The organism is Nocardioides sp. 1609 (genome assembly GCF_004522105.1).
Lineage (GTDB): Bacteria > Actinomycetota > Actinomycetes > Propionibacteriales > Nocardioidaceae > Nocardioides.
Genome location: NZ_SPUJ01000003.1, coordinates 513034 through 568915 on the forward strand (window position 1 = coordinate 513034; position 55882 = coordinate 568915).

A 55882-nucleotide genomic window follows, 5' to 3' on the forward strand; every position below is an offset into this window, starting at 1 on the left:
GGAGCTCGTTCCTCGGTCTCGGCGGCCCTTCGGACCTTCGTCGCGAGGGTGTCGTTGGTGTCGGGGGTGCCGCCGTGCTCGGCGATCCAGTCGTAGCACTCCTCGCGCTCGGCGTGGCACATCAGCCCGACGACGTCGCCGGGCAGGGCCTGGCCGACGAGGGCGGCGAGCACCGCGACCTCGGTGGGGTACGCCGGGACGCCGGTCACGCCGACCCGCTCGGCGCCGGCGCGCATCAGCGTCTCGAGCTCCTCGATCGTGCGACCGCGCAGGTACTTCTCCTTGTGGCCGATCGCCACCACGTCGCTGTCGCGCGCCGCGATCTCGCCGAGCTTCTCGATCAGCTCGTCGGTCCGGTCGCCGACGACCCCGAGACCGAGCAGGAGCCGACCGCCGGGCGCCCGGACGCCGTTCATGATCTCCATCAGCGCCTCGAGGCCGGCCTCGTTGTGGGCCAGGTCCATCACGACCGAGGTGCCGAGGGTGTCGGGCCCGCCGGGCAGGGTGAAGAAGTTCATCCGGCCCGGGTTGTGCTCGGCGTCCGGCCGGAAGGTGCGCAGCCCCTCGACCACCGTGTCGCGCGGGATCTTGATCGCCAGGGCGGCCGACGCGGCGGCGAGGGTGTTCTCGACGTTGAACCGCGACAGCCCGGCCAGCGTCATCGGCACCTCGACCAGCTCGACGAGCGGGTCGGGGTCGGCGTTCGGCCGCAGGACGCAGACCCAGCCGTCGATGACGGTGGTGGCGCGCCCGCCGTCGGAGAGCGTGTCGCGGACGCCGGGCGAGTCGACGTCGCGCGAGAAGACCCAGGGCCGGGCCCGGATGACGGTGCGCATCGCGTAGACGCGCGGGTCGTCGGCGTTCAGGACCGCCCAGCCGGAGCGGCGGGTGATCCGCGGCACGACCGCCTTGACCTCGGCGAGCTGGTCGACGGTGTCGATGCCCTGGAGGCCGAGGTGGTCGGCGGTGACGTTGGTGACGACCGAGACGTCGTTGCGCGCCAGCCCGATCCCCTTGAGCAGGATGCCGCCGCGCGCGGTCTCGGTGACGGCCAGCTGCACCTGGGGGTGCGCCAGCACCCGGCCGGCACCGCTGGGTCCCGAGTAGTCGCCGGCCTCGACCATCTCACCGTCGACGTAGATGCCGTCGGTGTTGGACCACCCGACCAGGAGCCCGTGGGTGCGTGCGATGTGGGCCACCATCCGCGACGTCGTGGTCTTGCCGTTGGTGCCTGTCACCGCGACGACCGGGATCGTCGGCGTGATCGTCGTCGGCGCCGGACCCGCCTCGGCCGCGCGCACGCGCTCGGCGGCGGCCGACACCGCGGTCTCCAGGTCGGCACTGAGGATGGCGTCCAGGACCGACCCGACCGCGCGCCCCATCTCCTCGGCCTTGGTGCGGTGCCGCCACGGGAACGCGACGACCACCTCGTGCGGGTTGCTCGTCGACCGCACCCGCACCCCGAGCCGCAACGTCCCGGACTCCTGCGCGACCGCGCGCACCAGCCGGGCCACCGCCCGCAGCGCGAACCGCTGCCGGAACCCGGTCTCAGGGGACCCCGGCCGGGCGTTCCTCAGCCCGATCCGGGCCGCGAAGCGCGTCGCGGTCTCCTCCGAGGCGATGCTCAGGCCCCCGATGTCGAGGGTGAGCTTGATGGCGGCGCGGGGGAAGTAGAGGTTGGGTCCCTCGAGGACCCGCAGCTCGAGCAGCGAGGACGTCACCCGCCGACGCTATCGAACCCGGGACCTCCCCGCCCGCGCCGGCCACCGACCCCGCCACCCACCGGCCACCACTGCCGAGCCGGGCGGCGAGCCCGGCCCCACGAGGAGACGGAGGGACACCGCAGGACGGAGGTCAGGCGCCGGTGGCGTGGAACCCGCCGTCGACGTGGACGATCTCGCCGGTCGTGGCCGGGAAGAGGTCGGAGAGCAGCGCGCAGACCGCCTTGGCGGTGGGCGCGTGGTCGGTGTTGTCCCAGCCGAGGGGGGCGCGGGTGGACCACAGCGCCTCGAGGTCCTCGAAACCGGGGATCGCCTTGGCGGCCAGCGTCTTGAGGGGACCGGCCGAGACCAGGTTGACCCGGATGCCCTCGGCGCCGAGCTCACGCGCGAGGTAGCGCGACGTCGACTCGAGGGCCGCCTTGGCGACGCCCATCCAGTCGTACGCCGGCCAGGAGACCGTCGCGTCGAAGGTGAGCCCGACGACCGAGCCACCCTCCGGCATCAACGGCTTGGCGGCCATGGTGAGCGACTTCAGCGAGTACGCCGAGACCTGGAGGGCCTGGGCGACGTCGGACCACGGTCCGCCGAGGAACTTGCCGCCGAGCAGCGTCTCGGGGTTGCCGTAGGCGATCGAGTGGACGACGCCGTCGAGGTGGGCGTCGGCGCCCGCGTGCTCGCGCACCTGGTCGGCGAGGCCGGCGAGGTGGTCGTCGTCGGTGACGTCGAGCTCGAGGACCGCCGGGGTCTCCGGCAGCCGCTTCGCGATCCGGCGGGTGATGCCGAGCGCGCGCCCGAAGTTGGAGATGAGCACCGTGGCGCCCTGCTCCTGCGCGACCTTCGCGGTGGCGAAGCCGATGGAGGAGTCCATCGTCACGCCTGCGACCAGGATCGTCTTGCCGTCGAGAATGCCCATGTCAGTGCCCCATTCCTAGTCCGCCGTCGACGGGGATGACCGCCCCGGTCACGTACGCCGCGCCGTCACCGGCCAGCCAGGTGACCGCCGCGGCCACCTCGGCCGGGTCGGCGTACCGGCCGAGCGGCACCTGCGTCTTGATCGCTGCCTTCTGCTCGTCGGTGAGGACGTCGGTCATGTCGGTGTCGACGAAGCCCGGCGCCACGACGTTCGCGGTGATCGAGCGCGAGCCCAGCTCGCGCGCCAGCGACCGCGCCATGCCGACGAGGCCGGCCTTGGACGCCGCGTAGTTGACCTGCCCGGGCGAGCCGAGCAGCCCCACGACCGAGGAGATGAAGATGATCCGGCCGCGGCGCAGCCGCAGCATGCCCTTCGCGGCGCGCTTGGCGAGCCGGAAGGAGCCGGTCAGGTTGGTGTCGATGACGCTCGACCAGTCCTCCTCCGACATCCGCAGCACCAGGGTGTCGGCGGTGATGCCGGCGTTGGCGACCAGCACCTCGACCGGGCCGAGCTCGGCCTCGATCGTCTTGAACGCCGCCTCGACGGCGGCCGGGTCGGTGACGTCGCACGTCACGTCGAGGGCACCCTCGGGCGCGCCGCCGCTCCGGGTGGTGACGGCGACCTTGTCGCCCTGGGCGACGAAGGCCTCGGCGATCGCGCGGCCGATGCCGCGGTTGCCGCCGGTGACCAGGACGACGCGGGGTGGGCGCTCGGCAGGCTCTGCCTCGGGAGTACTCATCCGTAGGACGCTATCGATTACCCGTAGGTAGACGAAAGTGTCGACCGCCGGGGACGGCGGGCGGAGGGGCGACGACTACTCGTCGTCCTCGAGGCGGAAGCCGAGCTTCAGGCCGACCTGGTAGTGCTCGACGGTGCCGTCCTTGATCTGGCCCCGGACCTGGGTGACCTCGAACCAGTCGAGGTGGCGCAGGGTCTGGCTGGCGCGCTCGATGCCGTTGGAGATGGCCTCCTCGATGCCCTCGGGGGACGTGCCGACGATCTCGGTCAGGCGGTAGGTGCGGTTCGTCATGGGGCGACTCTAGTGCTCCGATCCCGTCACCCCAGGGGTGTCCGCGGGCGTGCGCACGCCACGTAGGCTCGAGTCATGGCTCGCACCCGGGCAGGCACCGACGACACCGTCCGCATCACCACCGCGGCCGGAAGCCGGGCCGCTGAGATCCGCGCTCGACAGAAGCGCTACCTGCTCTCAATGAGCCTTCGCACGCTCTGCTTCGTCGGAGCCGTGATCGCCTCGATGTCGGGCGTCGACTGGCTGTGGCCGATCCTGGTGGCCGGGGCGATCGTGCTGCCCTACATCGCGGTCGTGATGGCGAACGCCGCCGCCAACCTCTCCGACGGCTTCCGGCTCCGCGAGGGCGACTTCACCCGCCCCGAGCTCAGCGCCTCCACCCGGCGCGACCGGGAGCTCTGAGGTGGAACCCGACACGTGCTCGGCCAAGGGCTGCCGCGCGCAGGCCACCTGGCAGCTGCTGTGGAACAACCCGAAGCTGCACACCCCGGAGCGCCGCAAGACCTGGCTGGCCTGCGACGACCACCGTGGCTCGCTCGGGCAGTTCCTGGGCGCGCGCGGCTTCCTGAAGGAGACCGTGCCGCACACCGGCTCCTCGACGGTGGTCGACTGACCGACTAGCCGCCGATGGCCGACATCGGCCGCTGCGGCTGCAGGAACGACGGGTCGTCGATCCCGTGGCCGGCGAGCTTGCCGCGCATCGCGGTGACCCAGCGGCGGGCCAGCTCGTCGTCGGGGGCCCCGGCGCGCAGGGCGCCACGCAGGTCGGACTCCTCGCGCGCGAAGAGGCAGGTGCGGACCTGGCCGTCGGCAGTGAGCCGGACCCGGTCGCAGTCGCCGCAGAACGGTCGCGTGACGGACGCGATGACGCCGACGGTGGCCGGTCCGCCGTCGACGAGGAACCGCTCGGCGGGTGCGCTCCCCCGCGGCTCGCCGTCGGGCGTCAGCTCGAACGACCGCTCGAGGGTCGCCAGGATCTCCTCGGCCGTGACCATGCCGTCGCGCGACCAGCCGTGCTGCGCGTCCAGCGGCATCTGCTCGATGAACCGCAGCTCGTAGCCGCGCTCGAGGCACCAGGCCAGCAGCTCGCCGGCCTGGTCGTCGTTCACCCCGCGCATCAGGACGGCGTTCACCTTGACCGGGCCGAGCCCGGCGTCCGCGGCGCCCTGGAGGCCGGCGACGACGTCGTGCAGCCGGTCGCGGCGGGTGATCTGGTGGAACGTCTCGGAGCGGACCGTGTCGAGGCTGACGTTGACGCGGTCCAGCCCGGCGTCGGCGAGCGCCTGCGCAGTGCGGGCCAGGCCGAGCCCGTTGGTCGTCAACGACGTCTCGACGCCGAGCGCGTGGGTGCGGGCGACGATGTCGACCAGGCCGCGTCGCACCAGCGGCTCGCCGCCGGTGAACCGGACCTCCTGCACCCCGAGCCGCTCGACGGCGACCGTGACGAGCCGGACGACCTCGTCGTCGGTGAGCTGCTGGTCGGTCGCCATCCAGTCGAGACCCTCGGCCGGCATGCAGTAGGTGCAGCGCAGGTTGCACTTGTCGGTGAGCGAGACCCGGAGGTCGGTGGCGATCCGTCCGTAGCCGTCGGCCAGCGGAGTGACCGGGAGCACGGAGGGAGCGATGACCTGCATGCCGCCAGCCTACGCACGCCTCGGTAGATTTCGTGGGTGCACTCGTACCGCTTCCTCGCCAGCCGCCGCTGGCTGCTGTTCGGGCTGACCGTGGTGCTGCTCTCCACGTTCGCGTGGTGGCTCGGCGAGTGGCAGTTCGGACGCCTCGAGGACCGCAAGGAGCGCAACGCCGCCGTCCGCGCCAACGAGGACCAGGACCCGGCACCGGTCGAGGACGTCCTGGCCCCGCCGGGTGACGGACTCCCGCAGGACGAGGAGTGGCGCGTCGTCACCGCGACGGGGACCTACGACGTCGACGACACCGTCATCGTGCGCTACCGCACCCGCGACGGGCAGGCCGGTGTCGACGTCGTCGTCCCGCTGGTGACCCCGAGCGGCACCGCCGTCGTGGTCAACCGCGGCTGGTTGGCCACCGAGAACCGCGGCACCGCCTCCCCCGACGACGTCCCCGCGCCGCCGTCCGGCGAGGTCACGATCACCGGCTGGGCGCGGGTCGACGGCACCGGCGACAGCACCGCCGTCGAGGACCAGTCCACGCGGGCCATCAACAGCGAGGAGATCGGCGCGGCACTGTCGCGCGAGGTGTACGGCGGCTTCGTGAACCTCCGCTCGGAGGATCCGCCGGCCGCCACGACGCTGGAGCAGACCGAGCTGCCCGAGCTCGACAACGGACCGCACTTCTTCTACGGCCTGCAGTGGTGGTTCTTCGGCCTCCTCGCTCTGTTCGGGTTCGGCTACCTGGCCTACGACGAGCGCAAGCGCGGCCCGCGTGGCGAGCGGCCGCACCGCGAGCCCGGCCCGCGGCGGACCAACGTCCCTGCCGGATCCCAGCGCCGCGACGCCGCCGATCAGAGCGCGCGCAGCATGCCGCCGTCGACCGGCAGCATGACGCCGGACACGAACGACGCCGCAGGCGACAGCAGGAACGCCGCCGCGCGACCGAACTCCGCCGGCTCGCCGTAGCGGCCGAGCGGGATCGACCGCAGAGCCGCCGTGCGGGCTGCGTCGGGGTCGCCCGAGGCGGCGTCCAGCTCGGCGACCCGCTCGGTGCTGACGCGTCCGGGCAGCAGGCCGTTGACCCGGACGCCGCGCGGCCCGACCTCGTCGGCGAGGGTCTTGGCGACCATGGCCAGGCCCGGCCGGAGCCCGTTCGAGACCGCCATGTCGGCCAGCGGTGCGCGGACGCTGGAGGACAGCACGAAGGCCAGCGACCCGCCCTCGCCGAGCTGGCCGGCGAGCTCGCGACCGAGCCGGACGGCGCCGAGGAACACCGACTCGAAGGCGGTGCGCCACTGGTCGTCGGTGATGCCGGTGACCGGGCCCTTCGGCGGGCCGCCGACGGAGACCAGCGCGCCGTCGAGCCGCCCCCAGGTGTCGCGGGCGGCCGCCGCCAGGCGGGCGGGCGTGCCGGGGTCGGCGTTGTCGGCCACGACCGTGGCGACCACACCGGCGCCGAGGGCGTCGCGGGCGGCGTCCAACGTCTCGGCCGAGCGGCCCGACAGCACCACGCGCGCCCCCTCGGCGACCAGGACGTCGGCCGTGGCCCGCCCGAGCCCGCGGGCACCTCCGGTGACGACGTACACGCGGTCGGTCAGTCCGAGGTCCATGAGGCCGACCCTACGGACTCAGCCGGTGCACGGGCGACCGCCGCCGTCGGTGGCCGTCGCCAGCGGCGGGCCGCCGACGGCACAGTGCGGGAGGTGGTGCACCGCCTCGTCGGGCGGCGCGGCGTCGTCGGGCTCGAGCACGTCGTTGCGGACCGCGAGCGCGGCGACCCCACCGGCGACCACGAGGACGCCGGCCGAGATCCACAGCGCCCGCGCGAACCCGTCACCGACACCGTCGGAGACACCGGCGAGCACCGGGACGGCGGCCAGCGCGATCAGTCCGCCGGTGCGGGCGACGGCGTTGTTGACCCCGGAGGCCATGCCGACGTGCTCGTCGGGCGCTGCCCCGAGGGCCGCCGCGGTGAGCGGGGCGACCATGATCGCGAGCCCGAGACCGAACACGACCACGCCCGGGAGCACGTCGACCAGGTAGCCGGCGTCGGCGCCGATCCGCGACAGCAGGAGCAGACCGCCCGCCGCGACCAGCGGGCCGAGGCTCATCTGCAGGCGGGGGCCGATCCGCGCGGCGAGCGCGCCGGACCGAGGTGAGAGCAGCAGCATCAGCGCGGTGACCGGCAGCAGCGCCGACCCGGCGGCGACCGGCCCGAAGCCGGCGACCTCCTGGAGCTGGACGACGAGCAGGAAGAACACCACGCCGAAGCCGCCGTAGACGAGGAACGTGACGGCGTTGACCGCGCTGAACTGCGCGGTCCGGAACACCCCGAGCGGCAGGATCGGGTAGCGGGCGCGCCGCTCGCGGAGCACGAAGCCCACCGCCGCCAGCGCACCGACGACACCCGCCACGACGGCGGCCCCGCCGCCGGACTCGATGAGGGCGTACGTCGCCCCCGCCAGCGCGAGCGCGCCGACCAGGCCGCCGGCCCAGTCGATCGGCGTCCCGGCGGCGGCTGGGTCGCGGGTCTCCGGGACGTGCCGCGCCGCCAGCCACACCACGACCACCGCCAGCGGGAGGTTGACGAGGAAGACCCAGCGCCACGACACGGTGTCGACCAGCCACCCGCCGAGCAGCGGGCCGATCGCGGTGGCCACCCCGCCCAGGCCGGACCACGCGCCGATGGCCCGCGCGCGGTCGGCCGGCCGGAACGACACCTGCAGGATGGCCAGGCTCCCGGGCGTCAGCAGGGCGGCGCCGATGCCCTGGACCGCCCGCGCGGCGACCAGCGTGCCGACGTCCTTGGCGAGGCCGCAGGCCAGCGAGGCGAGGGCGAACCAGACGACGCCGACGACGAACACCCGGCGCCGGCCGAACCGGTCGCCGAGCGTGCCGCCCAGCAGGATGAACGACGCCAGGGTGAGCGCGTAGGCCGTCACCGTCCACTGCAGCGCGGCGAAGTCGGCCCCGAGGTCGTCACCCAGCGCGGGCAGCGCGACGTTGACGACGGTCGCGTCGATCCCGGCGAGCGCCGAGCCGAGGATGGTCGCCAGCAGCACCCACCGGCCCGGACCCGAGGAGAGGGTCAGTGCGGGCGCGGCGGGTGCGGCGGGGTCAGGCATCGGTCGGGACCAGGTCGGCGCCACCGTCGACGTCGTGCTGCTCGTCATGCCGCTCGTCGTGCTGGGCGAACTGGGTGCGGTAGAGCTCGGCGTAGAGCCCGCCGCGGGTGAGCAGGTCGGTGTGGGTGCCGAACTCGACGATCCGGCCGTCGTCGAGCACCAGGATCTGGTCGGCGTTGCGGACCGTGGAGAGCCGGTGCGCGATGACCAGCGACGTGCGGCCCTCGAGCGCCGCGTCGAGCGCGCGCTGGACGGCGGCCTCGGACTCGGAGTCGAGGTGCGCCGTCGCCTCGTCGAGGACGACGATCGCCGGCGACTTCAGCAGCAGCCGGGCGATCGCGAGCCGCTGCCGCTCGCCCCCGGAGAGCCGGTAGCCCCGGTCGCCGACGACGGTGTCGAGGCCGTCGGGCAGCGAGCGGACCAGCCGGCCGACCTGGGCGGCGTCCAGCGCGTCCCAGACCTCCTCGTCGGTTGCCGCCGGCCGCGCGTAGCGGAGGTTGGCGCCGATGGTGTCGTGGAACATGTGGGCGTCCTGGGTGACGTAGCCGACGACGTCCTCGAGCGACTGCAGGGTGACGTCGCGGACGTCGTGCCCGCCGACCCGCACCGCGCCGCCCTGCACGTCGTACAGGCGGGCCACGAGGTGGGTGACGGTGGTCTTGCCGGCCCCGGACGGGCCGACGAGCGCGATCATCTCGCCCGGCTCGGCCACGAACCCGACGTCGGTGAGGACCTGCGCCTGCTCCCGGGACTCCTTGCGCGCGACGTTCTCGAGCGAGCCGAGCGAGACGTCCTCGGCGCGGGGGTAGCTGAACGAGACGTGCTCGAACTCGAGCCGTCCGGCGGTCGGCGGCAGCACGACCGCGTCGTGCTTCTGCTTGATCAGCGAGGGCAGGTCGAGCACCTCGAAGACCCGCTCGAAGCTGACCAGCGCCGTCATCACGTCGACCCGGACGTTGGAGAGCCCCTGCAGCGGGCCCAGCAGCCGCAGCAGCAGCGTCGCCAGGGCGAGCAGGGTGCCGACGGTGAGGGTGCCCTCGATCGCGAGGTAGCCGCCGACGCCGTACACGAGCGCGGTGGCGAGGGCGGGGACGAGCATCATCGTGGCGCCGAAGATGCGGGTGATGAGCGAGATCCGGATGCCGAGGTCACGGACGACGGAGGCCTTCTCGCCGAACAGCGTGTCCTCCTCGGAGCGGCGGCCGAACAGCTTGAGGAGCATCGCGCCGCCGACGTTGAAGCGCTCGGTCATCGCGTTGCCCAGGTCGGCGTTGCCGTCCATCTGGCGCCGGGTCAGCCCGGCGAGGCGCGCGCCGACCCACCGCGAGACCCCGAAGAGGATCGGGAACATCAGCAGGCACAGGATCGTGACCTGCCAGCTCAGCGCCAGCATCGCGATGCCCACCACGACCACGGCGATCGAGTTCGACACCGTGCTCGACAGGACCGAGGTGAACGCGCGCTGGGCGCCCACGACGTCGTTGTTGAGCCGGGAGACGAGCGCCCCGGTCTGGGTCCGGGTGAAGAACGCCAACGACTGGCGCTGCACGTGGGCGAAGACCCGGGTGCGCAGGTCGAAGATCAGGCCCTCCCCGATGCGGGAGGAGAACCAGCCGGCGAAGACCGAGAGCACCGCGCTGAAGACGGCGAAGCCGGCCATCGTCAGGGCGACGCCGAGGACGACGCCGTGGTCACGCGCGATGATGCCGTCGTCGACGACCCGCTGCACGAGCAGCGGGGTGACGACGACGGTCGCGGCGTCGATGATCGTGAGGGTCAGGAAGACGGCGATGAGCCGCCGGTGCGGGCGCGCGAAGCCGAGGACGCGGCGGATCGTCTGCCGCGAGACGCGGTTGTCGACGACGCTGCGGTCGGTGCGGAGCGAGCGCCAGGCGGCGCCGCCGCCCATGGGACTGATGGAGGACATGGTCCACCTCCGTGCTTGGTTCGGGGGTCCTACTGCTGGCCCCCCAGGAGGGCGGCGAGCTCACGGAACCGGCGACCCTGGGCCTCGCGCTCGAGGCGACGTTGGGTGTCGAGGTCGCGGTCGGTGGCGCCGACGAGCAGCGCCTTGGTCTCTCGGACCGCTCCGGGGAGCGGTGCGGTGAGGGCGGTGACGAGCTCTGCGAGCCGGGCATCGAGCGCGTCACCCGGGACCGCATCGATCGCGATGCCGATCCGCACCGCCTCCTCGGCGCCCACGTTGCGGGCCGTGGCGCAGATCTCGAGCGCCTTCGAGTAGCCAACGGCGTCGACCAGCGGTTTTGTTCCCGTCAGGTCGGGGACCAGCCCGAGCGCCGCCTCCTTCATGCAGAACGTGGCGTCGTCGGCGGCGAGGACCAGGTCGCAGGACAGGGCGAGCTGGAACCCGGCGCCGATCGCGTGCCCCCGGACGGCCGCGATCGAGACGAACCGCGGGTCACGGAGCCAGGTGAAGCCCTCCTGGTACTCCCCCACCGTGCGCGAGAACGCCTCGTCGTCGAGGGTGAGCAGGTCGGCGACGCGCTCCTGCCCGTCACCGCCGCCGGGCACCAGCAGGCTGCGGTCGAGGCCCGCAGAGAACGACGATCCGGCACCCCGGACGACGACGACCCGGACGTCGTCGGGCAGCCGCGCGCCGATCTCGGCGAGCGTGCGCCACATCGTCGGGGTCTGCGCGTTGCGGACCTCGGGCCGGTCGAGGGTGATGGTGGCGACGGCGCCGTCGACCTCGTAGCGGAGGCGGGCCGCCGCCAGTCGGTCGGGACTGATCGGGGCGCCGGTGTCGATGCTCATGCCGTGAGTGTAGGAGCCGGCGCCGACAACCCTTGATCTCAACCTGACTTGAGGTTGAACACTGGTCGGGAACCCATCGACCACGCCCCAGCACCACTGACCGACCAGGAGGACGGCATGCCCGTCGCGCTCGTCACCGGAGGATCGGCCGGACTCGGCCACGCCCTCGTCCACACCCTCAGCGACCGGGGGTGGACGGTCGTCACCGACGGCCGCGACCCCGAGCGCCTCGCCGCCGCCGTCGGCGGGCTGGCGGCCGTCGTCCCGGTGAGCGGCGACGTCGCCGACCCGGCCCACCTGGGGGCGCTGGCGCGCGAGGTCGCCTGGCTCGGCCGGCTCGACCTGCTCGTGCACAACGCCAGCAGCCTCGGACCGCTGCCGCTGCGCCCGCTGCGCGAGACCAGCACCGACGAGCTGCTCGACACCTGGCGGGTCAACGCCGCGGCCCCGGTCGCGCTGACCCGCGCGGTGCTCCCCCAGCTGCGGACGGCGTCCGGTGTGGTCGTGTCGCTGTCGAGCGACGCCGCCGTCGAGCACCACGAGACCTGGGGCGCCTACGGCGCGGGGAAGGCCGCGCTGGACCACCTCACCCTGACCCTGGCGGCCGAGGAGGGTCTCACGGGCTACGCCGTCGACCCGGGCGACATGCGCACCGCCATGCACCAGGACGCGTTCCCGGGCGAGGACATCTCCGACCGGCCGCTGCCCGCGACGGTGGTGCCGCACCTGCTGGCGCTGCTGGCTGCCCGGCCCCCGAGCGGTCGCTACCGGGCGGCGTCGTTCGCCGGGGTGCCCGCATGAGGATCCTCGAGGAGCACCCGACGACCGTCTTCACCCCGCCGCCCGGTGCCTTCGCGCCGGCGCCCGCCGAGGCACGCGGCGTCGCCCGCGACGCCACCCGGCTGCTGGTCGCGACCAGCGACGGCATCGCCCACACCCGGTTCCACGACCTCGCCGACCACCTGGAGCCCGGCGACCTCGTCGTCGTCAACAACTCCGCGACGGTCCCCGGGCAGCTCGACGCGCGGTCGACGCGGCACGGTGCGGTCGTCGTCCACGTCGCCACCCCGCTGGACGACGGCACGTGGGTGGTCGAGGTCCGCTCGGCGCCGGACGCCGCGCGCGCCGTCCTCGACGCCGAGCCGGGCGACGTCGTCACGGCCGCAGGCCTGGCGCTCGCCCTGCTCGGACCGCATCCCCGCGACGGCTCCTCGCCGACCGGTCGCGGCAACCGGCTGTGGCGGGCGCGTCCGGCCGGCGACGTCGTCCGGACCCTCGCGCGCCACGGCCGCCCGATCGCCTACGGCTACCTCGACCGCGGCTACCCGCTCTCGGCGTACCAGACGATCTTCGCCAGCCGCCCCGGCAGCGCCGAGATGCCGTCGGCCGCGCGGCCCTTCACCACCGACCTGGTCACGCGTCTGGTGTCGAAGGGCGTCGGCGTCGTCCCGGTCACCCTGCACACCGGGGTGTCGTCGCAGGAGGCCGGCGAGGCCCCGCAGGCCGAGCGGTTCGAGGTCACCGACGCCACCGCCCGCGCCGTGAACGCCGCCCGCGCCGGCGGCGGCCGGGTCGTCGCCGTCGGCACCACCGTCACCCGCGCGCTCGAGTCGGCGGTCTCGGACGCCGGCAGCCTCGAGGGCCGCGCCGGCTGGACGACCCGGGTCGTGACCCCGGCGGCCCCGCCTCGCGTCGTCACCGGCCTGGTCAGCGGCTGGCACGACCCCGCCGCGTCCCACCTGCTGCTCGTCGAGGCGGTCGCCGGCGCCGCCCTCAGCCAGGCGGCCTACGACGCCGCGGTCGACGGCGGCTACCTGTGGCACGAGTTCGGCGACGCCGCCCTGTTCCTGCCCTGACCAGGCCCCCGGACAGCACGGCGCCGGAGGTCGAGCACGCGAGCCCCGGCGAGCGCCGACGCAACCCCGGCCCTCCCAGACCGACCACAGCGGCCGGCCCTGCTCGCTCCGGCCCTGCTCGCTCCGGTCTGCTCGCGTCCGGAGGGTCAGGCCAGGGACACCAGGTCGGCGTACTCGTCGTTCCAGAGGTCCTCGTCGCCGTCGGGGAGCAGCAGCACCCGGTCGGGCTCGAGCGCACGGACGGCGCCCTCGTCGTGGGTGACCAGGATGATCGCGCCCTCGTAGGTGCGGATGGCGGCCAACACCTCCTCCCGGGAGGCGGGGTCGAGGTTGTTGGTGGGCTCGTCGAGCAGCAGCACGTTGGCGCTGGAGACGACGAGGGAGGCCAGCGCGAGGCGGGTCTTCTCCCCACCCGAGAGCACGGCGGCCGGCTTGTTGGCGTCGTCACCGGAGAAGAGGAACGAGCCCAGCACCGAGCGCGCCTCGGTGTCGGTGAGCTGCGGGGCGGCACTCTGCATGTTCTCGAGGACCGTGCGCGAGGTGTCGAGGGTCTCGTGCTCCTGGGCGTAGTAGCCCAGCTTGAGCCCGTGTCCGGGCGTCACGACGCCGGTGTCGGGGCGGTCGACGCCGGCGAGGATGCGGAGCATCGTGGTCTTGCCGGCGCCGTTCAGCCCCAGGATGACGACACGGGAGCCCTTGTCGATGGCGAGGTCGACGTCGGTGAAGACCTCCAGCGACCCGTAGGACTTCGACAGCTCGGCGCCGGTGAGCGGCGTCTTGCCGCACGGCGCGGGAGCGGGGAACTTGATCCGCGCCACCTTGTCGGCCTGCCGCTCGCCCTCGAGGCCGGCCATCATCTTCTCGGCCCGCTTGAGCATCGACTGGGCGGCGACCGCCTTCGACGCCTTGGCGCGCATCTTGTTGGCCTGGTCGGTGAGGGTCTTCGCCTTGGACTCGGCGTTCGCACGCTCGCGCTTGCGCCGCTTCTCGTCGGTCTCGCGCTGGGTCTGGTAGTGCCGCCACCCCATGTTGTAGACGTCCATGACGCAACGGTTGGCGTCGAGGTGCAGGACCCTGTTGACGGTCTCCTCGAGGAGCGCGTTGTCGTGGCTGATCACGATGAACCCGCCCTTGTGGGACTTCAGGAAGTCGCGCAGCCAGACGATCGAGTCGGCGTCGAGGTGGTTGGTCGGCTCGTCGAGGATGAGCACCTCGGCGTCCGAGAAGAGGATCCGGGCCAGCTCGACGCGCCGCCGCTGGCCGCCGGAGAGCGTCTTGAGCGGCTGGTTGAGGATGCGGTCCTCGATGCCGAGGCTGGCCGCGATCGTGGCAGCCTCCGACTCCGCGGCGTACCCGCCACCGGCGTGCATCTCGTCGTCGGCGCGCGTGTAGCGCTTCATCGCCTTCTCGCGGACGTTCGGGTCGTCGCTGGCCATCTGCACCTCGGCGTCGCGCATCTTGCGGACGACGGCGTCCAGGCCGCGCGCGGAGAGGATCCGGTCGCGGGCGAGGGTCTCGGGGTCGCCGGTACGAGGGTCCTGGGGGAGGTAGCCGACCTCGCCGGTGCGCGTGACGTTGCCGGCGGCGGGCAGCGACTCGCCGGCGAGGATCTTGGTCAGGGTGGTCTTGCCGGCGCCGTTGCGGCCGACGAGCCCGACCTTGTCGCCGGCGGCGACGCGGAAGGAGACGTCCTCCATGAGGAGCCGGGCACCGGCCCGGACCTCGAGCTGATGAGCGGTGATCATTGTGAGTCCGATTCTACGGTCGGCACGCGCCCACACCCCCATCGGTGAGCGACCGACGGGTGCGGTCGGGTCTACATTGCCGTCATGCGCTTCAACCCCAAGGCCCGTCTCGACACCGGACGCGTCTCCGACGCAGGGCGTGGCGGCGGCGGTGGCGGCGGTGGGGGCGGCGGCTCCCGGCTGCCGATCCCCGGCGGCATGGCCGGTGGCGGTGGCGTCATCGGCGTGATCGCGATCGTGATCTTCGTCGCCGTCCAGCTGCTGGGCGGCGGGGGCGGCGGCGGCGGGGGCGTTGCGGGCGGCGGGCTGAGCGCGGGCAAGTTCACCGACACCGGGCGCTACGCCGACTGCAGGACCGGCGAGGACGCCAACGACAGCGCCGACTGCGCCCGCGTCGCCGTGGAGAACTCCCTGACCGACTTCTGGGGCGACACGCTGGGCACCGACTTCCGCCCCGAGGAGAAGATCGTGACCTTCGAGGGCTCGATCGACACCGGCTGCGGCGGCGCGACGTCGTCCGTCGGGCCGTTCTACTGCCCGGGCGACGAGACGATCTACCTCGACGACGCGTTCTTCTCCGACGTCCTGGTCGGCCAGCTCAAGGGACCCGAGGGCGCCTTCGTCGAGCCGTACGTGCTCGCCCACGAGTACGGCCACCACATCTCCAACCTGATCGGAACCCTCGGGCAGGTCACGGGCGAGACCGGCCCGCAGAGCACCGGCGTCCGCCTCGAGCTCCAGGCCGACTGCTTCGCCGGCATGTGGGCCAAGCACGCCACCGAGACCGAGGACGCCACCGGCAACGTGCTACTCCTCGACCTCACCGACGACGACATCGCCACCGCCCTCGACGCCGCCAAGACCGTCGGCGACGACTACATCCAGAAGCGCAGCGGCGGCTCGGTCGACGAGGAGGTCTGGACCCACGGCTCCTCGGCCCAGCGCCAGAAGTGGTTCCAGGTCGGTTACACCCAGGGCACCATGCAGGCCTGCGACACCTTCGGCGCCTCCCGCGTCTGACCCTCCCCAGGCCCGGGCGCCGGTCGGCTCACCAGCCGAGGAGGGCCTCGACGGCGGTGGCCTGGCGCTGCAGGGCGCGCAGGTACGGCGCCACGGCGGGGTGGCGGAACTTGCCGGCGAGGGCGCCCTCGCCGCCGGCCACGCGGGCCAGCGCCCACTCGGCGCGGGTGAACGCCGTGTAGACGGCGCTGACCCGGGCGCCGAGGACGACGTCGTCGCGGTCGACGTGGCCCGCCGGGCCGTCAGCCAGACCCATCAGGTAGGCGTCGAGCAGCGGCTCGAACTCCTCGCGCGCGGTCAGCGAGAAGTAGCCGAGGTCGCAGCCGACCGGTCCGAGACCGAGGGTCGCCCAGTCGATCGCGACGGCGTCGTCGCCGTCGCGGCCCGGCACGTTCACGTGGGACGGGTCACCGTGCTGCGCGACGGCGGGCAGCGCGTCGAGCAGGTCGAGGAACGACCCCCGCCGCGACCACAGGTGGTCGGCGACGTCGGCCGCGGTCGTCCGGGCGAGCGTGGGCCACCCACCCGCCCGGCGCTCGGTGCGGGCGAGCCGCTGGCGGAGCAGGTCCTGGGCGAGGAACCGCGGCCGGGGCAGCGCGACGCCGGCGAAGCGTCCCAGCGCCATCGCCACGAACAGCCCGCTCGCGGCAGCGTCCTCCACCCACGGGCGGGTGATGGTGACCCCCTCGGCGTCCTCCTCGACCGAGGCGGGAACCCCGCGCAGACCGCGGGTCGCGGCGACCAGGCCGGTCGAGAGCACGTCGGCCTCGCGCCGCCAGTACGCCGGGTGGGTGGGGTCCGAGAGCTCGGCGGCGTCGCCGTGCAGGGGCGCCGCCAGCCGCTTGATCACGACGGGGTGGTCGCCGAGCGCGGCGCGCCACACCCCGACCGTCGACGTACCGGTGCCGCCGGGCAGGGCGTGCCACCCCGGCTCGGGCTCCCACATGGCTCGGAACCTACTGGACGCGGGGCGGCAGACGGTGGAGCCGCACGTCGGCCAGCGCGCCGTCCTGGGCCGTCAGCGTCAGGTAGGTGCAGTGCGGCTGGCGCCGCCGGTCCGTCGGCGAGCCCGGGTTGAGCAGCCGCAGGCCCCGCGGGGTCGTGGTGTCCCAGGGGATGTGGCTGTGCCCGAAGACCAGGACGTCGGCGTCGGGGTGGGCCGCCTCGCACCGCTGCTCGCGCCCCTGCCTGCCGCCCGTCTCGTGCACCACCGCGAAGCGCACCCCGCCGATCCGGGCGGTCGCGACCTCGGGGAGCCGGGCCCGCAGGTCGGGGCCGTCGTTGTTGCCGAACACCCCCACGACGCGGCGCGCCCGCTCCTCGAGCCGGTCGAGGGTGGCGAGGTCGACCCAGTCGCCGGCGTGCACCACGACGTCGGCCGCCTCGATCTGCTCCCACAGCTCGGGCGGCAGGTCGCGAGCGCGCCTGGGCAGGTGGGTGTCGGCGATGACCAGGACGTGGGTCATGCGTTGACGACCTCGACCTGCAGGGCCGTGGCGTCGGCGACGGCCTGCTCCAGCACCGAGCGTCGCGGGTCCGGGACGGCCAGCCACGGCGCGACCACGACCGCACCGCGCAGCCGCGGGTCGCCCAGGACCTCGTCGACCGCGCCGTGGTCTCCCCCGGTGACGAGGGGGCCGCGCAGCCCGCCGAGGATGCGCGCCGCGTGGTCGGCGGCCGCCTCGTAGGCCTGTCGCGCCTGGTTGTCGCGGCGTCGGGCGAAGCGCTGCTGCGACTGCCCGCCGGCCTTGGTGCGGCCCTGGACGTGTCGCTGGCCGGTCTTCGACTCCCCCAGCGTCGTGCCGCTGAGCCGGGCCATGGCGAAGCCGCCCTTGCGCACCAGCAGCACCCCCCAGTCGTCGGGGACGACGACGTGGTCGGCCACCTCGGCCGGGACGCCGGCGTACCCGGCGTCGAGGGGGAGGTCGAACGGCAACCGCACGGCGAAGCGCGACCCGTCCTCCGCGGTGCCGGTCACGGCGCCGTCGGCGACGGCGACGGTGGTCGGACCGTGGCTGCGCTCGAAGTTCTCGACCCACCGGGCCCATCGGGCGGCGGGGACGAGGACGGTGGCCACGTCGGTGACGTTAGCGACCCGGTCCAGGGAACCGGATGGGAGGCTGCCGCGTGTCATGGGTGTGGAGCACGAGGACGAGCAGCAGGTCGAGGAGGTCTACGCCCGCGCGGCGGGGCCGCTGATCGGCCTGCTCACCGTGCTGGGTGGCTCGCGGGCGGACGCCGAGGAGGTCGCGCAGGACGCGTTCGTGCGACTGCTCGAGCACTGGACCAAGGTGCGTGGCTACGACGACGTGGACGCCTGGCTGCGCACCGTCGCCGTCCGGCTGCTGGTCTCGCGGCAACGGCGCCGCAAGGTGGCGACCCTCGGGCTCGGCAGGCTCCGGGCACGGACGACGAGCACCGTCGACGGCCCGGACGGCGTCCGGCTCGACCTCGGTGCCGCGCTGGCCGCGCTGCCGCTCGACCACCGTGCGGTCCTCCTGCTCCACCACGTCCACGACCTGCCGGTCGAGGAGGTCGCCGACCTGCTGCGGGTCCCCGTGGGCACGGTCAAGTCCCGCCTGTCCCGGGCGCGCGCGGCCCTCGCGCCCCGGCTCACCGAAGGGAGCACGCCATGACCGAACCACTCGACCGCCTCGTGCGGGACGCCGTCCCCGCGCACCCGCCACCGTTCGCCGACGTCGTCCGTCGGCACCGGGCCCGGCGGCTGCGGCGACGGGCCGTCGCCGGGGCCGGGGTGGCCGCGGTCGCCGTGGTCGCCCTCGCCCTCGTCGACCGGCCCGGCGCCCCGGACGCCGACGACCCGACGCCGATCGCGAACGACCCGACGACGTCCGAGGTCGTGCCGACCACGGGGCCGACCACGGGGCCGACCACGGGGCCGCTCGCGCCCGACGACGGCGCGGGCGACGCGCCACCTCGTCTGGTGCTCGACGGCACCGACGGGCCGGTGCTCGCGCTCCAGGGCTCCTACTGCTGGGGCGGCACGTGCGCCGACTACGCCTACCCCGATCCCGAGAAGATCCCGCGGGCGGCCCCGGAGGCACCGCTCCGGGCGGCCTTCCCGATGGCCGGCAGGTGGTCCGCGGACGTCACCCCCGACGCGGGCGACCCGGGCTGCGCCAGGTACCCGGTGCTGGTCGAGCCCGACGACGGCGACCAATTGCTGCTGACGCCGTCCGGACCGGGCGGCGAGCGCCTGGGCTCCTACTTCGTGAGACCCGAGGCCGGCGGCGACACCTCGGGGCTGTGGCGGTGGCCGGTCCCCGCCCGTGACGGCGAGACCCTGGCGTGGGTCGACCTGCGCCAGAACACGCCCAGCTCGGGCGGCGAGGCCGGCATCACGCTGTACGTCGACGACGCGGCGGTCGACGGCGACGTCACGGCGTCCGTGGCGATCACGGCCGCGGACGGCTCGGTCGAGACGATCGCCGCGCTGCCGCGCGTCGACCAGCACTGCGACGACGACGGGTTCGTCGAGCTCGGGACGCCCTGGGGGGCGGAGCAGCGACGGATCGACGGAGCCGGACCGGCGCCGTACCGCTACACGGTCGACCTGGTGCTCGACGGCGTCCACCACACGGGCACCGGCACCTGGGCCGGGGGCATCGGCGGGGGCGACACCCGCCTCACCTTCGACCCGCCCCTGCCGGCGTACCGGGGTGGCGCGGGCTAGGTCGCGCGCGACCAGATGTCGTTGCACTCGGCGCACACGTCGTCCGGGACGACGCCGAGCCGGATCAGCCCGGCGAAGGCCAGGCACCCGAGGCAGACCGCCAGGACCGACTCCAGGGTCGCTGCGACGGCCAGGAGCCCGACGAGGGTCCACCCCGCGGTGTCGGCCCCGAGGCTCAGCAGGATCGCCGCCGAGAGCGAGAACGCGAGCCCGACCCCCTGGGCGAACTGCTTGGGCGGCCCGGGGACGACCGTGGGCTCCCCGAGGCGGGGGGCGACGAGCTTCGTCGAGATCAGTCCGAACGGGCTGAGCCGCGGGCCGGCGTACACCCTGAGCGCGAAGCCGAGCGCCATCGGCCACAGGAGCCAGCCGGTCCGCGTCACGAGGGCGACGAGCGCCGTCACGACCACCAGCCCGGCCGTGACGCGCGCGGCCTTCTCGTTCACCGGGTTGGGAAAGGTGTGCCAGCGCGCCATCCGCCCAGCGTAGTTGGCCTCGTCGATCGACAAAGGCAACCTCTACCGGTCGAGCCGTCCTGTCGCTCGGGACCACGCCGGGGTCTCGACTCGGCTCGCTGACGCTCCCCGGCTCGACCACCGGACACCGCTCCGGAACCGCTCCGCCCCGCTGGTCGAGCCGCGGGGACGGAGTCACCGCGAGTCGAGACCACACGCAGGGGTCTCGACTCGGCTCGCTGACGCTCCCCGGCTCGACCACCGGACGCTCGCGCCACGACCACTCCGCAACCGCTGGTCGAGCCGCGGGGACGTAGTCACCGCGAGTCGAGACCACACGCCGAGGTCTCGACTCGGCTCGCTGACGCTCCCCGGTTGACCACCGGAGCCCGCTCCGAGACCACTTCCGGGCTCGACCACCGGACGCTCGCTCCGGAACCGCTCCGCCCCGCTGGTCGAGCCGCGGGGACGTAGTCACCGCGAGTCGAGACCACACGCAGGGGTCTCGACTCGGCTCGCTGACGCTCCCCGGCTCGACCACCGGACACTCGCCCCGGAACCACTCCGCAACCGCTGGTCGAGCCGCGGGGACGTAGTCACCGCGAGTCGAGACCACACGCAGGGGTCTCGACTCGGCTCGCTGACGCTCCCCGGCTCGACCACCGGAGCCCGCTCCGAGACCACGCGCTGGGGTCTCGACTCGGCTCGCTGGCGCTCCCCGGCTCGACCACCGGACACCGGCTCCGAGACCACTCCCAGGCTCGACCGGACACCGCTCCGGAGTCACTCCGTTGGTCGAGCCGCGGGGACGTAGTCACCGCGAGTCGAGACCACACGCAGGGGTCTCGACTCGGCTCGCTGACGCTCCCCGGCTCGACCACCGGAGCCCGCTCCGAGACCACACGCCGGGGTCCCGACTCGGCTCCCCACCCGAGGGCAGGGTCGACTCAGACGTTGAAGCCCAGGGCGCGGAGCTGCTCGCGGCCGTCGTCGGTGATCTTGTCGGGGCCCCACGGCGGCATCCAGACCCAGTTGATGGCGACGTCGTTGACCAGGCCCTCGAGGGCCTGGTTGGTCTGGTCCTGGATGACGTCGGTCAGCGGGCAGGCCGCGGAGGTGAGGGTCATGTCGATGACCAGGTTCGACGAGGCGTCGAGGTGCAGGTCGTAGACGAGGCCCAGGTCGACGACGTTGATGCCGAGCTCGGGGTCGACGACGTCCTTCATCGCCTCGGTCACGTCGTCGACGCTCACGGTCGCCGTGCCGACGCCGGAGCCGGCGCCGGTGGCCTCGGGGACGTCGGGAAGATCGCTGTGGTCGGGCTGGTTGTCAGCCATGCTGTGCCTCCTGGGCTTGGATGAGGGCGTCCTGGTAGGCCATCCAGGACAGTAGTGCGCACTTGATGCGAGCGGTGAGCTTGGCGGCGCCGGCGAAGGCGATGCCGTCCTCGAGCACGTCCTCGTCGGGCTCCACGCGGCCCTTGCCGCGCATCATCTCGAGGAACGCGTCGTGCACCGGTCGCGCCTCGGCGACCGTCTTGCCGATCAGCAGCTCGGTCATCACCGACGCCGAGGCCGACGAGATCGAGCAGCCCTGGTTGTCGTAGGAGATGTCCGCGATCGAGGCGTCGTCGCCCGCGCCGTCGAGGTGCAGCCGCAGCGTCACCTCGTCGCCGCAGGTCGGGTTCACGTGGTGCACCTCGGCCTCGAACGGCTCGCGCAGGCCGGAGTTCAGCCGCCGCTTCGCGTGGTCGAGGATGATGTCCTGGTACAGGTTGTCGAGGTCCACGGTTCAGCCCAACTTGAAGTACGAACGGGTGTATTCCAGCGCCTCCACGAGCGCGTCGATCTCGCCCGGCGTCGTGTAGAGGTACGACGACATGCGGGTCGAGCTCTGGACGCCGTAGCGGGCGTGCGCCGGCTTCGCGCAGTGGTGGCCGGCCCGGACGGCGACGCCGCGCGAGTCGAGCACCTGGGCGACGTCGTGCGGGTGCACGCCGTCGATCTCGAACGAGATCGCGCCGCCGCGCCGCTCGGCGTCGAGCGGGCCGAGGACCCGGAGGCCGGGCACGGTCGCCAGCCCGTCGAGGGCGTAGGCGGTGATCGCGTGCTCGTGGTCGCGGATCGCGTCGAGGCCGAGGTGGGAGAGGTAGTCGACGGCCGCGCCGAGACCGACCGCCTCGGCGATCGGCGGGGTGCCGGCCTCGAACTTGTGCGGGATCGGGGCGTACGTCGAGCGCGCCATCGTCACGGTCTCGATCATCTCGCCGCCACCGAGGAACGGCGGCAGCTCGCCGAGCAGCTCGCTGCTCCCCCACAGGACCCCGATGCCGGTGGGCCCGACGACCTTGTGGCCGGTGAAGACGACGACGTCGGGACGCTCCTCGGGGGCCATCGCAGCCAGGTCGATCCGCAGCTGCGGGGCGGCCTGCGAGGCGTCGACGACGACGATCGCGCCGACCTCGTGGGCCCGCCGGGTCAGCTCCGCGACCGGGTTGATGGTGCCGAGCATGTTGGACACCCAGGTGAACGCGACGACCTTGGTGCGCTCGGTGAGCAGCTCGTCGACGTTCGACAGGTCGAGCTCGCCGCCGTCGGTGAGGCCGAACCAGCGCAGCGTGGCGCCGGTGCGCTCGGTGAGCAGCTGCCACGGCACGATGTTGGAGTGGTGCTCCATCTCGGTGATGACGACCTCGTCGCCCTCCCCGAGCTGGCGCCGGCCCTTCCACGCGAGGGTGTTGGCCACCAGGTTGAGCGCCTCGGAGGCGTTCTTGGTGAAGATCACCTCGTCGCGGCTCGGTGCGCCGAGGAACGCCGCCACCTTGTCGCGACCAGCCTCGAACGCCTCGGTCGCCTCGGCGCCGAGCTGGTGCATCGCCCGGGCGATGTTGGCGTTGTGGTGCTCGAGGTGGTCGACCATCGCGTCGATGACGCACTGCGGCTTCTGGGAGGTGTTGGCGCTGTCGAGGTAGACCAGCGCCCGCCCGTTCGCCAGCGTGCGCTCGAGGATCGGGAAGTCCTTGCGGACGACCTCGAGCTCGGGGAGCAGTCCGTCCATCGCCGTGCCTTCCGTCCTGGGGGTGGTGCCGGTGGGGTGGGTCAGACCGTGGCGGTCAGGAACCGCTCGTAGCCGTTGGCCTCGAGCTCGTCGGCGAGCTCGGGACCGCCGGACTCCGCGACCCGGCCCGCGACGAACACGTGCACGCGGTCGGGCTGGATGTAGCGCAGGATGCGGGTGTAGTGCGTGATCAGCAGGACACCCTTGCCCTCGCGGGCGCGGTAGCGGTTGACGCCCTCGGAGACGACCTTGAGCGCGTCGATGTCGAGGCCGGAGTCGGTCTCGTCGAGGATCGCGATCTTCGGGTCGAGCAGCTCGAGCTGCGCGATCTCGTGGCGCTTCTTCTCGCCACCGGAGAAGCCCTCGTTGACCGAGCGCTGCGCGAAGGAGGGGTCGAGGTCGAGGTCGGCCAACGACTTGTTGACGTCCTTGACCCACGTGCGGAGCTTCGGCGCCTCGCCGTCGATCGCGGTCTTCGCGGTGCGCAGGAAGTTGGTGACCGAGACGCCGGGCACCTCGACGGGGTACTGCATGGCGAGGAACAGCCCGGCGCGGGCGCGCTCGTCGACCGACATCTCCAGGACGTCGACGCCGTCGAGCAGCACGGTGCCGCCGGTGACCTGGTACTTCGGGTGGCCGGCGACCGAGTAGGCCAGGGTCGACTTGCCCGAGCCGTTGGGGCCCATGATCGCGTGCGTCTCACCGTCGCCGATGGTGAGCGTGACGCCCTTGAGGATCTCCTTGGGACCGTCCTCGGTGGTGACCGAGACGTGCAGGTCCTTGATCTCGAGAGTGCTCATTGCGGGGTGGCTCCGTTCAGGGTGGTGGTGGTGTCGACGTAGACGCCGTCCTCGCGGACCTCGACAGGGAAGGTCGCGACGGGTTCGGTGGCCGGCAGCCCGGAGGGCTGGCCGGTGCGGAGGTCGAAGCGCGAGCCGTGCAGCCAGCACTCGATGGTGCAGCTCCCACCGTCGCGCTCGACGTCGCCCTCGCTCAGGGCGACGTGGGCGTGCGTGCACAGGTCCTGGATGGCGAGGAGCTCCTCGCCGTCGCGCGCGATCGCGACGTCGTACTCACCGATGGTGACGGCGAGCGCCTCGTCGGTCGGGACGTCGGCGAGGGCGCAGGCGCGCTGGAAGGTCATCTCGCGGCCGGCGCTCACTGCTCGGTCTCGACGCCCCGGAAGACGTTCTTGGCGAGCTCGTCCTCGACCGTCTCGGTGAGCTTGGCCTCGAGCGACGGCACGCCGATCTTGCGGATGAGGTCCTGGAAGAAGCCGTGCAGCACCAGCCGCTTGGCCTCCTTGTCGGAGATGCCGCGGGTGCGGAGGTAGAACAGCTGCTCGTCGTCGAACCGGGCGGTCGCCGAGGCGTGCCCGGCGCCCTCGATCTCGCCGGTCTCGATCTCGAGGTTCGGCACCGAGTCGGCGTGGCAGCCGTCGGTGAGCACGAGGTTGCGGTTCTCCTCGTAGGTCTCGATGCCCTCGGCGATCTTGCGGATCAGCACGTTCCCGATCCAGACCGTGTGGGCCTTGTCGCCCTGCAGCGCACCCTTGTAGAGCACGTTGCTCTTGGTGCGCGGCTGGTTGTGGTCGGCGAAGAGCCGGTGCTCGAGGTGCTGGCCGGCGTCGGCGAAGTAGAGGCCGAGCAGCTCGGCCGCGCCGCCGGGGGCGTCGTACTCGACGTTGGCGTGCATCCGGACGACGTCGCCGCCGAAGGAGACCGAGGTGTGCCGCACGTGGGCGTCACGGCCGACGCGGATCGCGTCACGGCCGAGGTGGACGGCGTCGTCGGCCCAGTCCTGCAGCGAGACGACGTTGACCTGTGCCCCGTCGCCGACGACGACCGTCGTGGTCGCGACGTAGCGCGCCGAGCCGGTGTGCACGATGGCGATGGTCGCCTTGGCGTGCCGGCCGACGCGGACGACGAGCCGGCCGTAGACGAGGTCGTCGACGGACTCCCCGTGCAGCCGCAGCACGACCGGGTGCTCGTCGTCGAGCTCGAGGTCGGCGGGCACGTCGAGCAGCACCGTGTGGGCCGCGTGCTCGGCCGCCAGCGCGGCGGGCCGGTCGTTGGGCGCCAGCTCGCCGGCGGCGCGGGCCTCCTCGGCCGAGACCTGCGTCAGCGTCACGCCGTCGGGCAGCGTGGAGTCCCAGGTCAGCTGGGTCGCGGACGGCTCACCCTCGAGCATGCCCCGGAGCCGCTTGATCGGCGTGAAGCGCCAGATCTCCTCGCGCCCGGTCGGCAGGGGGTGGTCGGCCAGGTCGTAGGAGGGCGGCGGGTTGAGGTGGGAGAAGGACAGGTGTCCCTGCTCCAGGCTGGCCTCGACGCTCTCGCGGGCAGCATCGGTCACGGTCACAGGCAGGTCTTTCTACGGTCGCTGGTGCGGTTCGGTGGGGTGGGCGGTGCCGGCGTCAGCCGACAGCACCCTCCATCTGCAGCTCGATGAGCCGGTTCAGCTCGAGGGCGTACTCCATGGGGAGCTCCTTGGCGATCGGCTCGACGAAGCCGCGGACGATCATCGCCATCGCCTCGTCCTGCTCCATGCCCCGCGACATCAGGTAGAAGAGCTGGTCGTCGGAGACCTTCGAGACACTCGCCTCGTGGCCCATCGAGACGTCGTCCTCACGGATGTCGACGTAGGGGTAGGTGTCGGACCGGCTGATCTGGTCGACCAGCAGCGCGTCGCAGAGCACGTTCGACTTGGAGCCGTACGCACCCTCGTTGACCTGGATCAGGCCGCGGTACGAGGTGCGCCCACCGCCGCGCGCCACCGACTTCGACAGGATCGAGGACGACGTGTGGGGCGCCGCGTGCACCATCTTGGCGCCGGCGTCCTGGTGCTGGCCCTCGCCGGCGAACGCGATCGAGAGCGTCTCGCCCTTGGCGTGCTCGCCCATCAGGTAGATCGCGGGGTACTTCATCGTCACCTTGGAGCCGATGTTGCCGTCGACCCACTCCATTGTCGCGCCGGCCTCGCAGACCGCCCGCTTGGTGACGAGGTTGTAGACGTTGTTGGACCAGTTCTGGATGGTCGTGTAGCGGCAGCGGCCGCCCTTCTTGACGATGATCTCGACGACCGCGGAGTGCAGCGAGTCGGAGGAGTAGATCGGCGCGGTGCAGCCCTCGACGTAGTGCACGTAGGCGTCCTCGTCGACGATGATGAGGGTCCGCTCGAACTGGCCCATGTTCTCGGTGTTGATCCGGAAGTAGGCCTGCAGCGGGATGTCGACGTGCACGCCCTTCGGCACGTAGATGAACGAGCCGCCCGACCACACCGAGGTGTTGAGCGCGGAGAACTTGTTGTCGCCGACCGGGATGACGGTGCCGAAGTACTCCTGGAACAGCTCGGGCTGCTCACGCAGGGCGGTGTCGGTGTCGAGGAAGAGCACGCCCTGCTCCTCGAGGTCCTCTCGGATCGAGTGGTAGACGACCTCGGACTCGTACTGGGCGGCGACGCCCGAGACGAGGCGCTGCTTCTCCGCCTCCGGGATGCCGAGCTTGTCGTAGGTGTTCTTGATCTCCTCGGGGAGGTCGTCCCACGTCGCCGCCTGCTTCTCGCTGGAGCGGACGAAGTACTTGATGTTGTCGAAGTCGATGCCACCGAGGTCGGAGCCCCACGTGGGCATGGGCTTGCGGTGGAAGAGCTTGAGGCCCTTCAGGCGCTGGTCGAGCATCCACTGCGGCTCGTTCTTGAGCGCGGAGATGTTGCGGACGACGTCCTCGGACAGGCCGCGCTGCGCGGTGGCGCCGGCCACGTCGGTGTCGGCCCAGCCGAAGTCGTAGCGGCCGATGCCCTTGAGCTCGGGGTTGAGGTCTTCGATGGAGGTCATGAAGTGACCTTCTCCTTCGTCGTCATCGTGATCGGGGTGGAGCCGGGAAGATCGGGGATGCAGGTGGTGCACACGCCGTCGCCGTGGGCGATCGTCGCGAGACGCTGCACGTGGCGGCCGAGGACCCGGCTGATGGCCGCGGTCTCCTCCTCGCACAGCTGGGGGAACTCGTGGGCCACGTGGGACACCGGGCAGTGCTGCTGGCACAGCTGCTCCCCCACGGGGGACTCGCGGACCGTTGCCGCGTAGCCCTCCTCGGTGAACACCCGGGCCAGCACCTCGGCGGGACCGAGGTCGGGGTGCGCCTCGGCGACCTCACCGAAGCGCTCCTCGACGAAACCGGCGCGGCGGCGTGCGAATTCCCGGACGGCGGCGTCGCCACCGGTCTCGGCCAGGAACCGCAGGGCGGCGGCGGCGAGGTCGTCGTACTTCTGGTCGAAGCCGTCGCGACCGGTCTCGGTCAGTGCGAACACCTTCGCCGGGCGGCCGCGGCCGCGACCGGCGGCCTTGCGGGCGTCCCGCGCCTCGACCGCTCCGTCGTCGACCAGCTGGTCGAGGTGACGGCGCACGGCCGCCGGCGTCAGGTCGAGACGCTCGGCCAGGGCCGCGGTGGTGGAGGGCCCGTCGACCAGGATCGACCGCACGACGCGCTGCCGCGTGGTGCTGTCGACACGGTCGGGGGTGAATTCCACAACGCCAGTGTGCCGTTAATGAACTGGCCCGTTCAAGCAAGGCCACCCTTAGCAAGGCGACCCTGCGTGACGAGCGCCACTCGAGCGCCACTCGGGCGCCACTCGGGCGCCACTCGAGCGCTCGCTTGCGTCAGCTCGTCGCGTCGGGCCGGGTGGCCCGCAGCCAGACCAGGCCGAGGAACGGCAGCACCAGCGGGAGGAAGCCGTAGCCCTGGCCGAAGTGCGACCAGACCGTCTTGTCCGGGAACAGCTCGGTGTCGACGTAGGACAGCGTGCCGACCGAGAGGACGCCGAGCAGCTCGACCACGCACGAGCCGACCGCGACCACCCAGGCCCGGCGTCCGCCGAGCAGCAGGCACGTGGTCGCGACGAGGTAGATCACCGCCGCCACGAGCGAGAGCGTGTAGGCGAGCGGCGCCCGGTCGGCGTCGGACCCGAGCTGGACGAGCGAGCGACCCGTGGCGGCCACGGCGAAGACGCCGTACACGAAGACGAGGATCCGACCGGGGCCCGAGGAGAGCTCACGCACCGGAGCCGTCCCAGATCGTCTCGAGGCGCAGCTGCAGCGCGATCACCGTCACGACGGCGACGAGCAGCACCCCGGTGCCGGCGCGGGTGCGCTCGGCGAGCGACCAGAACGCGCCGATCGGGAGGACGAGCAGGTTGCCGACGAGGTAGCTGACGAACAGCACGCCCGACACGTCCCGGTCGGTCTGCGACAGCGACACGGCACCGACGACCAGCTGGACGAGGACGGCGACCTCCACCACGCCGAGCACCACGAACGTGCGGTCCTGGGCGGGCTCGTCGCGGACCAGCAGGACGATGCCCACCACCGCCGCCACGCCGGCGAGCGCGAGGATCGTCGCAGTCAGCCAGTCGGTCACCCGGCAACTGTAGAGAGGCCGGCCGCGGCGACCGGCAGTGGCACGTGCCGCCACGGCGACGTCTCCCCGGCGACGACGACGGATCGTCCCGATGTCCAGGGCCAACCCGGTGGCTCCTACACTTCGTGGGTGTCCGAACCCTTGTCCGTCGGCGGTGCCGACAGCCTCGCGGACGGCGCGGTGACGGTCGACGGGCTCGTGATGCGCTACGGCGACAAGGTGGCCGTCGACGGGCTCAGTCTGAGCGTCGAGGCCCACACCATCACCGCCGTGCTCGGACCGAACGGCGCCGGTAAGACGACGACGCTGGAGACCTGCGAGGGCTACCGGACGCCGCAGCGGGGCACCGTGCGGGTGCTCGGCCTCGACCCGGTGCGCGACCGGCGCGCGCTGCTGCCCCGGATCGGCGTGATGCTGCAGAGCGGCGGCGCGTGGGGCGGCGTCCGCGCGGTCGAGATGCTCCGCCACGTCTCGCGGCTGCACGCCCGCCCGCTCCCGGTCGACATGCTCGTCGAGCGCCTCGGGCTCGCCGACTGCGGGCGGACGCCGTACCGCCGGCTCTCCGGTGGCCAGCAGCAGCGCCTCGGCCTCGCGATGGCGATCGTGGGCCGCCCCGAGCTGGTCTTCGTCGACGAGCCGACCGCCGGGCTCGACCCGGCCGTGCGGCGCACCGTGTGGGAGCTGCTCGAGGAACTCCGCACCGACGGGGTGACCGTCGTCCTGACCACGCACTACATGGACGAGGCCGAGCGGCTCGCCGACCGCGTCCACATCCTCGACAAGGGCACGCTGGTCGCCTCCGGGTCACCGCTGGAGCTGACCCGCGGCGGGTCGGTCGCCACGATCCGCCTCGTCGTCACCCAGCCGTTCCCGCCCGGCGCCCCCGCCTCGCTGACCGCCGCGCTCGGCCCGGCCACCGAGGTCACCCAGCTCGACGCCGTCAGCCTGCTCGTCACCGGCCCGGCCGACGGCTCGACGCTCGCGAAGGTGTCGCGGTGGTGCGAGGCCCACGACGTGCTGCCCGAGTCGCTGACCCTCGGCCAGCGCAAGCTCGAGGACGTCTTCCTCGAGCTCACCGCCCTCCCGGAGACCACATGACTCCCCCGACCACGACCCCGGCGACCACGACCCCGGCGAGGCCGGGCACCTTCGTGCCGGCCCCCGGCGCCGCGCCGATCGCGCGCCAGGTGCTCACCCAGGCATCGATGGAGGCCCGGCTGATGCTCCGCAACGGCGAGCAGCTGCTGCTCGCCGTGGTCATCCCGGTCATCGTGCTGCTCGTCGGCGTCCGCGGCGCCGAGCGCGTCGACCTCGAGTACGGCGTGGAGACCTTCGCCCCCGGCGTCCTCGCCCTCGCGGTGATGTCGACGTCGTTCACGGCGCTGGCGATCGCGACCGGCTTCGAGCGTCGCTACGGCCTCATCAAGCGGCTCGGCACGTCCCCGCTGTCGCGGACCTCGCTGCTGGGCGCCAAGGTGCTCGCGCTGCTGGTCGTCGAGGTCCTCCAGGTCGTCGTCATCGGCGCCGTCGCCCTCGCCCTCGGGTGGGAGCCGGACGCCTCGGTCGTCGGCCTGCTGCTCACCGTGGTGCTCGGCACGTCGGCGTTCGCCTCGCTCGGGCTGCTGCTGGCCGGCTCGCTGCGCGCCGAGGCGACCCTCGCCGCCGCCAACCTGGTCTACCTGCTCCTGATGGCCGGCGGCGCCGTGGTGCTGCCCGCGTCGGCGTACGGCTCCTTCGGCGACGTCGTCGCCTGGCTCCCCTCGGGGGCCCTGGGCGAGGCGATGCGCTCCGCGCTCGACGGCGCCGCCGTCGCCTGGCGCGACCTGCTCGTGCTGGCCGGCTGGACCCTGGTCGGCGCCGCGGCGACCGCGAGGACCTTCAAGTGGGAGTGAAGGTGCTCGACCGGCTCGCCCGCCTCGTCCGCCCGCTCGGCTGGGCCAGCCTGGTCGCCAACATCGCCATCGTGGTCACCGGCGGCGCCGTCCGGCTCACCGGCTCCGGCCTCGGCTGCCCCACGTGGCCCCGCTGCACCGACGAGTCGTTCCGGCCGCACGGCGAGCTGGAGCTGCACTCGGCGATCGAGTTCGGCAACCGGATGCTGACCTTCGTCCTGGCCGCCATCGCGATCGCGACGTTCCTCGCCGCCTGGCGGACCGGGCGCCGCCAGCTCCGCGTCCTCGCGCTCGTCCTCGCCCTCGGCGTCCCCTTCCAGGCGGTGATCGGCGGCATCACCGTCCTCGCCGACCTCAACCCCTGGATCGTGTCGCTGCACCTGCTGCTGTCGATGGCGATGGTCGGCGTCGCCGTGCTCTTCCTCCGCCGCATCGACGACCCGGGCGCCGTCTGGACCCGCGGCCGGACCCAGACCCTCGCCTGGATCACCTTCGCCGCGACCTGGGTGGTCCTCTACCTCGGCACCATCGTCACCGGCGCCGGCCCGCACGCCGGGGACGCCGAGACGCCGCGCAACGGCCTCGACCCGCTCCAGATCAGCCAGCTCCACGCCGACTCGGTGTTCCTGCTCGTCGGCCTCACCGTCGGCCTGCTCCTCGCGACCCGTGCCGGCACGGCGGCCCGCCGCGCCGCCGTGGTGCTGCTCGGCGTCGAGCTCGGCCAGAGCGTGATCGGCTTCGTCCAGTACTTCACCGACCTCCCCGAGATCCTCGTCGGCGCCCACATGCTCGGCGCCGGCGTCATCTCCGCCACCGCCACCGGGGCCGTCCTCGCGGTCGTCCTGCGTCCCGCACCCTCCGCCGTCCCGGCCGTCCCGGCCACCCCGGCCCCGGCGCGCGCAGCGCGGTAGCCCGCCCCGTTCCGCCGAGTCGGCGCGAAGGTGAAGTCCGAGCGCGCCGAGTCGGCGTTCGTGCTCGACGCGAACGCCGACTCGGCGTCGGGGAGACCCAGCGGACCCCGCACCCACCCGACCAGCGGCGAACAGCTCTGCCTGAGGCGGCGGGCTAGCGCGTCAGCAGGGGGTCGAGGGCGACGGCGACGAACAGGAGCGACAGGTACAGGTTCGAGTGGTGGAACAGGCGCATCGGCTGGATCTCGCTGAGGTCCTCGGTGCCGCGGGCGCGGCGCCACATCTTGTGGGCCTCGACCAGGAAGACGGCGCCGAGGACGGCGGCGGCGATCGGGTAGATCGGGCCGGTGCCGGCGACGGGCCAGAGCAGCATCGAGGTGGCGACCATGACCCAGCTGTAGAGGACGATCTGGCGGCCCACCTCGGCGGCCGGACGCACCACGGGCAGCATCGGGACGTCGACGTTGGCGTAGTCCTCGCGGTAGCGCAGGGCGAGGGCCCAGGTGTGCGGCGGCGTCCAGAAGAAGACGACGGCGAAGAGCACGATCGGTACCCAGGACAGCTCGCCGGTGACCGCGGTCCACCCGATGAGGGCCGGGAAGCAGCCGGCGATGCCGCCCCAGACGATGTTCTGGGTGGTGCGGCGCTTGAGGAGCATCGTGTAGCCGAGGACGTAGAAGGCGTTGGCCAGCACCGACAGCGTCGCCGACAGCGGGTTCACCCAGTAGGCCAGGACCGCCGTCGAGAGCACGGCCTGCACGGTCGCGAAGACCAGCGCGGCGCGCGGGGTGACGACGTGGCGCGGCAGGGCACGGCGTCGGGTGCGGCGCATCTGCTCGTCGATGTCGCGGTCGTAGACGCAGTTGAACGTCGAGGCCGACCCCGCGGACAGCGCCCCACCGACGACGGTGGCCACGACCAGGCCGAGGGCCGGGACACCGCGGGCGGCGAAGAACATGACCGGGACGGTCGTCAGGAGCAGCAGCTCGATGACGCGCGGCTTGGTCAGACCGACGTAGGCGGCGACGACGTCCTTGAACGACGCCTCTCCCCGCTCGGGCTCGGGCTGCCGAAGCGCGGGTCGCGACTCGCCGACGTAGGTCACAGAGGTCCTCGGAACATCGTGTCGTGTGGGTGCGGCGGGTGCTCACACCCGCCCAGGCGGTGTGAGTCTAGCTCCCGGGGTGAGTAGGCTCGGCAATGCCCGCGAACCTGTACTGAGGAGCCCTGTGAGCGCCACCCCGAAGCTTGACTGGACCGACCTGGACGACCGCGCCGTCGACACCGCCCGCGTGCTGGCGATGGACGCCGTCCAGAAGGTCGGCAACGGACACCCGGGCACGGCGATGAGCCTCGCGCCGGTCGCCTACCTGCTCTTCCAGAAGGTGATGCGCCACGACCCGGCCGACCCCTCGTGGGTCGCCCGCGACCGGTTCGTCCTGTCGTGCGGCCACTCCTCGATCACCCTCTACACGCAGCTCTTCCTCGGCGGCTTCGGCCTCGAGATCGAGGACCTGAGGGCGCTGCGCACCTGGGGCTCGAAGACCCCCGGCCACCCCGAGCTCGGCCACACCGCCGGCGTCGAGGTCACCACCGGTCCGCTCGGCCAGGGCGTCGCGAACGCCGTCGGCATGGCGATGTCGGGCCGGCGCATCCACGGCCTCCTGGACCCGAAGGCGGCGGCCGGCGAGAGCCTGTTCGACCACCACGTCTACGCGCTCTGCAGCGACGGCGACCTCGAGGAGGGCGTCAGCAGCGAGGCCAGCTCGATCGCCGGCACCCAGGAGCTCGGCAACCTGACCCTCATCTACGACCGCAACCGGATCTCGATCGAGGGCAACACCGACATCGCCTTCACCGAGGACGTCGCCGCGCGCTACCGGGCCTACGGCTGGCACGTGCAGGAGGTCGACTGGACCAACGGCGGCACCGAGTACCGCGAGGACGTCCCGCAGCTGCACCGGGCGATCACCGCGGCCGCCGAGGTCCTCGACCAGCCGTCGTTGATCATCGTCGACACCGTCATCGCCTGGCCCGCACCCAACGCGCAGGGCACCGAGAAGGCGCACGGCAGCGCGCTGGGGGCCGACGAGGTCGCCGCCACGAAGGAGGTCCTCGGCTGGAACCCCGCCGAGAGCTTCGTCGTCTCCGAGGAGGTCCTCGCCCACACCCGCTCGCTGCGCGACCGCGGCGCCGCCTGGGGTGCGGAGTGGGACGAGAAGTACCGCGCGTGGGCCGAGAAGAACGCCGACTCCGCCGCGCTGCTGCACCGGCTCAAGCAGCGCACGCTGCCCGACGGGTTCGCCGAGGCCCTGCCGAGGTTCGAGGCCGACGCCAAGGGCGTCGCGACCCGGTCGGCGTCCGGCAAGGTCATCAACGCGCTCGCGCCGATCATGCCCGAGCTGTGGGGCGGCTCGGCCGACCTCGCCGGCTCCAACAACACGACCATCGAGGGCGTCCCGTCGTTCCTGCCCGTCAGCCGCGGCGTCGAGGAGTGGAAGGCCGACCCGTTCCAGGGTCGCGTGCTCCACTTCGGGATCCGCGAGCACGGCATGGGCGCGATCATGAACGGCATCGCGGCCGACGTCCTGACCCGCGTCTACGGCGGCACGTTCCTGACGTTCTCCGACTACATGCGCGGCGCGGTCCGTGTCGCGGCGCTGAGCGGGCTGCCCGTCACCTACGTCTGGACCCACGACTCCATCGGTCTCGGCGAGGACGGCCCGACCCACCAGCCGATCGAGCACCTGGCCGCGCTCCGCGCGATGCCCGGCCTCGACGTCGTCCGACCGGCCGACGCCAACGAGACCGCGGCCTGCTGGGCCGCGATCCTCGGCCGCACCGACCGGCCCGCCGCGCTCGCACTGACCCGGCAGAACGTGCCGGTGTTCCCGCGCGGCGAGGACGGGTTCGCCGGGCTCGACGACGTCGCCCGCGGCGGCTACGTCCTGATCGACGCCGAGGGCGGCGTCCCGGAGGTCGTCCTGGTCGGCACCGGTTCCGAGGTCCAGCTCGCCGTCGAGGCACGCGAGCTGCTCGCCGCCGACGGCGTGCGGGCCCGGGTCGTCTCGATGCCGTGCCTGGAGTGGTTCGACGAGCAGGACCAGTCCTACCGCGAGACCGTGATCCCGCCCACCGTGAAGGCCCGGGTCTCGGTCGAGGCCGGCGTCAAGCAGGGCTGGCGCGAGATCGTCGGCGACCACGGCCGGATCGTCTCGATCGACCGCTACGGCGCCTCGGCCGACTACGCCCGCATCTACACCGAGTACGGCGTCACCGCGCAGGCCGTGGCCAACGCCGCCCGCGACAGCATCACGGTCGCCAACGGCTGAGACCCAGCCCCACGCGCCACCCACCGACCACAGGAGGAACCCCATGAACGCTCGACTGAAGGCGCTCGCTGACGCGGGCGTGTCCATCTGGCTCGACGACCTGTCGCGCGAGCGCATCGAGAGCGGCAACCTGGCCGCGCTGATCGAGGAGAAGTCGGTGGTCGGGGTGACCACGAACCCGACCATCTTCGCCGGCGCGATCGCCAACGGCGAGCGGTACGACGGGCAGGTCCGTCAGCTCGTCGCCGACGGCGCCAGCGTCGACCGTGTGATCTTCGAGCTGACCACCGAGGACGTCCGCAACGCCTGCGACATCTTCAAGCGGGTCGCGGACGGCAGCGCCTCCGACGGGCGGGTCTCGATCGAGGTCGAGCCCACCCTGGCCAACGACACCGGTGGCACCATCGCGTCCGCCCAGGCCCTCTGGGCCGCCGTCGACCGCGGCAACGCCCTCGTCAAGATCCCCGCCACCAAGGAGGGTCTGCCGGCGATCACCGCGGCGATCGCCCAGGGCATCAGCGTCAACGTGACCCTCATCTTCGGGACCACGCGGTACCAGGAGGTCATGGACGCCTACCAGAGCGGCCTCGAGCAGGCGCGCGACGCCGGGCTCGACCTCAGCGAGATCCAGTCGGTCGCCTCGTTCTTCGTCAGCCGCATCGACACCGAGATCGACCGGCGCCTCGACGAGATCGGCACCGACGAGGCCGCCGCGCTCAAGGGCAAGGCCGCCCTCGCCAACGCGCGGCTCGCCTACGCCGCCTACGAGGAGGTGCTGGCCTCCGACCGCTGGAAGCAGCTCGCCGAGGCCGGCGCCGTCAAGCAGCGCCCGCTGTGGGCCTCCACCGGCGTCAAGTCGGAGGCCTACCCCGACACGCTGTACGTCACCGAGCTCGTCGTCGCCGACACCGTGAACACGATGCCCGAGAAGACCATGGACGCCTTCGCCGACCACGGCGAGGTCACCGGCGACACCGTGACCGGCCAGGCAGCGCAGGCCCAGGAGGTCTTCGACCGGCTCGCCGCGGTCGGCGTCGACTTCGAGGACGTGCTGGTCACCGTCGAGCACGAGGGCGTCGACAAGTTCAAGGCGTCCTGGACGGAGCTGACCGAGACCGTCGAGAAGCAGATGGCGGCGGCCCGCCCGTGACCGATGGGCCGGTGGACCCGACGTCGACACCGGCGTGGTCCCGCCTGACGGCACTGGCCACGGCGTCCTCCCCCGACCTGCGGGCCTGGTTCGCCGCCGACCCGGGCCGGGTCGGGCGGCTCACCCACACCGCCGGCGACCTGACGGTCGACCTGTCCAAGTCGTTCCTCGACACCGACGTCGTCGCGGCCCTGCTCGACCTGGCCGCGCAGACGCAGGTCCTGGAGCGGCGCGACGCGATGTACGCCGGTGAGCACATCAACGTCACCGAGGACCGCGCCGTCCTGCACACCGCGCTCCGGCTCCCGGCCGACGCCAGCCTCGAGGTCGACGGGCAGGACGTCGTCCGCGACGTCCACGAGGTGCTCGCCCGGGTCTACGCCTTCGCCGACCAGGTGCGTGACGGCTCGTGGACCGGGGTCACCGGCGAGCGGATCCGCACGGTCGTCAACATCGGGATCGGCGGCTCCGACCTCGGTCCGGTGATGACCTACGAGGCGCTGGCGCCGTACCACCAGGACGGCCTGGAGTGCCGGTTCATCAGCAACATCGACCCCACCGACGTCGCGACGACGCTGCGTGGCCTCGACCCGGCCACGACGCTGTTCATCGTGTCGAGCAAGACCTTCGGCACGCTGGAGACGCTCACCAACGCACGGCTGTGCAAGGCGTGGCTGCTCGACGGGCTGTCGGGCCAGGACGAGGCGGACGCCGTGCGCCGGCACTTCGTCGCGGTCTCGACCGCCCTCGACAAGGTCGCCGACTTCGGCATCGACCCCGACAACGCGTTCGGCTTCTGGGACTGGGTCGGCGGGCGGTACTCCCTCGACTCCGCCATCGGGACGTCGCTGGCGGTGGCCATCGGCCCGGAGCGCTTCGCGGAGCTGCTGGCCGGTTTCCACACCATGGACGAGCACTTCCGCACCGCCGAGCCGGCCCGCAACGTGCCGCTCCTGATGGGCCTGCTCAACGTCTGGTACGTCAACTTCCACGGCGCGCAGAGCCACGCGGTGCTGCCCTACGCGCAGCTGCTGCACCGGTTCCCGGCCTACCTCCAGCAGCTGACGATGGAGTCGAACGGCAAGGGTGTGCGCTGGGACGGTTCGCCGGTCACCACCGACACCGGCGAGATCTTCTGGGGCGAGCCCGGCACCAACGGCCAGCACGCGTTCTACCAGCTCATCCACCAGGGCACCCGGCTGGTCCCGGCCGACTTCATCGCCTTCGCCAACCCGAGCTACCCGCTCACCGACGTGGTCGACGGGCGGAGCACCGACGTCCACGAGCTGTTCCTCGCCAACTTCCTGGCCCAGACCCGGGCGCTGGCGTTCGGCAAGACCGCCGACGAGGTCCGGGCCGAGGGCACCGACGAGGCCGTCGTCCCGGCGCGGGTCTTCGAGGGCAACCGCCCGACCACCTCGATCATCGCGCCGGAGCTGACGCCGTCCGTGCTCGGTCAGCTGATCGCGCTCTACGAGCACCTCACCTTCGTGCAGGGCGCGGTGTGGGGCATCGACAGCTTCGACCAGTGGGGCGTCGAGCTCGGCAAGCAGCTCGCCCAGCAGGTCGGGCCGGCCATCGCCGGCGACGCCGCCGCGCTGGACGAGCAGGACGCCTCGACCCGGGCCTTGATCGCCTACTACCAGGAGCACCGACGCCGATGAGCGCGTACGTCAACCCGCTGCGCCAGGAGCAGGACCGCCGACTCCCCCGCATCGCGGGGCCCTGCGGCATGGTGCTGTTCGGCGTCACCGGCGACCTGTCCCGCAAGAAGATCATGCCGGCCATCTACGACCTCGCGAACCGCGGCCTGCTGCCGCCCGGCTTCAGCCTCGTCGGGTTCGCGCGACGCGACTGGGCCGACCAGGACTTCGCCCAGATCGTGCACGACTCGGTGAAGGCCTACGCGCGCACCGAGTTCCGCGAGGAGGTCTGGAACCAGCTCGCGGAGGGCTTCCGCTTCGTGTCGGGGGCCTTCGACGACGACGTCGCCTTCGACCGGCTGCGGCGCACCATCGAGGAGCTCGACCAGGTCCGCGGCACCGGCGGCAACCACGCCTTCTACCTGGCGATCCCGCCCGGCGGGTTCGGCCTGGTGGCCCAGCAGCTGCAGGAGCACGGGCTCGCGGTGGCTCCCGACGAGCTGCCCGTGGGCAAGAGCGGCGAGCGCCCGTGGCGGCGCGTCGTCATCGAGAAGCCGTTCGGCCACGACCTGACCTCGGCCCGTGAGCTCAACTCGACCCTCGACACCGTCTTCCCGCCGCCCGCGATCTTCCGGATCGACCACTACCTCGGCAAGGAGACGGTGCAGAACATCCTGGCGACCCGCTTCGCCAACACGATGTTCGAGCCGCTCTGGAACAACAACTACGTCGACCACGTGCAGATCACCATGGCCGAGGACGTCGGCATCGGCGGCCGGGCCGGCTACTACGACGGCATCGGGGCGGCGCGCGACGTCATCCAGAACCACCTGCTGCAGCTGATGGCCCTCGTCGCGATGGAGGAGCCGACGTCGTTCGACGCCGAGGCGCTGCGGATCGAGAAGCAGAAGCTGCTCGCCAGCATCAAGATCCCGCGGCGCATCGACCGCGGCACCGCGCGCGGGCAGTACGCCGCGGGTTGGGCCGGCGGTGCGAAGGTGCTCGGCTTCAAGGACGAGGACGGCATCGCGGCCAGCTCCCGCACCGAGACCTACGCGGCGATCACCCTGCACGTGGAGAACCGGCGCTGGGCCGGCGTCCCGTTCTACCTGCGCACGGGCAAGCGCCTCGGACGGCGCGTCACCGAGGTCGCCGTCGTCTTCAAGCGCTCGCCGCACCAGCCGTTCACGGCGACGTCCGTGGAGGACCTCACCCAGAACGCCCTGGTCATCCGGGTGCAGCCCGACGAGGGCATGACGGTCCGGTTCGGCGCGAAGGTGCCGGGCACGCAGATGGAGATCCGCGACGTCAACATGGACTTCGCCTACGGCGGGACCTTCACCGAGGCCTCGCCCGAGGCCTACGAGCGGCTGATCCTCGACGTCCTGCTCGGTGACCCGCCGCTGTTCCCGCGGCACGAGGAGGTCGAGCTGTCCTGGAAGATCCTCGACCCGATCCTCGAGCGCTGGGCCGACAAGGGCACGCCCGAGGACTACACCCCCGGCACCTGGGGACCGGCCTCGGCCGACAAGATGCTGGCCCGCGACGGACGCGTCTGGAGGAGGCCCTGATGTCACCCCAGGGACTTCCCGTCCTGCCCCGCAGCACCAAGCCGTCCGACAACTCCGCAGGGACCCCGACATGATGGAGCTCACCGACACCAGCTCATCGGCGATCGCCGCCGAGTTCGTGCGCGCCCGCACCCGGGCCGGCTCGCCGGCGATGGGGATGGTGATGACGCTGATCGTCGTGGTCGACGAGGAGTCGTCCGAGGCCGCGATGACCAACGCGCGCAAGGCGACCCACGAGCACCCCGCGCGGGTCCTCGGCGTCGTCCTCGGCTCGGCGCGCGGCAAGGCGGTCGTCAACGCCCAGGTCGGCACCGGAGCGGGATGGGGCGGCGAGGCCGCCGTCATCCGGCTCGAGGGCGAGGTGGTCAAGCACGCCGACTCCGTCGTGCTGCCGCTGCTGCTGCCCGACTCCCCCGTCGCGATCTGGTGGCCGCACGACCCGCCGGCCGACCCCGCGGCCGACCCGCTCGGCGCGCTCGCCAAGCGCCGGATCACCGACGCCGCCGAGGTCCACCAGGGCAAGACGACCGCACTCCAGACGCAGTGCGCGTCGTACGTCGCCGGCAACACGGACCTCGCCTGGACCCGGCTCACGGCGTGGCGCGCGCTGCTCGCGGCGTCCCTCGACCAGCACCCGCTGAAGGTGACGTCGGCGACGGTCACGTCCGAGCGGATCAGCCCCAGCGCCGACCTGCTCGCCGCGTGGCTCCGCAACCGGCTCAAGGTCGAGGTCACCCGGCACCACTCGTCGGGGCCCGGCATCACCGAGGTCGTCCTGGCGACCAAGGAGGGGCCGATCCGCATCGCCCGCACCGACGGCCGGCTCGCGACGTTCACCTCGCCCGACCGGCCCGACCGGCCGATCGCGCTCAAGCGGCGCAAGCTGCCCGAGCTGCTCGCCGAGGAGCTGCGTCGCCTCGACGAGGACGACGTGTACGCCGCCACCATCACCAGCCTGAGCAGGAGCACGTCGTGAACGCAGCCGGTCCCACGACCCCGCGCATCGAGGTCCAGCCGTCCCCGGAGGCGCTGGCGACCGCCGTCGCCGGCGAGCTGCTGGCACGGCTCGCGGACCTGCAGGCGGCCGGTCAGGTCCCGCAGATCGGGCTCACCGGCGGCACCATCGCCGAGGCCGTCCACCGGGAGATCGCACGGCTGTCGCCGGCGTCCGGCGTCGACTGGGGCACCGTCGTCGTCTGGTTCGGTGACGAGCGGTTCGTCGCCCCCGACTCCCCCGACCGCAACGCCGGTCAGGCCCGGGCGGCGTTCCTCGACGCCGTCGGCGCCACCCAGGTGCACGAGATGGCCTCCACCGCGACGGCGTCCTCGGTCGAGGACGGCGCCGCGGCGTACGCCGACCTGGTGCGCGCCCACGGCACCGGTGGCTTCGACGTCCTGATGCTCGGTATCGGCCCCGACGGCCACGTCGCCTCGCTCTTCCCGGGCCACCCGGCCGCCGCGACCACCGGTGCCGTCGCGGTCGGCGTCCACGACTCGCCGAAGCCGCCGCCGGACCGGATCTCGCTCACGTTCGAGTGCCTGAACCGGGCCGACACGGTCTGGTTCCTCGCCTCCGGCGACGGCAAGGCCGAGGCCGTCGCCCGCGCCCTCGCCCCCGAGGGCTCGGTCACCGAGACCCCCGCCCGCGGCGTCACCGGCCGGGACCCCTCGGGCGGCACCGCCGCCACCGAGATCACCTGGTGGCTCGACACCACCGCCGCCTCCGCCCTCTGACCGCCGAGTCGGCGCGAAGGTCAAGTCCGGACGCGCCGAGTCGGCGCTGAGGTCAAGTCAGGACTCGCCGAGTCGGCGTTCCCGGTCAGCACGAACGCCGACTCGGCGTGGTCGGGCGGTCGTCCACAGGCCCCGGAGACGCGTGGTTCGGGTGCCGGCGCTCCGGGCACCCCGGACCACATGCGTGTCGGACGGCTCCTCGACCTGCCTCACCTCGACGACCGCTTCCCGCTGCCCGTGGATCGCCCGTTCACGGCGGCGACGGCCCGGGCCGCCGGCGTCAGCTGGTTCAACCTCGGGCGCCTGATCGACTCGGGGCACCTCCGCTCCCCCGTGCGCGGCGCGTTCCTGGCGACGCAGGCGGGTGACTCGGTCCGGCTGCGTGCGGAGAGCCTCGCGCTCGTCGTGCCCGAGGACTGCGTCGTCTGCGACCGTCATGCGGGCTGGCTCCACGGGGCGGACATGATCCTCACCCCCGGCGAGCACCGGCAGCTCCAGCCGATCTCGGTCTTCCGGCCGTCGGGCCACGGGCGGCTCCGCAACGACCTGGCGGACAGCGGCGAGCGCAACCTCCGCCCCCCCGAGGTCACCGTGGTCGGCGGTGTCCTGGTCACCACTCCGCTCCGGACCACGTGGGACCTGGGGAGGCAGAGGTCGCGCGATGCCTCGTTGGCGTGCATGGACCAGATGTTCCGGCTGGGCGGCATCGACCGCGAGGAGTTCATGGAGGGGATCCCGCGGTTCCGCGGGATGCGGTGGGTCACGCGGCTCCGCGAGCTCGCGCCCTACGTGGACGGTCGCGCGGCGTCACCGGGTGAGTCGTGCCTGCGCCTGCGCTGGATCGACGCGGGTCTACCGCTCCCCGAGCTCCAGGTCGAGGTGTGGGTGGACGGCGTGCTGCTCGCGATCATCGACATCGGCTGCGAGGAGGTCCGGTACGGCGCCGAGTACGACGGCGAGGAGTGGCACTCCACCGCGGAGCAGGTCGCGCACGACACGGCGCGACGCCGCGAGCTCGCCGAGCACCGGTGGTCGATCGAGGTGTTCCGGAAGGACGACGTCCACGGGCGGGCGCAGACGGCGGACCGCACGCTGCGGTCCGGGTATGCGGCCGCCCGCGCTGCCCGCGGCGCGATCATCACCTGAAATCGGGCCGAGTCGGCGGGAGTCAGGGGGTCAGAAGATGATCTCGCCGGACTTGCGACGGGTGCGGAGGAGCTGGATCGCCTCGTCGAGGATGACCTCGGCCTCGCGGTCGGAGCGACGCTCCTTCACGTAGGCCAGGTGGGTCTTGTAGGGCTCGATCTTGGGCGCCGGCGGCGGGTTGTCGGAGTCGAGCGAGGCCGGCAGGCCGCACTTGGGGCAGTCCCAGGAGTCCGGGACGGTCGCCTCGACCGAGAACGTGATCACCGAGCGGTGCTCGTGCGAGCAGAAGTACGTGACGGCCTGCCGCGGCGCGGCCTCGCCGCGCTCGGCCTCGCCCATCGGACCGGCACCCACGCGGCTGCCGCGAATGGCGTTTCCTGCACCTGCCATGACTGTTGACTCCTCGTTCGACTCGTCGTGTGCTGGGCCCGCGAGGGCTCAGTAGGCCTTGAGCAGGCCGAGGGCGATGACGCAGGCGAACCAGATGATGCCCGTGCCGATCGTGAAGCGGTCCAGGTTGCGCTCGGCGACCGACGAGCCGCCGAGCGAGCTCGACACACCGCCGCCGAACATGTCCGACAGGCCGCCACCACGCCCCTTGTGGAGGAGCACCAGCAAGATCATCAGACCGCTGGCGAGGCACAGGAGAATGGTGAGGATGAGTTCCGCGTTCACGAGGGTTGATCCTACGTCAGGGATGCCGTGCGAGGACGACCGGCACCCGCGGGTTGTCGCTCGGAATCAGAGCGCGGGCATGTCGTAGAAGCGGCAGATCCCGCCGAACTCGTCGACCTGGAGGCTGGCGCCTCCGACGAGCGCGCCGTCGACGTCGGCCTTGGCCATGATGCCGGCGACGTTGGCGGCCTTGACGGAGCCGCCGTAGAGCACGCGGACGCCGTCGGCGGCCGCGTCGCCGTACGCCTCGCGGATCTGCCCGCGGATCGCCTGGCAGACCTCCTGGGCGTCCTCGGGGGTCGCGACCTCGCCGGTGCCGATGGCCCAGACGGGTTCGTAGGCGATGACGAGGTCGGCGACCTGCTCGGCGGTGAAGCCCGCGAGCGAGCCCTCGACCTGAGCCATCGTGTGGGGGACGTGCTCCCCGGCCTGGCGGACCTCGAGGCCCTCGCCGACGCACACGATCGGGGTCATCCCAGCCTTCAGCGCGGCGTGCGCCTTGGCGTTGACGACCTCGTCGGTCTCCGCGTGGTACTCACGGCGCTCGGAGTGCCCGACGACGACGTAGGAGCAGCCGAGCTTGGCCAGCATGCCGGCCGAGATCTCGCCGGTGTAGGCGCCCGACTCCTGCGTGGAGACGTCCTGGGCGGCGTACTTGACCGAGAGCCGGTCGCCGTCGACGAGCGTCTGGACCGAGCGCAGGTCGGTGAACGGCGGGACGACGACGACCTCGACCTTGCCGAAGTCGTGGCGCTTGTCGGCCAGCGTCCAGGCGAGCTTCTGGACCAGGACGACGGCCTCCTGGTGGTTGAGGTTCATCTTCCAGTTGCCCGCCATCAGCGGGACGCGCGTGTTCTTGGTGCTCATGACTGTGCGTCCTCCAGGACGGTGATGCCGGGGAGCTCCTTGCCCTCGAGGTACTCGAGGCTGGCACCGCCCCCGGTGGAGATGTGACCGAATGCGTCCTCGTCGAAACCGAGGGCGCGGACGGCGGCGGCGGAGTCGCCACCGCCGACGACCGACAGGCCGCCGCGGGTCGTGACCCCGGTCAGCGCCTCGGCGACGGCACGGGTGCCGTCGGAGAACTCGGGGGTCTCGAAGACGCCCATGGGACCGTTCCAGAAGACCGTCCGGGCGTCGGCCAGCGCCGCCGCGAAGTCGGCGCCCGAGGCCGGCCCGATGTCGAGGCCGAGTGCGTCGGCCGGGATCTGGTCGGCGGGGACGACGCGCGGCTCCGGGCTCCGCTCGCCGCTGGGGAACGCCGTGTCGACGACGATGTCGCCGGGAAGCAGGATCTGCACCCCCGACTCCTCCGCGCGGGCCAGGTAGGCGCGGCAGACGTCGAGCTGGTCCTCCTCGAGCAGGCTCTTGCCGACCTCGTGGCCCTGGGCCTTGAGGAAGGTGAAGACCATCCCGCCGCCGATGAGCAGCTTGTCGGCCTTGCCGAGCAGGTTGTCGATGACGCCGAGCTTGTCGGAGACCTTCGACCCGCCGAGGACGACGACGTAGGGCCGCTCGGGGTCGACGGTGAGGCGACGCAGCACGTCGATCTCGGTGGCGACGAGGCCGCCCATCGCGTGCGGGAGGCGCTCGGCGACGTCGTAGACGCTGGCCTGCTTGCGGTGCACGACGCCGAAGCCGTCGGACACGAAGGCGTCGGCCAGGGCGGCGAGCTCGTCGGCGAAGGCGCCGCGCTCGGCCGCGTCCTTGCTGGTCTCGCCGGCGTTGAACCGGACGTTCTCCAGCACCACGACCTGGCCGTCGGCCAGGTCGGCGACGGCGGCCTTCGCCGACTCCCCCACCGTGTCGGTGGCGAAGGCGACGTCGGCGCCGAGGAGCTCGCCGAGCCGGGCGGCCACCGGGGCCAGGGAGTACCGGTCCTCCGGTGCTCCCTTCGGCCGGCCGAGGTGCGCGGTCACGACCACGCGGGCTCCGGCGTCGACCAGGGTCCGGATGGTCGGGACGCTGGCGCGGATCCGGCCGTCGTCGGTGATGCTCGTGCCGTCGAGCGGCACGTTCAGGTCCGATCGCACCAGGACCCGCTTGCCCTGGACGTCGCCCAGCCCGGCGTACTCCCCCATCGTCAGAGGCTCTGGCCGACGAGGTTCACGAGGTCGACGAGGCGGTTGGAGTAGCCCCACTCGTTGTCGTACCAGCCGACGACCTTGACCTGGTTGCCGATGACCTTGGTCAGCGGCGCGTCGAAGATGCAGGACGCCGGGTCGGTGGTGATGTCGGTGGAGACGATCGGGTCGGTCGAGTACTTCAGGTAGACGCCGTCGGCGGCCTTCTTCATGACGGCGTTGACCTCCTCGACGGTGGTCTCGCGGCCGGCCTCGAAGGTGAGGTCGGTGGCCGAGCCGGTCGGGACCGGCACGCGCAGCGCGTAGCCGTCGAGCTTGCCCTTGAGCTCGGGGAGCACCAGCGCGATGGCCTTGGCGGCCCCGGTGGACGTCGGCACGATGTTGAGCGCTGCCGAGCGCGCCCGGCGCAGGTCCTTGTGCGGGCCGTCGAGCAGGTTCTGGTCGCCGGTGTAGGCGTGGATGGTGGTCATCAGCCCCTTGACGATGCCGAACTCGTCGTTGAGGGCCTTGGCCATCGGCGCGAGGCAGTTCGTGGTGCACGAGGCGTTGGAGATGATGGCGTGGGTCGCCGGGTCGTAGTCGCCGTCGTTGACGCCCATCACGATCGTGACGTCCTCGTTCTTGGCCGGCGCCGAGATGATGACCTTCTTGGCGCCGCCGGCGATGTGGGCCTTGGCCTGCTCGGCGTCGGTGAAGAAGCCGGTGGACTCGATGACGATGTCGGCGCCGACCTCGCCCCACGGCAGGGCGCTCGGGTCGCGCTCGGCGAAGGCCTTGAAGGTCTGGCCCGCGGCGGTGATGTCGGTGTCGGTCGACGTCACGTCGCCGTCGAGGCGGCCGAGGATCGAGTCGTACTTGAGGAGCGTGGCGAGCGTGTTGTTGTCCGTCAGGTCGTTGACGGCAACGATCTGGATGTCGGCGCCGGAGGCGACGACGGCTCGGAAGAAGTTGCGGCCGATGCGGCCGAAGCCGTTGATTCCTACGCGAACGGTCACTGCGATCTGCTCCTGAGATGGTCTGGATGGGGCAGTTCGGACCCTACCGCCCGACGCCCACCCCGCCCCACGAGCATCCGACCTACGTGCGGGTAACTGGACGCCCGACCGGATCGGTCGGGGAGGAGCCGGGACGCGATGGTTCTCAGTCGTCGTCAGCGAGCATCTCGGGCGTCAGCGACGCCTCGGTGTCGGGGATGCCGAGCTCCTCGGCGCGCTTGTCGGCCATGGCCAGCAGCCGGCGGATCCGACCGGCGATCGCGTCCTTGGTGAGCACCGGCTCGTGCAGCTGGCCGAGCTCCTCGAGCGAGGCCTGCTTGTGCTCGAGCCGCAGCGTCCCGGCGAGCTTGAGGTGGTCGGGGACCTCCTCGCCGAGGATCTCCATCGCCCGGTCGACCCGGGCCCCGGCGGCGACGGCGGCGCGGGCGGAGCGCCGCAGGTTGGCGTCGTCGAAGTTGGCGAGGCGGTTGGCCGTGGCCCGGACCTCGCGGCGCATCCGCCGCTCCTCCCAGGCCATCAGGGTCTCGTGCGCGCCGAGCCGGGTGAGCAGCTGTCCGATGGCGTCGCCGTCGCGGATGACCACGCGGTCGACGCCGCGGACCTCGCGGGCCTTCGCCTGGATGCCGAGCCGCCGCGCCACGCCGACGAGGGCGAGCGCGGCCTCGGGGCCGGGGCAGGTGACCTCGAGCGCGGAGGAGCGGCCGGGCTCGGTGAGCGAGCCGTGGGCGAGGAACGCCCCGCGCCAGGCGGCGACGGCGTCGCACGCGCCGCCGGAGACGACGGCCGGCGGGAGCCCGCGCACGGGACGGCCGCGCTGGTCGAGCAGCCCGGTCTGGCGCGCCAGCGACTCGCCGTCCTTGACGACGCGGACGAGGTAGCGGCTGCCCTTGCGGATGCCGTTGCCCTGGACCATGACGACGTCGGAGCGGTGGCCGTAGATCTCGTCGATGTCACGGCGCAGGCGGCGGGCGGCCGCGCCGGTGTCGAGCTCGGCCTCCACCACGATCTTGCCGCTGACGATGTGCAGGCCGCCGGCGAACCGGAGCATCGTGGCGACCTCGGCCTTGCGGCAGCAGGTCTTGGTGATCTGGGTGTTGGCGAGCTCCGCCTTCACCTGAGCCGTCATCGCCATGGGGGCGAGTCTTCCATGAGCGTCAACAACCCTCGGACCCCGTGTCCCCCACCGAATCGGCGGTGTGAGCCGGCCCTCCTCAGGCCCTCAGGACGCGTCGCCGTCGATGATCCGGGCGAACGCCGCCGCCAGCTTGGCCGGGTCGTGCCGCGGGCTGCCGTCGTCGGCGGCGACGTCGTCGACGACGAGCCGGGCGCCGGCGTCGTCGACGACCTGGCGGAGCTCGGCGAGCTGGTCGGCGGGCAGGTTGGCGGCGTCGGCGAGCACCGTGTGGACGCGCAGCGCCGGCGCGTGCTCGAAGAGGACGGCGAGGTGGTCGGCCGGCCCGAACCCGCCGGTCTCGCCCTGCTGCTCCTCGAGGTTGAGGACGACGACCAGGCGGGCCGTCGTGGCGACCAGCGCCTCGCGGAGCGCGGCCACCCGCACGTGCGGGATCACCGACGAGAACCACGACCCCGGCCCGAGGAAGCACCAGTCCGCCTCGGCGACCTTGCTCAGCGCGACCGGGCTGACCGGCGGGTCGGGCGGCTCGAGGTCGACCGAGGTGATGACGCCCTCGGTCGTGGCGACCTCGACCTGCCCGCGGACCGTGGTGAGGGCATCGGGGTCACCCGCGACCAGGCCGCGGACCTCGGCACGGATGTCCATCGGCGCGAGCGCCATCGGGAGCACCCGCCCCTTCGCCCCGAGCAGCCGCCCCACCCAGTCGAGGGCGTCGACGGGGTCGCCGAGCAGCTCCCACAGGCCGACGATGAGGAGGTTGCCGACGACGTGGCCGCGCATCTCGCCCTCGCCCTGGAACCGGTGCTGGAGGACCCGCGCCCAGGTGTCGCCCCACGTGTCGCTGCCGCACAGCGCCGCGAGCGCCATCCGCAGGTCGCCGGGCGGGACGACGTTGAACTCGCCGCGCAGCCGCCCGGAGGACCCGCCGTTGTCGGCGACGGTGACGATCGCGGTGAGGTCGTCGACCGTCAGGTCGTCGACGAGCATCCGCAGCGCCGACAGCGTCGCGTGCAGGCCGTGGCCGCCACCGAAGGCGACCACCGCCTGGGCGCGCTCCTCGGGGTGGCCCACGGGGCGGTTCACTCCCGTCCCAGGTCGCGGTGCACGGGCTTGGCCTCGAGCCCCGCGGCGACCAGGCGGCGGGTGATCTCCTCCGACATCGCGACGCTGCGGTGCTTGCCCCCGGTGCAGCCGATGGCGACGCGCATGAACCGCTTGCCCTCGCGCAGGTAGCCCTCGGCGACGCCGGTGAGCACCGGCAGGTAGGCGTCGAGGAACTCGGCGGCCCCGGGCTGGGCCTTCACGTAGTCGGCCACGTCGGAGTCGCGGCCGGTGTGGCTGCGCAGCTCGGGCACCCAGAACGGGTTGGGCAGGAACCGCATGTCGGCGAGGTAGTCGGCGTCGACCGGGATCCCGTACTTGAACCCGAAGCTCACCACGGTCACCTTGAGGGCGGTGGTCTCGGGCGTGCCGAACGCCTCGGCAACGCGGTCGGTGAGCTGGTGCACGTTGAGCGCTGTCGTGTCGATGACGAGGTCGGCGTCGGCCCGCAGGTCGGCGAGCACCCGACGCTCCCGGGCGAGGCCGTCGAGCAGCCGGCCGGAGGCCTGGAGCGGGTGCGGACGACGGGCGGCCTCCTGGCGGCGCACCAGGACGTCGTCGGCGGCGTCGAGGAACAGCAGCGTCGTGCGGCGCCCGGTGGCGCCGCGGGCCAGCAGGCTGCGCAGCGTGCCGAAGAAGGAGCCGGACCGGACGTCGACGACCACCGCGACGGGTTGCGTGCGCCCCTGGGTCTCGTCGACGAGCCGGACGACCTCGGGGAGCAGGCTCGGCGGCAGGTTGTCGACGACGAAGTAGCCGAGGTCCTCGAGCTCCTTCGCCGCGGTGCTGCGCCCGGCGCCGGTCATGCCGGTGACGACGACGACCTCGCCCCGGTCGTTGGTCGACGGCGCCGACGGGTCGGCCGCGGAGTCCTCGCTCATTCGATGACCTCTCCGGTCGCGGTGTTGACGGACATGGTGCCGGGTGCAGTCTTCCCGGTCGCCGAGGCCCGCTCCACCGCCTCCTTGATCGCGGTGGCCGTCCGCGGCCCGATGCCCGGGACCAGGGCGATCTCCGCCGCCTCGGCCTCGCGCAGCTTCTTCAGGGAGCCGAAGTGCTTGAGCAGGGTCTTGCGGCGCACCTCGCCGAGCCCCGGGACGTCGTCGAGCATGCTCTCGACCATCGTCTTGGAACGACGACCCGCGTGGTGGGTGTTGGCGAAGCGGTGGGCCTCGTCGCGGATGCGCTGGAGGAGGTAGAGCCCCTCGGAGGAGCGCGCGAGGATCACGGGGTCCTCCTCCCCCGGCAGCCACACCTCCTCGAGCCGCTTCGCCAGCCCGCAGACGGGGATGTCGTTGATGCCGAGCTCGAGCAGGGCCTGCTGTGCGGCCGCGACCTGCGGCTGGCCACCGTCGACGACCACGAGGCCGGGGGCGTAGGCGAACTTGCGGGGGCGCCCGGTCTCGGGGTCGACCAGCATCGGGCCCTGGTCGGTGGTGCGGGTCAGCGAGCGGGCCTGCTCGTCGAGCAGCCGCTTGAAGCGTCGGCTGATCACCTCGTGCATCGAGGCGACGTCGTTCTGCTTGTCGACGCCCTTGATCACGAAGCGTCGGTACTCGCCCTTGCGGGCCAGGCCGTCCTCGAACACGACCATCGACGCGACGACCTCGGTGCCCTGCAGGTGGGCGACGTCGTAGCACTCGATGCGCAGCGGCGCCTCGTCGAGGTCGAGGGCCTCGCGGATCTCCTCGAGTGCACGGTTGCGGGTGGTGAGGTCGCTGGCGCGCTTGGTCTTGTGCAGCGCCAGCGACTGTCGCGCGTTGGTGGCCACCGTCTCCTGCAGCGTCTTCTTGTCGCCACGCTGCGGCACCCGGATCTGGACCCGGCTGCCCTTGAGGTCGGACAGCAGGGCCTCGAAGGTCACGACGTCGGTGGGCAGCTCAGGCACGAGGATCTCGCGCGGGACGGCGTCCGCGTCGCCGGCGTAGAGCTGGAGCAGGAAGTCCTCGACGAGCTCGGCGGTGTCGCCGTCGGTGACCCGGTCGGCCACCCAGCCGCGCTGGCCGCGGATCCGGCCGCCGCGCACGTAGAAGATCTGGACGGCGACCTCGAGCGGGTCCTCCGCGAGCGCGATGACGTCGGCGTCGGCGCCGTCGCCGAGGACGACGGCCTGCTTCTCCAGCGCACGCTGCATCGCCCCGAGGTCGTCGCGCAGCCGCGCGGCCCGCTCGAAGTCCATCGCGTCGGAGGCGGCGTACATCTCCTTCTCGATGCGGCGGGTGAACGGGCGGGTCTGCCCGGCCATGAAGTCGCAGAAGTCGTCGACGATCTCGCGGTGCTCCTCCGCGCTGACCTCGCCCACGCACGGGGCGGAGCACTTGCCGATGTAGCCCAGGAGGCACGGACGGCCGATCTGCGCCGAGCGCTTGAAGACGCCGTTGCTGCACGAGCGCATCGGGAAGACGCGCAGCAGGATGTCGACGGTCTCGCGGATCGCCCAGGCGTGGCTGTAGGGGCCGAAGTAGCGGGTGCCCTTGCGCTTGGCGCCGCGCCCGACCATCACCCGGGGGAACTCGTCGCCGACCGTGACCGCGAGCCAGGGGTAGGACTTGTCGTCGCGGTACTTGACGTTGAAGCGCGGGTCGAACTCCTTGATCCAGGAGTACTCCAGCTGCAGCGCCTCGACCTCGGTGTTGACGACGGTCCACTCCACGCTGGCCGCGGTGGTGACCATCGAGGCGGTGCGCTGGTGCAGGTTGGCGATGTCCTGGAAGTACGACGAGAGCCGGGAGCGCAGGTTCTTCGCCTTGCCGACGTAGACGACCCGGCCCTTCGCGTCGCGGAACCGGTAGACCCCCGGCTGGGTCGGGATCGACCCCGGCTCGGGCCGGTAGGACTGGGGCCCGCCGGTCGGTCTGGCGGTGCGGGGTGGACGGGAGGGGGACACGGCTCAACCCTACGGACGGCCACGGACACCGGCGCGCCAGGTTTCCTGTCTAAGTCCTGCCACTTACTATGGTTTCATGGTTTCCCGTGACCGATACGGCCTGGCCGTGACCACCGCGCCCGCGGCCGCCGCCGAGTACGACCGGGGGCTGGGCGGGGTGCTCAGCCTCCGCACCGGCGCCGCCGAGGCCTTCGCCTCCTCGGTCGTCCTGGACCCGACGTTCGCGCTCGGGCACGCGGCGCTCGCGCTCGTCGGCCACGACCTGTGCATCCAGGTCGACATCGCCGCCCGGATGCGCGACGCCGAGCGCTGGGCGCACCGCGGCACGCCGCGCGAGCAGAGCCACGTCGCCGCCGTCCTGGCGCACCTGCGCGGGGACGGTCGTCCGATCGTCCGGCACCTCGAGCAGTACCCCGTCGACGCGCTGCTGCTCTCGGCCGCCGTCCCGACGATCGCGTTCGCCGGCGTGACCGAGGTCCCCGAGCAGGCCTGGTCGATCGTCGAGGCCGCCGCTCCGGCCTACGGCGACGACTGGTGGTACGCCGGGCTGCTCGCCTTCGTCCGCCAGGAGCAGGGTCGCTTCGACGAGGCCTACGACCTGTCCTGCACGAGCCTGGCCGCGCAGCCCGACGCCGGCCACTCCGCCCACGCCCGGGCCCACGTGCACTACGAGACCGGGGACCACCACGCCGGGCTGGCCTGGATGGACGCCTGGGTCACCGGTGCCGGCGCCCGGATCGAGAGCCTGACCCACTTCTCCTGGCACGCGGCCCTGCACGAGATGTCGCTCGGCGACCTCGACGCCGTGCGCCGCCGCTACGAGTCCCAGCTGCGACCGGAGCACGCCACCGGCTGCCGCTCGCTCGTCGACACCGGCTCCCTGCTGGTGCGGTGGGCCCTGTCCCCCGGCGCGGAGGCCGTGCCCGGGCTCGAGGGCGTCGCGACCTCGGTGGGCCCCGACGTCCTGGTGCGCCCGGCGACGCCGTTCCTCGGCATGCACGCGGCCGTCGCCCTCCTCGCCCTCGGAGACGGCGCCGGCCTGGCGTCGCTGGCCGGGTGGACGGCGTCCCACGCGCACCCGACGCACCGCGAGGTCGTCGCGCCCCTGGCCCGCGCGCTGGCGCTCCTCCACGCCGGGCAGCACTCGGCCGGCGCCACCGCCCTCGCCGCCCTCGAGGGGTCGATCTGGCGGGTCGGCGGGTCGGACGCCCAGCGCGAGCTCGTCGAGGAGGTCCGGATCGCGGCGCTGCTCCGCTCCGGCCGCTGGGACGAGGCCCGGCTGCTGCTCGACCGGCGGCTCGACCGGCGACCGTCGGCGCGCGACGTCGCCTGGCGGACGACGTGCTGTGCGGGGTCCGCCGACGCGTGAACGTCAGACGGCGACGAGCTGGTCGCCGTCGACCTCGACCTCGACCTCGGCCAGGGGCTGCGTGGCGGGGCCCGACGAGGGTGAGCCGTCGGCGATCGAGAAGACGCTGCCGTGCAGCGGGCAGGTGATGCCGGCCTCGCTCACGCCGTCGAGCGCCGAGCCCTGGTGGGTGCAGACGGCGGTGAACGCCTTGAACGTGCCCTCCGTGGGCTGGGTGATGACGAGCTTCTGGTCGGTGAGGATGATCCCGCCGCCGACCGGCACCTCGGACGTCGCCGCGAGCGAGGCACCCGTCTCGGGCGCGGACGACCCCGACCCGCTGCCGCCCTCGTCGTCGCCCCCGCCGCACGCGGCGAGGGCCGCGGCCACGCCCAGGGCACCGAGACCCTGGAAGACGATGCGACGGGAGGCGAGCGGGGCGCTCACGACAGCACCACCTGGTCGCCGTCGACGGTGAAGTCGACGGCGGGCAGCGGGGCGGACGCGGGGCCACCGAGCACGTCGCCGGTCGAGAGGTCGAAGGTGCTGCCGTGACAGGTGCACGAGATCACGTCGGTGACCTCGGTGACCGGGCAGCCCTGGTGGGTGCAGATGCTGCTGAAGACCTTGATGTCACCCTCGGACGGCTGGGTGACGACGATCTTGCTGCCGGCGATGATCACCCCGCCCCCGACCGGCACGTCGGCGGTGCCGACCACGCCCGCGGCCGCCTCGGACGGCGACGTCGACGGGTCGGCGGGCTCGGTCTGGTCGGTCGGTGCCGCCGCGCTGGTCGACGACGGGCTCGAGGACGGCGTGTCGGAGGCTCCCTCGGTGGACGAGGAGCCGCCGCCGTCGTCACCGCACGCGGACAGGACGGGCAGGGCGAGGCCGACGGAGGTGGCGCCCGCGAGGGCGCGACGACGGGTGAAGGCGGGGTTGCTCACGAGGGAGCCTCCTCAAGCAGGGAACGTCCGGTAGTTGAAGACAACACTAACCATCGGGCTGAGAGGAGCATGAGAGCGAGGGATCAGGACCCCGTCGTCCTCGTGGTCCTCCGCGTCGTGGCGGTCTTGCGGGCAGCCGTCTTCGTGGCAGCCGTCTTCTTGGCAACCGCCTTCCTGGCCGGCTTGGCCGCAGCCTTCGTGACGGCCGGTCCCCGTCCGACCGGCGCCGAGGCCGCCGGCTTGCGGCGGGTCGGCTGCTTGGCCTCGCGGCCCACGAGCAACGGCGCCAGGAACTGGCCGGTGTAGCTGTCGGCGTTGGCGGCGACGTCCTCGGGGGTGCCCTCGGCGACGACCATGCCGCCGCGGGACCCGCCCTCGGGGCCCATGTCGACGAGCCAGTCGGCGGTCTTGATGACGTCGAGGTTGTGCTCGATCACCAGCACCGTGTTGCCGGCGTCGACGAGGCGGCCCAGGACGAGGAGCAGCTTGCGGATGTCCTCGAAGTGCAGGCCGGTGGTGGGCTCGTCGAGGACGTAGACGGTGCGGCCCGTGGAGCGCTTCTGCAGCTCGGAGGAGAGCTTGACGCGCTGCGCCTCGCCGCCCGACAGGGTGGTCGCGGGCTGCCCGAGCCGGACGTAGCCGAGGCCGACCTCGACCAGGGTCTTCATGTGCCGCGCGATCGCCGGGACGGCGGCGAAGAACTCCACCGCCTCCTCGATCGGCATGTCGAGCACCTCGGCGATCGTCTTGCCCTTGTAGTGCACCTCGAGCGTCTCGCGGTTGTAGCGGGCGCCGTGGCAGACCTCGCACGGGACGTAGACGTCGGGCAGGAAGTTCATCTCGATCTTGATCGTGCCGTCGCCGGCGCACGCCTCGCAGCGGCCGCCCTTGACGTTGAACGAGAACCGGCCCTGCAGGTAGCCGCGCATCTTCGCCTCGGGGGTCGAGGCGAACAGCTTGCGGACGTGGTCGAAGACCCCGGTGTAGGTGGCCGGGTTGGACCGCGGGGTGCGGCCGATCGGCGACTGGTCGACGTGGATCACCTTGTCGACGTGCTCGAGGCCGGTGATCTTCTGGTGCCGTCCGGGCACGGTGCGGGCGCGGTAGATCGTCTTGGCCAGCGAGGTGTAGAGGATGTCGTTGACCAGGGTCGACTTGCCGGACCCCGACACCCCGGTGACGGCGACGAACATGCCGAGCGGGAACGACACGTCGACGTGCTGGAGGTTGTTCTCGTAGGCGCCGTGGACACGGAGCTCGCGGTCGACGGTGCGCGGACGCCGGATCGCGGGCACCGGGATCTCGCGGCGGCCGGAGAGGTACTGGCCCGTCATCGAGTCGGGGTGGGTGAGCAGGTCGGCGACGGTGCCCGAGTGGACCACCTGCCCGCCGTGCTCGCCGGCACCCGGCCCGATGTCGACGACCCAGTCGGCGACCTTGATGGTGTCCTCGTCGTGCTCGACCACGATGAGGGTGTTGCCGAGGTCCTTGAGCCGCACCAGCGTCTCGATGAGCCGCTGGTTGTCGCGCTGGTGCAGACCGATCGACGGCTCGTCGAGCACGTAGAGGACGCCGACCAGGCCGGCGCCGATCTGCGTGGCGAGCCGGATCCGCTGCGCCTCGCCGCCGGAGAGCGACCCGGACGGCCGGTCGAGGGAGAGGTAGTCGAGGCCGACGTCGAGGAGGAACTGCAGCCGCTCCTGGATCTCCTTGAGCACCCGCTCGCCGATCTGGCGCTCCCGGGCGGACAGGTCGAGGCCGGCGAGGAACTCGCTGGTCTCGTTGATCGGCAGGTGGCAGATCTCGGCGATGTTCCTGCCGCCGAGGGTGACGGCCATCGAGACCGCCTTGAGCCGGCTGCCGCTGCAGGCCGGGCACGGGACCTCGCGCATGTAGCCCTCGAACCGCTCGCGGCTGGTGTCGCTCTCGGCCTCGCGGTGGCGGCGCTCGACGTAGGACCGCACGCCCTCGAACTGGGCGTAGTAGGCGCGCTCGCGGCCGTAGCGGTTGCGGGTGACGACGTGCACCTTGCCCTGGTGGCCGTCGAGGACGGCCTTGCGGCCGGCCGGCGGGAGGTCGGACCACGGGGTGTGCACGTCGAAGCCGACCTGCTGGCCGAGCGCGTCCATCAGCTTGAGGAAGTAGTCGGCGACGTGGGCCTGGCTCCACGGCTGGATCGCACCGTCGGCGAGCGTGGCGGTCGGGTCGGGGACGACGAGCTCGGGGTCGACCTCCATCCGGGTGCCGAGTCCGCTGCAGGTCGGGCAGGCACCGAACGGGGAGTTGAAGGAGAACGAGCGCGGCTCGAGGTCGTCGGTGTCGATCGGGTGGTCGTTGGGGCACGACATCTTCTCGCTGAACTTCAGCTCGCGGTCGGGGTCCTTCGCGTCGCGGTCGACGAAGTCGAAGACCACCAGGCCGCCGGCGAGGTTGAGCGCGGTCTCGACCGAGTCGGTCAGGCGCCGCTTCGACGACTCCTTGACCGCGAGCCGGTCGACGACGACCTCGATCGTGTGCTTCTTCTGCTTGTCGAGCTTGGGCGGCTCGTCGAGCGTGTGGGTCTCGCCGTTGACCCGGGCCCGCGAGAAGCCCTGGGTCTGCAGCTGCTTGAAGAGCTCGACGTACTCGCCCTTGCGGCCGCGGACCACCGGTGCGAGCACCTGGAACCGGGCGCCGTCCTCGAGGCCGAGCACGCGGTCGACGATCTGCTGCGGGGTCTGGCGCTCGATCGGCGCGCCGCAGGTGGGGCAGTGCGGCCGCCCGGCCCGCGCGAACAGCAGCCGCAGGTAGTCGTAGACCTCGGTGATGGTGCCCACCGTGGACCGCGGGTTCTTCGACGTGGACTTCTGGTCGATGGAGACCGCGGGCGAGAGGCCCTCGATGAAGTCGACGTCGGGC

56 protein-coding genes (2 of these 56 running past the window's edge) are annotated in these 55882 nt (G+C 72.6%); 19 read left to right on the plus strand and 37 right to left on the minus strand.

What is annotated here, in order from left to right:
• The 4 genes from E4623_RS08680 to E4623_RS08695 form a co-directional block, all read right to left on the minus strand.
• Positions 1-1721, minus strand: the 5' portion of a protein-coding gene (locus E4623_RS08680) for a Mur ligase family protein (RefSeq protein ID WP_134766103.1). The gene continues 13 nt to the left of window position 1, outside the view; 1721 of the gene's 1734 nt are visible here — the first part of the coding sequence; it begins with the start codon at positions 1719-1721; its stop codon lies off the left edge, out of view.
• A 133-nt stretch (positions 1722-1854) separates the two neighbouring features.
• Positions 1855-2634, minus strand: coding sequence for an enoyl-ACP reductase FabI (gene fabI / locus E4623_RS08685; RefSeq protein WP_134766104.1), 780 nt, complete (start codon positions 2632-2634; stop codon positions 1855-1857).
• Position 2635: 1 nt separating this feature from the next.
• On the minus strand, positions 2636-3373 hold the full coding sequence (locus E4623_RS08690) for a beta-ketoacyl-ACP reductase (protein ID WP_134766105.1): 738 nt from the start codon (positions 3371-3373) through the stop codon (positions 2636-2638).
• 75 nt (positions 3374-3448) lie between these two features.
• Positions 3449-3664: a dodecin gene (locus E4623_RS08695; RefSeq protein WP_134766106.1), complete on the minus strand. Its 216-nt coding sequence runs from the start codon at positions 3662-3664 to the stop codon at positions 3449-3451.
• 75 nt (positions 3665-3739) lie between these two features.
• Between E4623_RS08695 and E4623_RS08700 the strand changes: the two genes are divergently transcribed.
• Complete coding sequence (locus E4623_RS08700; protein WP_134766107.1) at positions 3740-4066, plus strand: DUF3099 domain-containing protein; 327 nt, start codon at positions 3740-3742, stop codon at positions 4064-4066.
• A gap of 1 nt (position 4067) precedes the next feature.
• Positions 4068-4277 carry an acetone carboxylase gene (locus tag E4623_RS08705; protein ID WP_134766108.1) on the plus strand — a complete coding sequence of 70 codons (210 nt, stop codon included), beginning with the start codon at positions 4068-4070 and terminating at the stop codon, positions 4275-4277.
• A gap of 4 nt (positions 4278-4281) precedes the next feature.
• On the opposite strand, the gene moaA is transcribed toward E4623_RS08705, so the two are convergent.
• Positions 4282-5298 (minus strand): GTP 3',8-cyclase MoaA, encoded by a 1017-nt coding sequence (gene moaA / locus E4623_RS08710; protein ID WP_134766109.1) that lies wholly within the window; start codon positions 5296-5298, stop codon positions 4282-4284.
• Between the two features lie 36 nt (positions 5299-5334).
• On the opposite strand from moaA, the gene E4623_RS08715 reads away from it, so the two are divergent.
• Entirely contained in the window at positions 5335-6261 is a 927-nt protein-coding gene (locus E4623_RS08715) for an SURF1 family protein (RefSeq protein ID WP_134766110.1), read from the plus strand.
• Here the strand turns inward: E4623_RS08715 and E4623_RS08720 are convergent.
• Genes E4623_RS08720 through E4623_RS08735 form a run of 4 tightly spaced genes read right to left on the minus strand, consistent with a single transcriptional unit; the run spans position 6147 to position 11195 of the window.
• Entirely contained in the window at positions 6147-6905 is a 759-nt protein-coding gene (locus tag E4623_RS08720; RefSeq protein ID WP_134766111.1) for an SDR family oxidoreductase, read from the minus strand. The genes E4623_RS08715 and E4623_RS08720 overlap by 115 nt on opposite strands.
• Positions 6906-6923: 18 nt before the next feature.
• Entirely contained in the window at positions 6924-8420 is a 1497-nt protein-coding gene (locus E4623_RS08725; protein WP_134766112.1) for an MFS transporter, read from the minus strand.
• Positions 8413-10347: an ABC transporter ATP-binding protein gene (locus E4623_RS08730; protein WP_245154975.1), complete on the minus strand. Its 1935-nt coding sequence runs from the start codon at positions 10345-10347 to the stop codon at positions 8413-8415. The genes E4623_RS08725 and E4623_RS08730 overlap by 8 nt, the downstream gene beginning before the upstream one ends.
• A gap of 29 nt (positions 10348-10376) precedes the next feature.
• Positions 10377-11195, minus strand: coding sequence for an enoyl-CoA hydratase/isomerase family protein (locus E4623_RS08735; protein WP_134766113.1), 819 nt, complete (start codon positions 11193-11195; stop codon positions 10377-10379).
• A gap of 117 nt (positions 11196-11312) precedes the next feature.
• Here E4623_RS08735 and E4623_RS08740 point away from each other — a divergent pair, with 117 nt between their 5' ends.
• Together E4623_RS08740 and E4623_RS08745 are read left to right on the plus strand one after the other, a co-directional pair.
• Positions 11313-11996 (plus strand): SDR family oxidoreductase, encoded by a 684-nt coding sequence (locus E4623_RS08740; RefSeq protein ID WP_134766114.1) that lies wholly within the window; start codon positions 11313-11315, stop codon positions 11994-11996.
• Complete coding sequence (locus E4623_RS08745; protein ID WP_134766115.1) at positions 11993-13051, plus strand: S-adenosylmethionine:tRNA ribosyltransferase-isomerase; 1059 nt, start codon at positions 11993-11995, stop codon at positions 13049-13051. The genes E4623_RS08740 and E4623_RS08745 overlap by 4 nt, the downstream gene beginning before the upstream one ends.
• Positions 13052-13197: 146 nt before the next feature.
• Here E4623_RS08745 and E4623_RS08750 read toward each other — a convergent pair whose 3' ends face one another.
• Entirely contained in the window at positions 13198-14796 is a 1599-nt protein-coding gene (locus E4623_RS08750; RefSeq protein ID WP_134766116.1) for an ABC-F family ATP-binding cassette domain-containing protein, read from the minus strand.
• An 84-nt stretch (positions 14797-14880) separates the two neighbouring features.
• On the opposite strand from E4623_RS08750, the gene E4623_RS08755 reads away from it, so the two are divergent.
• Positions 14881-15816 carry a neutral zinc metallopeptidase gene (locus tag E4623_RS08755; RefSeq protein WP_134766117.1) on the plus strand — a complete coding sequence of 312 codons (936 nt, stop codon included), beginning with the start codon at positions 14881-14883 and terminating at the stop codon, positions 15814-15816.
• A 28-nt stretch (positions 15817-15844) separates the two neighbouring features.
• Here E4623_RS08755 and E4623_RS08760 read toward each other — a convergent pair whose 3' ends face one another.
• Genes E4623_RS08760 through E4623_RS08770 form a run of 3 tightly spaced genes read right to left on the minus strand, consistent with a single transcriptional unit; the run spans position 15845 to position 17893 of the window.
• The gene (locus E4623_RS08760; RefSeq protein WP_134766118.1) at positions 15845-16762 is read right to left on the minus strand and encodes a phosphotransferase; all 918 of its coding nucleotides are present in this window, start codon (positions 16760-16762) and stop codon (positions 15845-15847) included.
• 10 nt (positions 16763-16772) lie between these two features.
• Positions 16773-17282: a metallophosphoesterase gene (locus E4623_RS08765; RefSeq protein WP_134766119.1), complete on the minus strand. Its 510-nt coding sequence runs from the start codon at positions 17280-17282 to the stop codon at positions 16773-16775.
• Positions 17279-17893, minus strand: coding sequence for an acVLRF1 family peptidyl-tRNA hydrolase (locus tag E4623_RS08770; protein WP_134766120.1), 615 nt, complete (start codon positions 17891-17893; stop codon positions 17279-17281). Before E4623_RS08770 ends, E4623_RS08765 begins: the two co-directional genes overlap by 4 nt.
• A 55-nt stretch (positions 17894-17948) precedes the next feature.
• Between E4623_RS08770 and E4623_RS08775 the strand changes: the two genes are divergently transcribed.
• Positions 17949-18452, plus strand: coding sequence for a sigma factor-like helix-turn-helix DNA-binding protein (locus E4623_RS08775; protein ID WP_134766121.1), 504 nt, complete (start codon positions 17949-17951; stop codon positions 18450-18452).
• Positions 18449-19510 carry a hypothetical protein gene (locus E4623_RS08780; protein WP_134766122.1) on the plus strand — a complete coding sequence of 354 codons (1062 nt, stop codon included), beginning with the start codon at positions 18449-18451 and terminating at the stop codon, positions 19508-19510. The genes E4623_RS08775 and E4623_RS08780 overlap by 4 nt, the downstream gene beginning before the upstream one ends.
• On the opposite strand, the gene E4623_RS08785 is transcribed toward E4623_RS08780, so the two are convergent.
• The 11 genes from E4623_RS08785 to E4623_RS08835 all read right to left on the minus strand — a co-directional run bounded on the left by E4623_RS08785 (position 19507) and on the right by E4623_RS08835 (position 28433).
• A complete protein-coding gene (locus tag E4623_RS08785) occupies positions 19507-19986 on the minus strand; it encodes a DUF4395 domain-containing protein (RefSeq protein WP_134766123.1) in 480 nt (159 codons plus the stop codon). The two genes, E4623_RS08780 and E4623_RS08785, sit on opposite strands and share 4 nt — an antisense overlap.
• Positions 19987-20912: 926 nt before the next feature.
• Positions 20913-21302: a metal-sulfur cluster assembly factor gene (locus E4623_RS08790; RefSeq protein WP_134766124.1), complete on the minus strand. Its 390-nt coding sequence runs from the start codon at positions 21300-21302 to the stop codon at positions 20913-20915.
• On the minus strand, positions 21295-21753 hold the full coding sequence (sufU, locus tag E4623_RS08795) for a Fe-S cluster assembly sulfur transfer protein SufU (protein WP_134766125.1): 459 nt from the start codon (positions 21751-21753) through the stop codon (positions 21295-21297). The genes E4623_RS08790 and sufU overlap by 8 nt, the downstream gene beginning before the upstream one ends.
• Before the next feature lie 3 nt (positions 21754-21756).
• On the minus strand, positions 21757-23022 hold the full coding sequence (locus tag E4623_RS08800) for a cysteine desulfurase (protein WP_134766126.1): 1266 nt from the start codon (positions 23020-23022) through the stop codon (positions 21757-21759).
• Between the two features lie 41 nt (positions 23023-23063).
• Positions 23064-23822, minus strand: coding sequence for a Fe-S cluster assembly ATPase SufC (gene sufC, locus E4623_RS08805; RefSeq protein WP_134766127.1), 759 nt, complete (start codon positions 23820-23822; stop codon positions 23064-23066).
• The gene (locus tag E4623_RS08810; protein WP_348537286.1) at positions 23819-24184 is read right to left on the minus strand and encodes a non-heme iron oxygenase ferredoxin subunit; all 366 of its coding nucleotides are present in this window, start codon (positions 24182-24184) and stop codon (positions 23819-23821) included. Before E4623_RS08810 ends, sufC begins: the two co-directional genes overlap by 4 nt.
• Positions 24181-25374, minus strand: coding sequence for a Fe-S cluster assembly protein SufD (sufD, locus tag E4623_RS08815; protein WP_245154976.1), 1194 nt, complete (start codon positions 25372-25374; stop codon positions 24181-24183). The genes E4623_RS08810 and sufD overlap by 4 nt, the downstream gene beginning before the upstream one ends.
• 61 nt (positions 25375-25435) lie before the next feature.
• Positions 25436-26854: a Fe-S cluster assembly protein SufB gene (sufB, locus tag E4623_RS08820; protein ID WP_134766129.1), complete on the minus strand. Its 1419-nt coding sequence runs from the start codon at positions 26852-26854 to the stop codon at positions 25436-25438.
• Positions 26851-27546, minus strand: coding sequence for a helix-turn-helix domain-containing protein (locus tag E4623_RS08825; protein ID WP_134766130.1), 696 nt, complete (start codon positions 27544-27546; stop codon positions 26851-26853). Before E4623_RS08825 ends, sufB begins: the two co-directional genes overlap by 4 nt.
• 130 nt (positions 27547-27676) lie before the next feature.
• Entirely contained in the window at positions 27677-28075 is a 399-nt protein-coding gene (locus tag E4623_RS08830) for a hypothetical protein (protein ID WP_134766131.1), read from the minus strand.
• Positions 28068-28433 carry a hypothetical protein gene (locus tag E4623_RS08835; protein WP_134766132.1) on the minus strand — a complete coding sequence of 122 codons (366 nt, stop codon included), beginning with the start codon at positions 28431-28433 and terminating at the stop codon, positions 28068-28070. The genes E4623_RS08830 and E4623_RS08835 overlap by 8 nt, the downstream gene beginning before the upstream one ends.
• A gap of 129 nt (positions 28434-28562) precedes the next feature.
• On the opposite strand from E4623_RS08835, the gene E4623_RS08840 reads away from it, so the two are divergent.
• Genes E4623_RS08840 through E4623_RS08850 form a run of 3 tightly spaced genes read left to right on the plus strand, consistent with a single transcriptional unit; the run spans position 28563 to position 31236 of the window.
• The gene (locus tag E4623_RS08840; RefSeq protein ID WP_245154977.1) at positions 28563-29531 is read left to right on the plus strand and encodes an ABC transporter ATP-binding protein; all 969 of its coding nucleotides are present in this window, start codon (positions 28563-28565) and stop codon (positions 29529-29531) included.
• On the plus strand, positions 29528-30325 hold the full coding sequence (locus tag E4623_RS08845; RefSeq protein WP_134766133.1) for an ABC transporter permease: 798 nt from the start codon (positions 29528-29530) through the stop codon (positions 30323-30325). Before E4623_RS08840 ends, E4623_RS08845 begins: the two co-directional genes overlap by 4 nt.
• The gene (locus tag E4623_RS08850; protein WP_134766134.1) at positions 30316-31236 is read left to right on the plus strand and encodes a COX15/CtaA family protein; all 921 of its coding nucleotides are present in this window, start codon (positions 30316-30318) and stop codon (positions 31234-31236) included. Before E4623_RS08845 ends, E4623_RS08850 begins: the two co-directional genes overlap by 10 nt.
• Positions 31237-31390: 154 nt before the next feature.
• Here the strand turns inward: E4623_RS08850 and E4623_RS08855 are convergent, their stop codons facing one another.
• Positions 31391-32341, minus strand: a complete 951-nt coding sequence (locus tag E4623_RS08855) for a heme o synthase (RefSeq protein ID WP_134766135.1) — start codon at positions 32339-32341, stop codon at positions 31391-31393.
• Between the two features lie 124 nt (positions 32342-32465).
• Between E4623_RS08855 and tkt the strand changes: the two genes are divergently transcribed.
• The 7 genes from tkt (at position 32466) to E4623_RS08890 (ending at position 41812) form a co-directional block, all read left to right on the plus strand.
• On the plus strand, positions 32466-34568 hold the full coding sequence (gene tkt / locus E4623_RS08860) for a transketolase (RefSeq protein WP_134766136.1): 2103 nt from the start codon (positions 32466-32468) through the stop codon (positions 34566-34568).
• A gap of 43 nt (positions 34569-34611) precedes the next feature.
• Positions 34612-35718 carry a transaldolase gene (gene tal / locus E4623_RS08865; protein WP_134766137.1) on the plus strand — a complete coding sequence of 369 codons (1107 nt, stop codon included), beginning with the start codon at positions 34612-34614 and terminating at the stop codon, positions 35716-35718.
• Entirely contained in the window at positions 35715-37382 is a 1668-nt protein-coding gene (gene pgi, locus E4623_RS08870; RefSeq protein ID WP_134766138.1) for a glucose-6-phosphate isomerase, read from the plus strand. The genes tal and pgi overlap by 4 nt, the downstream gene beginning before the upstream one ends.
• The gene (gene zwf, locus E4623_RS08875) at positions 37379-38932 is read left to right on the plus strand and encodes a glucose-6-phosphate dehydrogenase (protein WP_134766139.1); all 1554 of its coding nucleotides are present in this window, start codon (positions 37379-37381) and stop codon (positions 38930-38932) included. The genes pgi and zwf overlap by 4 nt, the downstream gene beginning before the upstream one ends.
• Positions 38933-39002: 70 nt before the next feature.
• On the plus strand, positions 39003-39908 hold the full coding sequence (locus tag E4623_RS08880) for a glucose-6-phosphate dehydrogenase assembly protein OpcA (protein WP_134766140.1): 906 nt from the start codon (positions 39003-39005) through the stop codon (positions 39906-39908).
• Entirely contained in the window at positions 39905-40666 is a 762-nt protein-coding gene (pgl, locus tag E4623_RS08885) for a 6-phosphogluconolactonase (protein ID WP_134766141.1), read from the plus strand. The genes E4623_RS08880 and pgl overlap by 4 nt, the downstream gene beginning before the upstream one ends.
• A 180-nt stretch (positions 40667-40846) precedes the next feature.
• Positions 40847-41812 (plus strand): hypothetical protein, encoded by a 966-nt coding sequence (locus E4623_RS08890; protein WP_134766142.1) that lies wholly within the window; start codon positions 40847-40849, stop codon positions 41810-41812.
• Positions 41813-41842: 30 nt separating this feature from the next.
• On the opposite strand, the gene E4623_RS08895 is transcribed toward E4623_RS08890, so the two are convergent.
• From E4623_RS08895 to uvrC, 9 genes are all read right to left on the minus strand, one after another.
• A complete protein-coding gene (locus tag E4623_RS08895; protein WP_134766143.1) occupies positions 41843-42202 on the minus strand; it encodes an RNA polymerase-binding protein RbpA in 360 nt (119 codons plus the stop codon).
• Between the two features lie 48 nt (positions 42203-42250).
• Complete coding sequence (gene secG / locus E4623_RS08900) at positions 42251-42487, minus strand: preprotein translocase subunit SecG (protein ID WP_280633645.1); 237 nt, start codon at positions 42485-42487, stop codon at positions 42251-42253.
• Positions 42488-42553: 66 nt separating this feature from the next.
• Entirely contained in the window at positions 42554-43354 is an 801-nt protein-coding gene (gene tpiA, locus E4623_RS08905) for a triose-phosphate isomerase (RefSeq protein ID WP_134766144.1), read from the minus strand.
• Positions 43351-44568 carry a phosphoglycerate kinase gene (locus E4623_RS08910; RefSeq protein ID WP_134766145.1) on the minus strand — a complete coding sequence of 406 codons (1218 nt, stop codon included), beginning with the start codon at positions 44566-44568 and terminating at the stop codon, positions 43351-43353. Before E4623_RS08910 ends, tpiA begins: the two co-directional genes overlap by 4 nt.
• Before the next feature lie 2 nt (positions 44569-44570).
• Complete coding sequence (gene gap, locus E4623_RS08915) at positions 44571-45566, minus strand: type I glyceraldehyde-3-phosphate dehydrogenase (RefSeq protein WP_134766146.1); 996 nt, start codon at positions 45564-45566, stop codon at positions 44571-44573.
• A 145-nt stretch (positions 45567-45711) separates the two neighbouring features.
• A complete protein-coding gene (gene whiA / locus E4623_RS08920) occupies positions 45712-46698 on the minus strand; it encodes a DNA-binding protein WhiA (protein ID WP_134766147.1) in 987 nt (328 codons plus the stop codon).
• An 87-nt stretch (positions 46699-46785) separates the two neighbouring features.
• The gene (yvcK, locus tag E4623_RS08925) at positions 46786-47784 is read right to left on the minus strand and encodes a uridine diphosphate-N-acetylglucosamine-binding protein YvcK (protein WP_245154978.1); all 999 of its coding nucleotides are present in this window, start codon (positions 47782-47784) and stop codon (positions 46786-46788) included.
• Positions 47781-48683, minus strand: a complete 903-nt coding sequence (gene rapZ, locus E4623_RS08930; RefSeq protein WP_134766149.1) for an RNase adapter RapZ — start codon at positions 48681-48683, stop codon at positions 47781-47783. The genes yvcK and rapZ overlap by 4 nt, the downstream gene beginning before the upstream one ends.
• Positions 48680-50689: an excinuclease ABC subunit UvrC gene (gene uvrC / locus E4623_RS08935; protein WP_134766150.1), complete on the minus strand. Its 2010-nt coding sequence runs from the start codon at positions 50687-50689 to the stop codon at positions 48680-48682. Before uvrC ends, rapZ begins: the two co-directional genes overlap by 4 nt.
• A gap of 76 nt (positions 50690-50765) precedes the next feature.
• Here uvrC and E4623_RS08940 point away from each other — a divergent pair, with 76 nt between their 5' ends.
• Positions 50766-52058 (plus strand): pyridine nucleotide-disulfide oxidoreductase, encoded by a 1293-nt coding sequence (locus E4623_RS08940; protein ID WP_134766151.1) that lies wholly within the window; start codon positions 50766-50768, stop codon positions 52056-52058.
• 3 nt (positions 52059-52061) lie between these two features.
• Here E4623_RS08940 and E4623_RS08945 read toward each other — a convergent pair whose 3' ends face one another.
• The 3 genes from E4623_RS08945 to uvrA all read right to left on the minus strand — a co-directional run.
• Positions 52062-52484 carry a Rieske (2Fe-2S) protein gene (locus E4623_RS08945; RefSeq protein WP_134766152.1) on the minus strand — a complete coding sequence of 141 codons (423 nt, stop codon included), beginning with the start codon at positions 52482-52484 and terminating at the stop codon, positions 52062-52064.
• Positions 52481-52984 (minus strand): Rieske (2Fe-2S) protein, encoded by a 504-nt coding sequence (locus tag E4623_RS08950; protein WP_134766153.1) that lies wholly within the window; start codon positions 52982-52984, stop codon positions 52481-52483. Before E4623_RS08950 ends, E4623_RS08945 begins: the two co-directional genes overlap by 4 nt.
• Positions 52985-53067: 83 nt before the next feature.
• On the minus strand, positions 53068-55882 hold the 3' portion of the coding sequence (gene uvrA, locus E4623_RS08955; protein WP_134766154.1) for an excinuclease ABC subunit UvrA. Its footprint extends 212 nt past the window's final position; the window shows 2815 of its 3027 coding nt (coding positions 213-3027); its start codon lies beyond the right edge, outside the window; it ends in the stop codon at positions 53068-53070.

Excerpts from the sequence above, each read along its gene's own strand:
- fabI (WP_134766104.1), bottom strand. The coding sequence starts at position 2,634 with ATGGGCATTCTCGACGGCAAGACGATCCTGGTCGCAGGCGTGACGATG.
- E4623_RS08690 (WP_134766105.1), bottom strand. The coding sequence starts at position 3,373 with ATGAGTACTCCCGAGGCAGAGCCTGCCGAGCGCCCACCCCGCGTCGTC.
- E4623_RS08695 (WP_134766106.1), bottom strand. The coding sequence starts at position 3,664 with ATGACGAACCGCACCTACCGCCTGACCGAGATCGTCGGCACGTCCCCC.
- E4623_RS08700 (WP_134766107.1), top strand. The coding sequence starts at position 3,740 with ATGGCTCGCACCCGGGCAGGCACCGACGACACCGTCCGCATCACCACC.
- moaA (WP_134766109.1), bottom strand. The coding sequence starts at position 5,298 with ATGCAGGTCATCGCTCCCTCCGTGCTCCCGGTCACTCCGCTGGCCGAC.
- E4623_RS08720 (WP_134766111.1), bottom strand. The coding sequence starts at position 6,905 with ATGGACCTCGGACTGACCGACCGCGTGTACGTCGTCACCGGAGGTGCC.
- E4623_RS08725 (WP_134766112.1), bottom strand. The coding sequence starts at position 8,420 with ATGCCTGACCCCGCCGCACCCGCCGCGCCCGCACTGACCCTCTCCTCG.
- E4623_RS08730 (WP_245154975.1), bottom strand. The coding sequence starts at position 10,347 with ATGTCCTCCATCAGTCCCATGGGCGGCGGCGCCGCCTGGCGCTCGCTC.
- E4623_RS08735 (WP_134766113.1), bottom strand. The coding sequence starts at position 11,195 with ATGAGCATCGACACCGGCGCCCCGATCAGTCCCGACCGACTGGCGGCG.
- E4623_RS08740 (WP_134766114.1), top strand. The coding sequence starts at position 11,313 with ATGCCCGTCGCGCTCGTCACCGGAGGATCGGCCGGACTCGGCCACGCC.
- E4623_RS08745 (WP_134766115.1), top strand. The coding sequence starts at position 11,993 with ATGAGGATCCTCGAGGAGCACCCGACGACCGTCTTCACCCCGCCGCCC.
- E4623_RS08750 (WP_134766116.1), bottom strand. The coding sequence starts at position 14,796 with ATGATCACCGCTCATCAGCTCGAGGTCCGGGCCGGTGCCCGGCTCCTC.
- E4623_RS08755 (WP_134766117.1), top strand. The coding sequence starts at position 14,881 with ATGCGCTTCAACCCCAAGGCCCGTCTCGACACCGGACGCGTCTCCGAC.
- E4623_RS08760 (WP_134766118.1), bottom strand. The coding sequence starts at position 16,762 with ATGTGGGAGCCCGAGCCGGGGTGGCACGCCCTGCCCGGCGGCACCGGT.
- E4623_RS08765 (WP_134766119.1), bottom strand. The coding sequence starts at position 17,282 with ATGACCCACGTCCTGGTCATCGCCGACACCCACCTGCCCAGGCGCGCT.
- E4623_RS08775 (WP_134766121.1), top strand. The coding sequence starts at position 17,949 with ATGGGTGTGGAGCACGAGGACGAGCAGCAGGTCGAGGAGGTCTACGCC.
- E4623_RS08780 (WP_134766122.1), top strand. The coding sequence starts at position 18,449 with ATGACCGAACCACTCGACCGCCTCGTGCGGGACGCCGTCCCCGCGCAC.
- E4623_RS08785 (WP_134766123.1), bottom strand. The coding sequence starts at position 19,986 with ATGGCGCGCTGGCACACCTTTCCCAACCCGGTGAACGAGAAGGCCGCG.
- E4623_RS08790 (WP_134766124.1), bottom strand. The coding sequence starts at position 21,302 with ATGGCTGACAACCAGCCCGACCACAGCGATCTTCCCGACGTCCCCGAG.
- E4623_RS08800 (WP_134766126.1), bottom strand. The coding sequence starts at position 23,022 with ATGGACGGACTGCTCCCCGAGCTCGAGGTCGTCCGCAAGGACTTCCCG.
- sufC (WP_134766127.1), bottom strand. The coding sequence starts at position 23,822 with ATGAGCACTCTCGAGATCAAGGACCTGCACGTCTCGGTCACCACCGAG.
- sufB (WP_134766129.1), bottom strand. The coding sequence starts at position 26,854 with ATGACCTCCATCGAAGACCTCAACCCCGAGCTCAAGGGCATCGGCCGC.
- E4623_RS08845 (WP_134766133.1), top strand. The coding sequence starts at position 29,528 with ATGACTCCCCCGACCACGACCCCGGCGACCACGACCCCGGCGAGGCCG.
- tal (WP_134766137.1), top strand. The coding sequence starts at position 34,612 with ATGAACGCTCGACTGAAGGCGCTCGCTGACGCGGGCGTGTCCATCTGG.
- zwf (WP_134766139.1), top strand. The coding sequence starts at position 37,379 with ATGAGCGCGTACGTCAACCCGCTGCGCCAGGAGCAGGACCGCCGACTC.
- E4623_RS08880 (WP_134766140.1), top strand. The coding sequence starts at position 39,003 with ATGATGGAGCTCACCGACACCAGCTCATCGGCGATCGCCGCCGAGTTC.
- E4623_RS08890 (WP_134766142.1), top strand. The coding sequence starts at position 40,847 with ATGCGTGTCGGACGGCTCCTCGACCTGCCTCACCTCGACGACCGCTTC.
- E4623_RS08895 (WP_134766143.1), bottom strand. The coding sequence starts at position 42,202 with ATGGCAGGTGCAGGAAACGCCATTCGCGGCAGCCGCGTGGGTGCCGGT.
- tpiA (WP_134766144.1), bottom strand. The coding sequence starts at position 43,354 with ATGAGCACCAAGAACACGCGCGTCCCGCTGATGGCGGGCAACTGGAAG.
- E4623_RS08910 (WP_134766145.1), bottom strand. The coding sequence starts at position 44,568 with ATGGGGGAGTACGCCGGGCTGGGCGACGTCCAGGGCAAGCGGGTCCTG.
- whiA (WP_134766147.1), bottom strand. The coding sequence starts at position 46,698 with ATGGCGATGACGGCTCAGGTGAAGGCGGAGCTCGCCAACACCCAGATC.
- rapZ (WP_134766149.1), bottom strand. The coding sequence starts at position 48,683 with ATGAGCGAGGACTCCGCGGCCGACCCGTCGGCGCCGTCGACCAACGAC.
- E4623_RS08940 (WP_134766151.1), top strand. The coding sequence starts at position 50,766 with ATGGTTTCCCGTGACCGATACGGCCTGGCCGTGACCACCGCGCCCGCG.